The following is a 57671-nucleotide window of genomic DNA, read 5'->3' as shown; positions in this document are numbered from 1 at the left end:
ACTTCTACATTAGATAGAAATGTAACTGCATCAACGAAAGCAACTTTCGGAGCAGATGGTTCTATTGTATCACAAGCCGTAACTTATAAGGGAATCGATGTTTCAACACAAAAGAATGCTAATAAAGCTATAGAAACTATTAATAAAGCTATAACAACAGTATCCGAAGAAAGAAGCAAGCTTGGTGCTTACCAAAATAGATTAGAGCACACAATAGCTAATCTAGGAACTTCTTCAGAAAACCTTCAGTCAGCAGAATCAAGAGTTAGAGACGTAGACATGGCTAAAGAAATGATGAACTTCTCAAAGAACAACATCCTTAGCCAAGCTGCTCAAGCTATGTTGGCTCAAGCAAATAATCAACCTCAAGGAGTATTACAATTATTGAGATAGGTTATTTGAGGGTCCCTTAAGGAGTAATCCTTATTGCAAATCGGGTGAATTGCTGGAACTTCCTTAGAGCTGGATTCCCTACAACGTAGTTCGAAAGGACAAGCGTGATAGGTTAAAAAGAATTCAGATTGGATAATCAGCAGCCGAGCTCCTGTACCGAAAGGTTGGAGAAGGTTCAACGACTAAGACGAACCAGCTAAGTAATTGAGAATTGAGGATTGAAAGTGGAGAATTAAGATGATTTTTATTCACTTTGTTCATAAAAATCTTAATTATATGCTGATGAGGTCTGTAGGGAATGAGGTTTCCCGAAGTACCCGACAACCAACTACAGAGTACAAATATCAAAGTACAGAGAACAGATGTTAGTTTTTGTATTGGTTGAAGATATAGTCTGGCAGATACTGAAAGGTATTTGATGGTACCGCAAGCTAACCAACAACCTCAAGGAGTTCTTCAATTATTAAGATAGTTGATAAATTTACAATAGTATAATAATATGGAGTCAGGGTGAAAGCTCTGGCTTCTTTTTAAATTAGAGGAAAGGAGGGATAATTTATGAGAGAGGTAGATAAAATTGTTTATATTACTAATAACAGGATTACTATTAATATAGAAAAATTTTATGACAATCTAAAATTAAGTTTAAAATACAATGGTCAAGAGGATCAATTTGGAATTTATGCAAAAGGAAGGGGGTATTTTAGAAATGCTATACTTGAAATGTTTGAATCCTTAAATAAAGGGATTTATGTTTATATCGATAATCAATATTTTGTAGGAATGGAAAGCTTCAAGGAATGGCTTTATAGTGATAATAATTTACAGCTTGGAATTATAAAACATAAAGAATTCATTGATATAGCATATGATACTATAAAGGAAAAAGGTTTATATTAACAAGAGGACTTTATGGTGACAGGTAGCAAACAAAAAAAAGTCTTCCGCTTCGCTACATCCTTTTTTTGTCACGATCCCAGGGGGCACGTCCAGCTAAGCTGGACCATACTAGCTGGTGAAAGTCCAGCAAAGGTAATCGTCAAGGAGCCTTTTAGCTAGCCGCGGTGCATATAAGAAATTATATGTGCTAAGTGTGGTGACAAAGTGTTCGGAAGAATGCGAGCAAAAGTATAGGTCGTAACATAAAGTGAATCCTGCCATATCGTTAGCAAACAAAAAAAGTCTTCCGCTCCGCTACATCCTTTTTTTGTCACGATCCCAGGGGTGTAAATTTTGCCAAATATATAATTAAAATACAAACCTCTCTGTTAGTGGTAAAATAAAATTACCCACTTAAGGGAAAGAAAATTCCCCACCTATATGGAAAAATATAAGTCCTTTGTAGTTTAATATAATTAAAATACTACAAAGGGGAAGATATATATGTTGGGGGTAGAAATGCATACAACAATAGAAACGCTTTTTAAAAAAGGATATAACAAGTCACAAATAAGCAGAATATTAGAAATAGATAGGAAAACAGTAAGAACATACTTAGAGAAAACTAAACAAAATGGAATAGCAGAAAGGAAAACATATCCAACAATATTAGATCCATATAAAGAATATATAAATATTCAAATATCAAAGGATTTAACAGCTAAAAGAATATTTCAAGATTTGCAAAGGGATTATAACTTTAGTGGAAGCTATGATACGGTAAAACGATATATAGCTAAAATTAAAACAACTCCGCCGAAGGCTTATATGGTATTAACAAGTTTACCAGGTGAAGAAGCTCAAGTAGATTTTGGATATATAGGCACAATAAAAGTTAATAATAGGCATAAAAAAGCTTGGATATTCGTTATGACACTAAGTTATTCAAGATATATGTATGTTCAAATTGTATTTGACCAATCTGTTAAAACATTTATTGAATGCCATAAAAATGGATTTAAATACTTTGGTGGTGTACCTGAAACAGTAAAGCTTGATAATTTAAAAGCTGGCATTTTAGAAGCTGATTTTTACGAACCTACGGTTCAAAAGAATTACGCTACATTTGCTGCACATTATGGCTTTTGGGCGCAGCCCTGTAGGGTTAGAACTCCTACGGATAAGGGGAAAGTGGAATCAAATGTAAACTACGTTAAGGATAATTGTTTTAAAGGAAGAGAGTTTTCTGATATTGAAGAAGCTAGAAAATTTCTATTAGATTGGCTTAAAAATACTGCAAATGTAAGGAAGCATGGTACAACTAAAAAAATACCTCAAGAAGTTTTTAATACAGTAGATAGCAAACAAAAAAAGTCTTCCGCTCCGCTACATCCTTTTTTTGTCACGACCCCAGGGGAGTAAATTTTACCAAATATATAATTAAAATACAAACCTCTCGTAGATAAAGTAAACTGAAGCTTAATCTATGGGAGGTTTTTATGCTGCTGGTATTACTTGAAAAAATACTTACTAATCCGTAGGATACTTGGTATCTGGTGTTTTTCTGAATACAATGATTTGCCTACTGATGGGGAAATAAACTCTTAAATTTCATGTACATATTGTAAGTAAATATTGTATATGTTACAGTATTATTATAGAATAAAAAACCAATAATATAAATGCTACCTTATAATACATGGAAAGGAGTGATTTTAATGTCTTTAGCAAAAAAACTTATAGAAATATCAAAGGATATGTCCGAAGATATGTTATCGGAAGTTATAGATTTTGCAGAATATCTAAAAGAAAAAAATAATAAAGAGCATAAAAAGTTAGTTGATGAATTTATAAAAGAAAATGACATAGCTCTAAAGGAGTTAGCTAAATGAAGATGATAAGCTTAGAAGTTTTAATGTATATTCATAACCAAACAATTTCAAAACATGGAGGAAAAACAGGAATTAATAACATGTCTTTAATAGAGAGTGCATTAGAAACTCCATTTTTAACCTTTGCTGGTGAAGATTTAAACAAAACTACAGAAGATAAAATAGCAGCATTAACGTATTCACTTATAAATAACCATGGATTTAAAGATGGCAATAAAAGAGTTGGAACTATAGTTATGGGTGTATTATGTAAAATGAATAAAATTAACTTAAAATTTTCTCAAACAGAATTGATTGAATTTGGACTTAATGTAGCCAATGGATCTTTTTCTAAAGATGCCATAAAACAGTGGATATTAAAACATAGTATTTAAGCATAAGATAGCAAACAGTTACTGTCTTATGCTTAAATTTTTAGCAAACAAAAAAAGTCTTCCGCTCCGCTACATCCTTTTTTTGTCAAGACTCCTGGTGAGTAAATTTTACCAAATATATAATTAAAATACAAACCTCTCATAGATAAAGTAAACTGGAGCTTAATCTATGGGAGGTTTTTATGCTGCTGATATTACTTGAGAAAATACTTACTTTAGATACGTATTATTTTTACATTATATTCTATGATATAATTTGAATTGAGGATAATATATTTTGTTATCTTAGAAAATTTATGGAAGTAGAAAATGATGTATTTGTTAGGGGGTTGCCTATTTGTCTTATAAATTAAATGCCATGTATTTTAGTGCTACAGGTACAACAGAAAAAGTTGTATGTGGCATAGCAAAGAAGCTTTGGGAAAACATAGGATTAAAAGAAGAAAAAGAACATATAAATATTATAGATTTCACATTGCTACAGGAAAGGCAAAAGACAGTAGAATTTTCAAAGGATGATATCCTTATTATAGGAGTTCCGGTTTATGCGGGAAGGGTGCCTAATGTGCTAACAAAGTATTTAAAGTCCATTATTGGTAACGGGGCATTGGCAATTTCGGTGGTGGTTTATGGAAATAGGAATTATGATGATGCATTAATAGAACTAAAAGATATACTAGAATGGGATGGGTTTAGAGTTATAGCAGGGGCTGCATTTATCGGAGAACATGCTTTTTCTAATACCTTAGCTAAAAATAGACCAGACCAAAAGGATATGGAATTGGTGAGTTATTTTGCTGATAAAATATATAATAAGGTATATAAAAAAATTATAGATGGAAATGAAATTGAAACTGTATTTGTAAAAGGGATTAAACCTTATAGAAAGTATTATATGCCAAAGGATGAAAAAGGTAATGCTATTGATATAAGAAGGGTTCAGCCCAAAACAAAGGATAGCTGTATAAATTGTAAGCTTTGTGCAAGAATTTGTCCTATGGGATCTATTGATTTTCAAGATGTGACTAGATTAAATGGCATTTGTATTAAATGCTGTGCCTGCATTAAAAAATGCCCTGTGGGGGCAAAATATTTTGACTATATAGGCTATTTAAAGCATAAACATGAGTTAGAAATTAAATTTGAATGTAGACGAGAACCAGAGATATTTTGGTGATGCTATCTGGTATATGGTGATTACTTTAAATAATTAAGGCTATAAAATAAAAATATTTATGGTAAAAGAGAATTGTAATAAAATCCAGTAATTAGGCATCTACTGCTTGATTGCTGGATTTATTTTATAAAAAATATTTTTAAATACTATACAGGAATTTTTTGCGCTTACAAAGAGTTATGATAAAATATTAATAAAGGAATGAAACAATAATTAGAGGTGTAGGATGAAAGATATAGATAGTTATAGTAAGAAAGTTATAGAATTGGATAAAATTGATGAAATATATAAAACAGAATCCTATGAAGAATTATGCAAGGTAGTAGCTGATTTAATAAAAGAGGAAAGACTTTTGCCGGTGAAGAATAGCGGTGGAAATGGTAAAAAGCCAACGCTATATAAAAAATATAGGATATTGGAGAAAAATAAAGATAATAGTGAGATTCTTGATGAAATAAATTATAAACTATCAACTAAATTCAGTATTGAATATTATAAAAATCATTTAGAAAAGTATAAGGAACATAGAGAATATATTCTTAAATTAAATGATTTTATAACTAATAAGCAGTGGTTATTAAGTAAACCCATTTCTATGAATGAAAGATCCTTTCAAATATGGGGAAGGGAGAAGTTTTTGCAAAAGGAAGGGGGAAAAACTATTTTAAAAAATTTAGGAATTGATTTAAAAGAACTAAATTATTATGATACTTCTGAACCTTTGGCATATTATTCAAAATATAAAGAAACACCACAAAAGGTTTTAATTATAGAAAATAAAGACACTTATTATACGATGAGGAGACATTTAATTAGTGGCGGAGATAATATTTTTGGAGAAAATATTGGCACTTTAATATATGGTGGAGGTAAAAATATTAATAAAGCTTTTAATGATTATAAGATATCCGTTGAAGATTATGTTTCAGATAGTAGAAATAAAATATTATACTTTGGTGATTTAGATTATGAAGGAATTATTATATATGAAGGTTTATATAAGCTGTTTAGCGAAGAATATAATATTATTCCATTTATAAGTGGATATAAAAGGATGATTGACAAGGCTAAAATTGAATCAATATGTTTACCAAAGACTAAAGAGGGTCAGAATAAAAATATTAGCCAGATATTTCTAAGAGAATTTGATGAGGAATACAGAACTAAAATAGAAGAAATATTAAAAAATGATGTATATATACCGCAGGAGATAGTTAGTATTATAGATTTATAGTTGGAGGAGAAAATGGATTTAAGTTTTTTAGATGTACAACATATAAGAATGAAAAAGATTGGGGCATACGCGTTGCTTTTTAGAAATAGTATAGCTAAGGGCACTTGGAAAAAGTATGGTTTTGAAGAAGGTTATGAACAGGATAATTTAATATTTTCAATATTGCTTTACATAATGGAACAATCTTTGAAGGAAGAAATATGTACTATTGACCATATAGCAGCCTTTATTGATGAGGTTAACAATCTTCATTTTAAAAAGGGTATAACCTATGAGGAGTGCAAGAATTTAGGGGAGTTTATAGTGAATGCCATTTTATGTGATGAAGGTAATGCAATGTATTTTAAAGCCTACAACTTTAAGGAAGGGCAATACAGGGATATTAATATAAGCTTTATTAAAAACAAAATGGAATATATTGATGGTGTAAGAAGGGTGTCATATTCATTAACAGATGATGGATACTCACTGCTGTTATCTACCTTAGAAATTGAGGAAAATTTAAAAATTACTATTCATGAAATTGTATTTAAAATGCATTTAGAAAAAGCATCTTATGATAAGGCAGTGGATGATATTAAAAATATATTTAATATGCTTAGAATAAGAGTTCAAAGCATGGAGAATGCCATAAGGAAAATAAGAGAAAACCCTCTTTCCTATTCAGCAGAAGACTATAAGTCTATGATGGAAGGAAATTTAGAAATTTTAAATAATACTAAAAAACAGTTTCTTATTCATAGAGAGATGGTAAATGAAAAGATTAATGAGTTCATTGACTATGATATACACATTAAAGAGTTAAATAAAGAGGAAGAAGAAAACCTTAATAATTTAAAGATAATAGAGAAGTATTTAAGCAGGACTATCGATGAGGATCAGAAGGTGCTGAAAAAGCATTTTGATTTGAAGGATGTTTATGGAAGGGAACTTGAGAATATCTCGAAAATGTCTTTGATTGAAAGATTTAATTTTAAGACAGAGGTTTATGATAAAATACTAGAGAGTCCAGAGAAACTAGAAGATATTGATATATTTTTTAGACCACTATTTAAAATGAAGCCCCACAAATTTTATAACATAAATAAAGCATTAGAATATCAAACGATTATTAGAAAAAATCAAGTTGAAGAGGATGAGGAACTTGCCATTGATGAGGATGAAGTAATTGAAGCTGAAAACAGGAAAAGGTTAGAAAGACTAAATAAGTATAAAGAGGTAATAGAATTACTTTTGGAGTTAGCCGTTGAAAGAAGTAAAATTTCTTTAGGGGAAATTAATTCTCTAATAAAAGAAAGTAACATATTAATGAATACTTTAATTCCAACAGTGGAAATATTTAGAGAAGTTATTATTGAAATGCTTAAAAATAGAGTTATAGATATAGATGACATAAGAGAAGAAAGAAAAAACTCTATTGAATCTGGTGAAATAGAATTTCAACTTAATAAGAGTATTTTAGAAATTATAGATGGAAATAAAAGTTTTAAAAACATAGCAAAAATAAAAGTTGAAAAGATACTGGATAGTGAGGAAGTTAAATTAGAGGGATTACTTAATGAAAATGGAGATATAAAAAACTTCATATGCTCAGATATTTCTATTGAGATTACAAAGATAGGAGGCTTGAGGTTATAATGGCATATACTACTGAAGAAATTAAGCTTAGCAATAAAATATTTTACTATTTATTAAAGCATGGTGAGCTGAAAGAAGATGTAGAAGAGCTTTACAAGAATTATTCTGAAAATGAGAATGTAACGGAGCTTGTTAAAGAGATGGGGGAGGCGTCAGAATGCTATGTTAAAAAGTATGGTGGAATAGTATATCTGATACCTAAGGAAGATAATGACTTTATAGGATATTCAAAAGGGGAGCTTAAAAAAGCATTATGTAAATCTGGAGCAAATGATAAGGATTATTATTTATCTCAATTTGTCATATTAACTCTTTTAGTTGAGTTTTATAGCTCTCAAAGTATTTCAAGCAAGTCCAGGGAGTATATTAAAGTTGGTGAATTTTTGAATATTATCACTGATAGATTAAAGGATGGAATTGAAAGAGCAGTTGATAATGCGGAAAGTGGAATTGCCTTTGAAAATATACTTGAAAGATTTGAGGCTTTAAAAAGTAGTGATAGCAAAAGTACCTCCAAGACAACAAAGGAAGGTTTTATAAATACAATTTTAGATTTCTTGGATAGTCAGGGGTTAATATATTATATTAAGGGCGACGATATGATTAAAACCACTAAAAAGCTGGATAGTTTTATGGACTGGAATCTGTTAAATAAGAATAATTACAATAGAGTATTAAAAGCTTTAGGAGAAGAGATAAATGAGTAAAATACATAAAATTAGGTTTGTTAATTTAAATTATAATTACAATACTATGAAAATAGATGATGAGAAATTTTATTTAAATGGCGAAAATACTATGCTTAACTTGAGAAACGGTGGAGGTAAATCTGTACTTGTTCAAATGGTTATGGCTCCTTTTGTTAATAGAAGATACAGAAATACAAAGGATAGAGCTTTTGAAAGTTATTTTACATCAGGAACTCCTACGTACATATTGGTTGAATGGAAGCTGGATGATGGAGCAGGTTATTTATTAACAGGTATGATGGTTAGAAAAAAAGAAGCAGCTTCCGATGAAAATTCAAAAGAAAAGCTGGACATTATAAACTTTATTCATGAATACAGAGATAAAAATGAATATGATATTGATAATATTCCTATAATTGATGAGAAAGCTGATAGGAGAGTAGTAAAGAGCTATGCTAATTCTAAAAATCTATTTGAGAATTTGAAAAAGAATAGAGAGCTTAAGTTTAATTATTATGATATGAATAACTCTGTAACTACTAAAAATTATTTTAGTAAATTAGAGGAATATAAAATTAATTATAGGGAATGGGAAACTATAATTAAGCAGATAAACTTAAAGGAGTCAGGGTTATCGGAACTTTTTACTAAGGCTAAGGACAGCAAGGGATTAGTTAAAGAATGGTTTTTACCAGCAGTGGAAAATAAGCTAAAAATTGATGAGGACAGGATTGATAATTATAGAAAATTATTAGATAGATACATTAAACAGTATAGGCAAAATAAAGCAAACATTGATAAAAAGGCAAAGCTTGAATTATTTAATGAGTTATCTAAGGGTATACATATGTGCTGCGATGAATTTATTAGTACAGCTGAAAAAAAGGAAGAGATAAAAAATTATATTGGGAATGTAATAGAATTTTTAAAGGAAAAGCTTGAAGATAAAGAAAGGGAAGAACTGGAATTAGAGGAATTAGCTAAAAGCCTTAATGACAAAATAGAAGAGCTTCGATATGAAGAAGAATCAATAAAAATATATAAAAAACAGGATGAAATTTATAATTTAGAAGACCAGATTAAAAACCAGCAGGAGCTTCTTAATGAAAGTGAAGGTAGAAAAAATAGTTTAATAAGAAAAGGGAATATATTAGAGTGTGCTAAGATACACAGGATGTATCAAAATACTTCAAAAGAGTTACAGCAGTATGAAACTGAACTGCGTATATTGAATAAAAAGAATGAAGATAGTGCACCGTATATTAATAATCTTGGTTTTACTATAAGAGGAATTCTACAAAAGGAACTATATACTGTAAAGATAGAGAAATCAGATAAGGTACAATTGAAGAAGGATTTAGTAAAGGAAAAAGAGGATATCAATGATAAACTTAATACTAATAGAAAAGAAAATTATGGCTTAACGGAGAAGAAAGGTAGCTTGTCAGCGGAGATTCTATCCTTTGGTAAATTGGAAGATAGCTTTAATAGAAATTATAGGTTAAATCTATTTAGAAATATTGAGGGGTATTTTGATGATCAGAAAGTGCTTGTTATTGATAAAGAAATTAATGATGAAATCTTTACCTTAAATAAGGAAAGAAAAAGTATTGTGGAAAAAATATTATCTGATGAAGAAAAATTAAAAAGTAAAGAAAGTGAAAGAAAAAGAAATTTCCAAAATATCTATGATGTTAAAAACAAATTGGCTAACAAAGCTTTAGAACTTGAAAAGGCTGAAGAAGAAATAAAGAAACGAAAGGATATAATTAAGTTTGTTTATTTAGAAGAAGATAAGGTTTTTGATGGTGAAAGCATAGTTAACGCTTTTGATAGAAAAATAGACTTCTTAAAGGAAGATGAAACAAAGTTAAAAAGGCAATTTGAGGGTATAGTAAGTGAAATTGAAAAGCTTAAAACTGGAAAAGTTCTAGAGCTTCCTAAGGATGTTGAAGAAAAGCTTAGACAGAAGGATATTAGTATAACTTATGGAATGGAGTGGTTGAAGAAAAATGGTTATTCCCTAGAGAAGAATAAAAAGCTTGTAGAGGATAATCCATTTATTCCCTATTCTTTAGTAATGGATGATAAGGAATTGGAAAGCCTAGAAAAAGAATGCTTAGATATTTTTACATCTTTCCCTATATCAATTATTAACAGGAAGGACCTTGAAAATGGAATTGACAATATCAATGCAGGTATTGTGAATTTAAATGGAGTTAGTTTTTTTATTTCCTTTAATAATAAGCTGCTAAATGAAAGTGAACTATTAATATTGATAGCGGCTAAAGAAAAAGAGGCAGAAGCTGTACAGTCTAAGATAGGTGAAAAGAAAGAGAATATTGCTTTCTATGAGGAAAAAAGAAATCTAGTTAAGTATTCAGAATTAACCCTTGAAGGCTATGAGGTATTAAAAAGAGAAATAAAACTACTAGGGGAAGAAGAGCAGGAATTAAGACAAATAGAAATTAATTTAGAAAAGAGTATATTAAGTCTTCAGGATGAAATAAAGAATAATAAAGAAAAAGGAAAGCTTTTAGAGAAGAATATTGAAAGCAACAGTTCTAAGGCAAAAGCTTTTAAAGAGCTTATAGAAGCTTATGAACAATATAAGAAGGATAAAATTTCTTTAGAAAGAGTTGAGGAAAGGCTAAAGATAATACAGGATGAAATAGATAAAGGAGAAAATAGAAAAAATCAGATAGAAAATGAAATAAATGAGTGTAGCATCTCAATTAATCATTATATTAATAAAGAAGAAAAAGCTTTGAAGGAGCTTTCTAACTTTAATATTTATAGATCTGGAACTAAAATTGAAAAAGATATAGAGGATTTATTATCTGAATACTATGCTTTAACTAAAGACATTACAAGTACGGAAAAAGAATTGCGAGATAAAATAAAGGTTCTTTCTGAAAAGTTTAATGAGGTTGAAAGAGAACTTAATTTAAAAGCTGATAAATATAAAGTAAGTGAAAGTGATTATATTAATGAAACTTATGATATTCATAAAGAGTTCGAAATAAAAGATGAATTGGATAAAGAAAGTAATAGCTATAAAAGTTTACTTAAGGAATATAATAAGCTTAATAGTGCTATTAATATTACAAAAAGCAAGTTGGATGATTTATATAGCTTTTTAAAAGATAAATTTGATAGAGAAGAGCCCAAAAATAAGAGTTTATTAATAGAAAAAGATTTTAAGCTGGAAATTGAAAAGTTTAAATTAATGATTCATGAAAGTAACAATAAAAAAGTTCAGGTTAATAAGTTAAAAGCTAAAATAGAAAATAATTTAACTAGCTTGAATGAATTTAATGATTTAAATGTTATAGAAAAAGTGGTTGTAGACATAGACTTAAATCAATTAGATAGTTTCATAGGAAGGCTTAAAAGGGATTTTAATAATATTAAGGATGAAGAAATTAATAAGGAAAAAAATCTTACTAATTTAGTTGTTGATATTGAAATAAAGGATGAATTTAAACATGAAAGCTTGTTTAAAGAGCCAATTCAAACACTTAAAGCCTTAAAAAGCAAGCCTAAAGAGTTTAAGAAACAATTGAATTTAATTACTAATTCCTATGAACTGATCATGGAAAAGCTATTGGCAGATATTGAGCTTATTGAAAAAGAAGAGGGCAAAATACTAGAGAGCATATTAGAGTATGTAGAAGATGTTCATGAAAATATTGAAAAGATAGATGAAAATTCATCCATTACCATTGGAACCAGAAGGCTAAAGATGCTAAGTATAAAGGTTTCTGATTGGAATGAAAATAAAGAGCTTTATAAGATCAGATTAAAGGAATATATCGAGCAGGTAAGAGGGCAAAGCATAAAGGCTTTAGAGCAGAACGAAGATATAGAAGATATTATTAGTAATAATATCAATATAAATAAGCTTTATGATGAAGTTGTTGGAATTGGATCAGTAAATATTAAGTTATACAAAATTGAAGAAGATAAGCAAAGGCAGATTACTTGGGATGAAGTTTCAAAGAACTCAGGTGGAGAAGGATTCCTATCAGCATTTGTAATATTATCAAGTCTGTTATCCTATATGAGGAAAGATGAAAGTGATATATTCAGCAGAAAAGAAAGTGGTAAGGTGCTTATAATGGATAACCCTTTTGCTCAAACAAGTTCAGCACACCTTTTAAAACCATTAATTGATATTGCTAAAAAGAGTAATACTCAGCTTATATGTTTAACAGGGCTCGGTGGAGATTCCATATACAATAGATTTGATAATATTTATGTGTTAAATCTTATACCATCTAAGCTTAAAAGTGGTGTTAAGTATTTGAGGAGTGAACATACAAAGGGAGAGGAAGAAGAAGTAATTGTAGCATCAAGATTTAAAATAGAAGAACAAATTAAATTGTTTTAGTTAGGATATCTGGTATCTGGTGGTTTAATATTTTTTAAATTAATTTTACGCATTATTTTCCACTTGAAGCAATATAAATCTAATGATAAAATATCTGTATTAATAAGTTATGGTGGTGAATTACATGAATAAAGAAATATTAAGTGCGATTAGCAATTTGTTAGATGAAAAATTAAACCCAATAAAAGAGGATATATCAGGTTTAAAAGAAGATGTATCAGGCTTAAAGAAAGATGTATCAGGTTTGAAAAAAGATGTGTCAAGTTTAAAAGAAGATGTATCAGGTTTAAAGAAAGATGTATCAGATTTAAAAGAAGATGTGTCAAGTTTAAAGAAAGATGTATCAGGTTTAAAAGAAGATGTATCAGGTTTAAAAAAAGATGTGTCAAGTTTAAAGGAAGATGTAAAATATATAAAAATTCAACAAAAGGAACATGGAAGAATTTTAAGTATACTTGAAGATAAAGCTATAACCAACAAAGCAGAACATGATAAAATGTTTAATGAAATTGCTCATCTTTCAGGAAATGTTGAAAACATGAGAAAAGATTTAGCTACAGTAGAAATAGTAACAGCTAGAAACATGGAGAATATAGCAAATCTAAAGGTTATAAAATAGGATACTAAAAGTATTAATTTTAAATAATGGCCCAAAGCTAGTTAAAGCTATTGGGCTTTTTTATATTTAATCATAATTTTTTAATCTAAATATAAATATTTTTTGAAAGCTACCGATGTATATATATAAGGATATTATTTTGTTTTAATGTAAAAGAATGAAGGGATTGATTTTATGAGGCTTATGCATAATTTAGCTTCTTTGAATATTTATAGAAATTACACTAGTACCTTGGAAAGACAAAGTGGTGCTATGAGTAGAATATCTTCGGGATATAAGATAAATGGAGCTAAGGAAGAGGCTAATGATTTAGCAAAAAGTGAAAGAATGAGAATGAGCATAAGAGGACTTGAAATAGCTTCTAGAAATGCTCAGGATGGCATTAGTATGCTGCAAACAGCAGAGGGTGGCATGGATAATATGACTTCCATACTTCAAAGGGTTAGGGAGCTAACTGTTAAATACAATAATGGTACTAACACAGATGGTGACAAGGCAATTATTCAAGGGGAAATAAAGCAGCTTCTAGAGGGATATGATGACATATGTGAAAACACAGAATTCAATGGTAAGAAACTTCTATCCGAGGAAATGACAATTGAGACAACCATTGGCGCGGAGTGTGGAGAAAATTTAAAGATAAGATTAAAAGATTTAAGAAGCGGTAGTATAAAAGATCATGATATTAAATTAGAAGATTTAAAAGAAATTAAGGAAAAGAATATAGATCCAAATAAAGCTTTACAGATGATAGATTATTCCATTGACACCCTTGTAAAAACTAGAAGTCAGTGTGGTGCGCTAGAGAACAGGCTTGGAAGTACTATGTATAGGTTAGTAGAAATAAAAGATAGGGTACAGGGGGCTGAAAGCTCCATAAGAGATGTGGACGTAGCAGAGGAAGTATTATCACTTGCTAAGGATAATGTGTTAATAGAAGCCTCTAATGCTATGATGGTTCAAAGTAATAAATTTCCACAGGATGTTTTGAAAATTTTAGAGAATGTTAGAAATAGATAAATCTTTTGCATATGCAGAAGATTTTTCTATTTTGAGTAATATAATTGTTTTTTTAATAATGCCTAACTTTTTTACATAAATATTTGAAAAGTAAATACAAAATATGCTAAAATAGTACCATGTTATTTGTTTAATAAGAAATTTAATATTATTCAAACAAAATATTATAAAATTTATATTATATATGTGAATTTTAAAATAATTTTGCATTTTAGGCAGGAAAAACTAATATAAATGTTTAATATTATAGAAATAATAGAAGGATGTGAAATTTATGCGAATAGAAAATGTAAACACTTATAATTTATTGAAGAAATCCTTGGATGCAGCATCTTTAAGAAGCAAGGTTATATCCAATAATTTAGCTAATATAAATACAAAAGGATATAAAAGAAGATATGTGACTTTTGAGGAAAACTTAAAAAATGCTGAAGATGGACTAAATATGAAGAAAACATCTGAAAAACATTTAGCTCAAGGGGGAGATTGGTTAAATATGGAGATAAAAAAAGATAACCAGACTTCCATGAGAGAAGATGGAAACAACGTGGATATTGACAGTGAAATAGTAAATCAATCAGCTAATACCTTAATGTATGATGCTCTTACTGTGGAAATTAATAATAGAATTTTAATGAGAAGAAGTGTAATAAAAGGGGGTAGGTAAATATGATAGGAGCATTTAATACAATGCGTATAAGTGCCAGTGGACTTTCAGCAGAAAGACTTAGAATGGATACTATAGCTTCTAATATGGTCAATTACCAGACAACTAGAGACAGTGAGGGGAAAATAAAGGCATATAGAAGAAAGATAGCTGTTTTTCAAGAAAACTTGTCAAATAGTATAGATAATTTAAGCAAAAACCGTGGTGAAGAGCTTTTAGGGGTTAAGTCTGTAGGGATAAAGGAGGATAATTCACCCCTTAGAAAAGTATATGATCCATCTAATCCAGATGCAAATGAACAAGGATATGTAGAGATGCCTAATGTAAATGTATTAAATGAGATGGCGGATATGATAGCCTCTTCTAGAGCTTATGAGGCTAATATTTCAGCTATAAATTCAGAAAAAAACATGTTTTCTAAGGCATTGCAAATAGGAAGGTAGGTATTTAAATGAGAATTAACGAGTTTACACCGGATATGAAAGTTTTTGAATTTTCCCAAGATAAAAAAAATAAAGAAGAAAGTGGGTTAGGTTTTGAAAAATTTCTTAAGGAAAAATTGGACAACCTAAATGAAACCCAGATAAAGGCTGAAGAAACTACAAAAAATTTTATAGCTGGGGAAGAAAAAAATATACATAATGTGATGCTTACTACATCAGAAGCAAAATTATCCTTAGATATGGCTATAGAGGTTAGAAATAAAATAGTTGAAGCATACCAAGAGTTAAATAGAATGCAGGTTTAATTGTTATTGCTTAATTAATAGCAGTGTAGTGAGTGAGGAGTACAGGAAATGAACAAGCTTAAAGAATTTACTAAAAAGATTAAACATAAGTGGTCAGAACTTACTAAAGGAAAGAAAATAGCTTTTACAATAATACCCATTGGGATTATATTTGCAATTATAGCACTATGTATTACTGTAAATGCTCAAAAGTATGGCGTGCTATTTTCCAATATGAATGATAAGGATTTAGGAGCTATTTTAGCTAAGCTAAAGGAAAAAAAGGTGGAATATAAAGTAGAAGGAAAGGCTATAAAGGTTCCAAAAGAAAAGGTAGATGTTTTAAGATTGGAGCTGGCCTCAGAAGTGCCTTTGACCAATGGCAGCGTTGGTTTTGAGATTTTTGATGAAAGCAAGTTTGGGGCTACAGATGAAGAAATGAAAATTAAATATCAGAGAGCAATGGAGGGAGAGCTTGAAAGAACTATAAAAGGACTTCCGGAGATAGATGATGCAAAAGTTCACTTAGTTATGTCACAGGACAGTGTTTTTGTAAAAGAGGATACTCCAGCCAGCGCTTCTTTAACTTTGCGTTTAAAATCAGGTAAAGAGCTAAAAAAAGATCAGGTTAAGGCTATTGTGGCATTAATATGTGGAAGTGTAAAAAATTTAGATAAAAAGAATGTAGAAATAATTGCGTCTGGAGATTATGGTACTACTCTTTTAACTACCCCAGATTTATTTGATGAACAGAATAAAGAGTATTTAGGAAATAACCAGGAACAAGAAAAAATAAAAAGCTCCTTAGAAAAAAGTTTGGAGTCAAAGATACAAGCTATGCTTGAAAAGGTTTATGGAAGGAACAATATTGTTGTAAAGGTAAATGCGGATTTAAACTTTGATGCTATACAACAAAATAGTACAGAGTTTTCACCAAAGGGAACTGTGGTAAGCGAACATATTATTACGGATAATAACAATAGCGGAGAGGCAGCTAATACTAATAGCCCTGTGGATGATAATATGGCTGCAAGAGAAGAGACTACTAAAGGTAGTTCTAACATTTCACATAAAGAAGAAAAGAGAAATTATGAAATATCAAAAAATGAGAAGAAAATAATTAAGGCACCAGGAGCTGTAAATAAATTAACTACTTCTGTACTTTTAAATGGAAATATAGATGCAGCTACAAAATCAGCGGTTACTAACTTGGTTATAGGAGCTGTAGGATATGACGAAAAGCGAGGAGACACCATAAGTATAGAAGGAATGAATTTTGATAAAACAGTGGAAGATAAAGCTAAAAAAGATATTGAAGCTATGGAAAAACTTAAAGAAAAGGAAAGATTAAAGAAGATAATAATGGGCAGTGTAGTTGGAGCGGTATTATTACTAGCATTAATAATAGCTTTAATAATAAAAACTAGAAAGAAGAAAAATGAAGAGGAAATAGATGAGGAAGTTAAAGGCCTTGATGTAGTCATAGGAAATAATATACAGCCTAAAGAAGCTTTTGAATCAATTAATTTTGAAGAAGATAATGAAAAAACTCATTTAGAAAAGGAAATAAAGAATTATGCAACAGAGAAGCCAGAACAGGTAGCAGAAATAGTAAAATCATGGCTTACGGAAGATGAGAGGTGATTTTAATTGGCTAAAAATACGGATAAACTAACAGGGGTTCAAAAGGCTGCTATACTGTTTATAACCTTAGGACCAGAAGCAGCGGCTAAAATTATAAAAAGGCTTCCGGAGACAGATATACAGAAAATAACCTATGAAATAGCAAATATAACCTCTGTAAAGTCAGAACAAAGAATGGAAATACTAAATGAGTTTATTGAAATAAACAAGGCGAAGGATTACATAAAAGAGGGCGGTATAGGATATGCAAGGGATGTTTTATCAAAGGCATTAGGTCCTCAAAGGGCCATGGAAATACTTAATAAGGTTACAGAAGCCACACAGCAGTATAGGCCGTTTGCTATAGCTAGAAAAGCAGATGCTCATCAGCTTTTAAATGTAATAGCTAATGAGCATCCTCAAACAATTGCACTTATACTTTGTTATATGCAGTCAGAAAAAGCTGGACAAATTATATCGTCCTTACCAGAGGAGCTTCAAAGTGATGTGGCATATAGAATAGCTACTTTAAGTAACATATCCCCTATGGTAATAAAGGAGATAGAAAAGGTTCTTGATGGTAAATTGTCTTCTGTGGTTCGTTCAGATGCAACTACTATGGGCGGGGTACAAACCCTTGTGGATATTTTAAATAGAGTAGATAGAAATACAGAGAAGAATATAACCGAAGGACTAGAAAGAGAAGACGAAGAATTAGCTGAAAAGATAAGACAATCTATGTTTGTATTCGAAGATATTATTTCTTTAGATGATGTATCAATCCAAAGAATTTTAAGAGAAGTGGAGACAAAGGATTTGGCACTAGCTTTAAAAGGAGCTACAGAAGAAGTTTCAAATGTTGTATTTAGAAACCAATCCAAGAGAGCGGCGGCTTCCTTAAAAGAAGATATAGAGTTCTTAGGACCAGTAAGGCTAATGGATGTAGAAAAGGCACAGCAAAAGATAGTTGCTATAATAAGAAGATTAGATGACGCTGGGGAAATAGTAATTTCAAGAGGTGGAGAAGATGCAATCATCGTTTAATGTAATTAAAAATGAAAATGCAGAGCCTTTGGGAGAAAAAGAAATAGTTGTAGAATACGTTCCTAGAAAAGTTTTGAATACAAATCTATATAAAGAATCAGATGAAAATTTAGATAAAAATCTAGAAAATGAGCCCTATAGCAAACTGGCTACATCTATAGTGGAAGCTGCTAGAAGTAAAAGTGACGAGATAATAAGAAAAGCTTATGAGGAAGCAGCAAAAGTTCAGATGGAAGCAGAGAAAAAGGGCCATAGATTAGGTCATGAAAAGGGATACAAAGAAGGCTATGAAGAAGGATACAGGAAAGCACTAGAAGAGGCTCAAAATGAGGCATTAGCTATAATAGAAACAGCTAATGCCATCCTAAAAAGTGCTAAAGTACAATATGAAGAGTATCTAGAAGAAAAAGAAGAAAATATAAAAGAACTTATGGTAGAGATAGTTTCAAATATATTAAAAAAAGAAGTGAAATGTGAAGATACAATTTCTAATTTAATAAGGGAAGTAGTTAAGGATTCAAGAAAATCACAGGTTTTTATAATTAAATGCAACAGTGTACATGAGGATAAATTAAAGGAAGAGGTTGAGCATTGGAAGGTATCCTTAGGAATAAAGGGGGAGATTTTCATAATTGCAGATGATTTTTTAGAAGAAGCCCAAGTTATTGTAGAAAAGGATAATGGAAAAGTAGAAATACATATTGAAGAATCTATAGAAAAAATAAAAGACATAATTTTAAATTCTTGAAAGGAATGAGACTTCTTGATTAATATAGATTTTAAAAAAATATTAAAAGAAGTTAAGGATACAAATTTTAATTATCAAGAGGGAAAAGTTCAAAAGGTAATAGGATTGACCATAGAAGTTCAAGGTATAAAAGCTTTTATAGGTGAAGTGTGTACCATATATAATGAAAAAAATCATCCTATAAATTGTGAAGTTGTTGGTTTTAAAGAGGACAATGTAATATTGATGCCTCTTGGAGAATTGGTAGGTATATCACCAGGATGCAGAGTAGTTCCTGGTGGAAGACCTTTAAGTGTAAGATGTTCTCAGGAACTTTTAGGAAAAGTTTTAGATGGTATTGGCATACCACTTAACTCAGAGGAGCTAAAGCATGGATATATGTATCCTTTAGACACAGAACCACCGGATCCTTTAAATAGAAGGAGAATTAAAGAGGTTATTCCCACTGGAGTGAGAGCTATTGACGGATTTCTAACCTGCGGCGAGGGCCAAAGAATTGGTATATTTGCAGGAAGTGGCGTTGGAAAAAGTACTACTTTGGGTATGATTGCTAGAGAAGCTAAGGCAGATGTAAATGTTATAGCCCTAATAGGAGAAAGAGGTAGAGAAGTACTAGACTTTATACAAAAGGATTTAGGAGAAGAGGGCATGAAAAAATCCGTTATAGTTTGTGCTACTTCAGATAAGCCAGCATTAGTTAGGCTTAAGGGGGCCTTTACAGCTACAGCTATATCAGAATATTTTAGAGATCAAGGTAAAAAGGTTATATTGATGATGGACTCTGTAACTAGATTTGCCATGGCTCAAAGGGAAATAGGATTAGCCATAGGAGAGCCGCCTGCCACTAAAGGATATACTCCGTCAGTTTTTGCAAAGCTTCCAAGGCTTATGGAAAGAGCAGGTATGTCTCAAGAGGGTTCCATAACAGCGTTTTATACTGTTTTGGTGGATGGCGATGATTTCAATGAACCCATTGCAGATGCTGTAAGGGGTATTTTAGATGGACATATAGTTCTATCTAGAGCGTTAGCTGCAAAAAATCATTATCCAGCTATAGATGTATTGAGTAGTGTAAGTAGACTTATGTCAGAAATAGCAGATAGAGAACACAAAGAAGCTGCTTCTATAGGTAGGGATATGCTAGCTACCTACAAGGAATCAGAAGATTTAATAAATATAGGTGCTTATGTAAAAGGCACTAATAAAAAATTGGACATGGCAATGGAATACAACGATATTTTAGAACAATACCTCAAGCAGAATGTAGATGAAAAAAGTGAATTTAAGGATAATATTCAGAGGTTAAAAAATATGTTTTCCCATAATTAAATTTAGGGGGTAGAAACTTTGCAGGCTTTCAATTTTAAACTTCAGAAATTATTAGATATAAGGGAAAGTATGGAAGAAAAGAGTAAAGTGGAATTTAAAAAAGTACAAAATGAAAAAAATCAAGTGGAACATAAACTTCAAAATTTAAAAGAAAATTATAACAAACATAGAATTATAGATTTCAATAATTCCACAGTGGAAAAGAAAATCCAACAAAACTATCTTAATTCTTTAAATAGATCTATAAAAGAAACAGAGACTCTTTTAGACATTAAAGAAAAAGAAGTGAATATTAAAAGAGAAGAATTGAAGCAAAAGCAAATAGATAAAAAAATAGTGAGAACTTTAAAGGAAAAGAAAAAAGAAGAATTCATAAAAGAGCAAAATTTAATTGAACAAAGGAACAATGATGAATTTGCTCTTTATGCATATATAAGAAATACTAGAAAAGGAGGTGAAATTTAATATGGCAGTAATAGGGAAATCTGCCTCTAATCCTATAGATATTCAAATAAAAAATATATCAAGGGATAAGGCAACATCTAATGATAAACAGCTAAAATTCTTTAAGGATAAATTACAAGAAAAAATGGATGGCAGCTCAATTAATTCAAAAGAAACACAGGAAAAGGAAAGCATTTCCCAAGAGGAAGGTGAAAAAGATACCTTATCTAAGAAAGATGAAAAACTACTTAGTATATTAGAAGAAATTTACAAACTTTTATATGAAAGAAAGCATATAGATATTTCCAAGAAGCTTAAGCCTATTATAAAGGGTGGTAATGGTGAAGAAATAGCTAAAATTGCTGATAGTAAAATTTATAATCTTCTGGGAAATTCAAGTAAAGCCATGGAAGAACAAAATGATGATTTTTCAAGGTTAAAAGCCCTTCTTATAAATAATGAATCAGCTTTAAATTTACAAGGAAAAGATAAAGAAATAATTGAAAAAATTGCATTGCTTGATAATAGTATAGAAGTTTTCAACGAAGAAAATTTAAATGCAAATGATTTAGCTAAATTTATAAGTGAAAAGTTAAAAAATGCAATTGAACATAAAGGATTAACTCAAAATAAGTTAAATGCCATAGAAGTTCCTAAAAAGAATTTTGATGAAATTTTGCAAAAGGACAAAGCCTATGAAAGTATTGAAAATACAACAGTATCCAAGGAAGAAACTTTTCTGAAAAATCTAATAGGCAAGGAAGAAAAGCATAGCCAAGGACAAAATTTAGATTTGCAGTTAAATAAGCTAACTAATTTAGATGGATTAAATAAATTTACCACAATAGATAAAAATCTATCTGTAGAAGTAAAGGAAAATATAACAATTACAAAAGCAAATATGATAGAAGATATGGTTAAAAGTATAAAGTACATGGAAAATAAAGGGCTAAAGGATTTAACTGTAAAGGTTATGCCTAAAGAATTAGGGGAGATTGTTATAAAACTTACAATGGAGGCTGGAAAGATAAAATTAGCTTTAAATGCTTCTTCAAAAGATACATATTATCTATTGAACTCAAATATAGGAGAATTAAGCGAAAAGCTAACTGATTCCAATATTAAGATACAACCAGCAGAAATAAATATATACAATCAAGACACAACCTTTTTTAGCAATGAATTTTCAGGGAATAGAAATGATGCTAAGGAAAATGGTAACTCTTATAGAAAGGGATTTTTAGTACAAGATAAATCTTTAAGTGATGATGAAGAAATAATAAATAACTATGAAATTTATAAAGGAAATTTAAATGCTAAAGTTTAGAAAATATGGAGGTATAAAATATGCCTAATAATATTAATACAGGGAAAAGTTTAGAGGGCTATAATGGTATTTCTGGTAGTTATGAATCCTCAAGGGCAACCAATAGGGGAACGAGAATTGTAAAAAAGGGCAATGAACTAGATAAAAATGCTTTTTTAAGGATACTCACTGCGGAACTATCCAATCAGGATCCCACAAATGCTAAGGATTCCACTCAATTTGTATCACAATTAGCACAGTTTTCTTCTCTAGAGCAGATGGCAAATTTAAATAGCACTATGAGTTTTTCTAGTGCACAATCTCTTGTGGGTAAAGTAGTAGCATTAAATGATTATGATAGCAGAGGAATGCAATATGGTGGACAAGTAGTTAGTGTAAATAAAAATGGAGATGACATTAAATTAACTGTTCAAGTGGTTGAAAACGGTAAAACTACACTTAAAGATTTTAGTTTTTCTTCTGTAGAAGATGTAATTCATTTAAATGACAATAGACTGGATTATATTAATTCAAATATGGGATTTTTATTAGCTTCAAATATGATGGAGAAAAAAATCGAGGCTAAAGTATATGAATTAAATGAAAAAGGCGAAAAAGTAGAAAAAACTTATTCAGGCATGGTAAAGGGAATTTCTAGGGATTCAAATGGAATTAATCTAAAAGTTTTAGTGGAGCAAGATGGAAAGGTTGAAGAGAAATATATACCTTATGATGCAGTAGTTAAAGTAGACATGATTAATCTTAATAATATGGATTAGATTCATGTAGAAAGGATATTGATAGTATGGGATACAGAGTGATAAATGGAAAATTATATCCCGTAGAGAATTTAAACGGACTTTCCAACAATAATAGGATTTGTCCTAAAGAGAATATAAATACAGAGGTAAATTTTAAGCAAATATTAGAAAAAGCTATAGACAAAGAAAATAGATTTACCATATCTAATCATGCAGCTAAAAGGTTGGAGAGCAGAGATATAAAATTTTCTCAATTTGACATGGATAGTATTGATAAGGCTATGAATAAAGCTGAGAAAAAGGGCGCAAGGGAATGTTTAATACTGTATAAAGACATTGCTTTAATAACAAATATAAAAAATAGAACAGTAATAACAGCAGTGCCTAAGGACGAAATGAGTGTGTTTACAAATGTAGATACAGTAGTCCTAGTTTAAAAAAAGAGCTGGACCGAAAGGAAGCTCACTCTTTGCCGATTGACAGAAGCAAAGAAAAAACTAAAAGTTTAAAGTTAAAAAGGGAGGACAACAAATGTTAAGATCAATGTATTCGGGTATCAGTGGAATGAGAGTTAATCAAACAAAGCTTGATGTAGTTGGTAATAATATAGCTAACGTTGGAACCACTGCTTTTAAAGGTAGCAGAGTTAGATTTCAAGATATGTTAAGTCAAAGCATGAGTGAAGCTATAGGACCTGGAAGAAATCAAGGGGGTGTAAACCCTAAGCAAGTTGGACTAGGAGTTCAATTGGCAGGTATAGATACTTTAATGAGCCAAGGAATGATGCAGCCCACAGGAAGAAACCTTGATGTGGGAGTAGATGGAGAAGGGTATTTTATAGTAGGAAGAGGAGCTATTCCAGAAAGCAATGCCGCAGGTATAAAGGTAGATCCAAATGAACATAGCATGAACGGAAATGGAATGCAAGTAAGTTTTACAAGAGACGGATCTTTTACACTAGATCATAGAGGAAATTTATTGACTTCTGATGGATACAGGGTCTTAGGATATGCAGTTACACTTAAAGATGCCAATGGAAATAATTTAGGCCCAAATAGTATAGAATATAGCGCTAATGGAAATTGCAATTTTGTAGATGTGGATTCTGAAAATGGAATAAAAGCAACTGACAATTTAGTACCACTTAGAATACCAGAAGCTATATATGTAAGAGCTACAGTATTAAATAATAATGGTGATGCTACTACCAATACAAAGTTAAATTATACAGGTACAGTAGATGCCACTTCAGATAAGGATAAATTTCCTACTATAGGTATAGATGGGGAAGGAAATAAATTTAGAGGGCCACAGGATGTAAAAATAGAAATTAAATGGGTGAAAAATTCAGATGACCCTACAAAGGGCACCTTTAATGTTTTTGTAAATGGCAAAGATTACGGAAAAGCTAATGAATTTAATAATAAAACGGATGTAAATAGTGCTGAAAAAGATCAAGGCTTATGTGAAATTTTGGGAAACACTAAATTAAACATAGATGCAAGTAAGTTACCAACAAGTGAATCAGCTCCAGCCATAACAGATGAACAAAAAAAATATAGCTGGTCCTATGCTTTAACAGCAGAAGGAGATAAAAAGGTAACTAGTTTTTCTATAGAAAAGGACGGCGTTATTAAAGCTACTCTTGATGATGGTAAGGTTACAGCTCTTGGACAAATAGCTATGGCTAGTTTTAGAAATACAGCAGGATTGAAAAAAATGGGTAAAAATATGTATCAAAACACTGCCAATTCTGGAGAACCTAATATAAGAAGTGGAATAGGCGGTAATCCAGTAGTGGATAATAGTGATGGTTATGGAGATATGATGCAGGGAATGCTTGAAATGTCAAATATAGACCTAGCTGAACAATTTACAGACATGATAGTTGCCAGCAGAGCCTTCCAAGCCAGCGGCAAAATGATAACAACAGGTGACGAAATACTGCAAGACATTATTAATTTGAAGAGATAGGTGAGAAATTAAAATTGACAATTGACAATTGACAATTGACAATTGACAGTGGACAATTGAGAAATAATTAATAACTCAACTTTTGGATAAATTTTAAGTTCTACATTATACAAAGTAAGAAGTAAAAAGTAATAGTAAACAGGTAATAGGTAATAGTGAATAAGTAAGAAGTGAAAGATAATAGTTAACAATTAATAATTATTAAGTGAGAGATTTGCATAATTAATAAATTTAAAATATAGCCACAATATATCGTATTCCGACAATTGGAACTATACCATATATTCACAAGATTTTATTTTAAAATGAATTATGCAATTTCCTCAATAATTAATTATTGAGTGCTATACTAGTGTACCAGAGTACCAAATTTCTAGCACCTAGAACCTAAAAGGAGTACCTAGAACCTAAAAGAAGTACCTAAAAAAGTGGCTAGATATTAGATTGGAGACTGGGGATTGGAGGAGACTAGCAGAAGCCTAGCCCTCTGGCCCACTAGCCCACTAGCCCACTAAAAAAGGGGTGATATTAATTTATGATTGAACTTACAAAAATGACTCATAAAAAATTTATATTGAATGCTGAACATATTCAAGAAATAGAAGAGGTGCCGGAAACTCTTATTACTCTTACTAATGGTAAGAAGTATATTGTATTAGAGAGTGTGGAGCATGTTGTTAGAGAAGTAATAAAGTATAAAAGAAAGATATTTTCTGGTGATTTATAGGAGGCAGTAGTATGAAAAAGCAAGACATAATGACAAGCATTGGTATGTTGGCAGGTATTATATGTGTTGTTTACGGAATTATGATAGGTGGAAGTGGCTCTATAGGACAAAGAGTTATGATTTTCTTTGACTTAGGTTCTATATTTATAACAGTAGGAGGATCCTTTGCTGCCTTACTTATTAACTATCCTCTTACACAATTAAAAAAGATGATTAAAGTAAATATGGAGGCCTATAGGGAACACACCATGGAAGGTGAAGAAATTATAGGAGATTTCATAAATTTATCTAGAAAAGCTAGAAGAGAAGGGCTTTTGTCTTTAGAAGATGGCATTTCAGATATAAATGATGATTTTCTAAAAAAGGGACTTCAAATGGTTATAGATGGTATAGAGCCAGAAACTATAAGAGAAGTTATGGAATTAGAAATAGATGAAATGGAAAGAAGACATAGACAAGGTGCAGAAATGTTTAAATCTTGGGCAGCCTATGCTCCGGCTTTTGGTATGATTGGTACTTTAATTGGACTTATTCAAATGCTTGCCAATTTAAGTGATTCCGCATCTTTAGCATCTGGTATGGCTAAAGCTCTTATAACTACTTTTTATGGTTCATTAATGGCTAATTTAATTTTTAATCCTATAGCAGCAAATTTAAATTACAAAACAGACATAGAAGTGGCAGGTAGAGAAATGATGCTTGAAGGTATTTTAGCTATTCAATCTGGTGTAAATCCAAGAATTGTACAGGAAAAATTAATTTCTTATTTATCACCAGATGAAAGAAGTAAGTTTAATGAAACACAAGCTTTAGGAGATGAGGTAGTAGAAAATGTCTAGAAAAAAGAAAAATAAAGGTTCTGGCTTATCCGGAGAAGAATGGCTAACTACTTATTCTGATACCATTACCTTGCTACTTACTTTCTTTGTTCTTCTATATTCTATGTCTACAGTAGATGCAAATAAATTTAGACAAATAGCTAGTTCTCTTCAAAGTGTTCTTTCTGGACAAGGTAGCAATTCTATATTAAATTTTAATACTAGTCAGGGGGAAGTACCTATAGTTGGTGAAAGGGTACAGTCTGGAGATAAGAACGGAGCTGTAATGAAAAAATCTATGTATGAAGAAGTGGTTAAATATGTAAATGAAAGTAAAATGAAGGATAAAGTTCAAGTGCTTAAAGATGGAAGAGGCGTGGTTTTAAGGTTGAAGGAAAATGTACTTTTTGATGTAGGTAAAGCGGATATAAAGCCTGAAAGCACAGCTGTTCTAAATATGATAAGCGGAATATTTAATAGATTTTCTGAAAGCGATGTTATTGTGGAGGGCCATACAGATAATGTTCCTATAAGTAATTTTAAATATCCAAGTAACTGGGAACTTTCTACAGCAAGAGCTGTAAATGTACTTAAGTATTTTGTAGAAGTGAATAATATGGATCCTAATAGGTTTACGGCGGCAGGATATGGAGAGTATAGACCTATAGTTTCCAATGATAGTGATGGAAATAGGGCAAAAAATAGAAGGGTTAATATAATAATAGAGGATTTAACTATAGAACAGAAAAAAGGAGAGACAAAATAAAATGAAACAAAAGGACAATGAAAATAAAGCAGGTAAGGGGAAGAAAATTTTTGTTATTTTGTTATTTTTAATATTAGCAGGAGGCCTTGCTTTTGGAGGATATTATTTTGGCACTAAGAATTCTTCTGACTCTATGGCAGTAAATACGGAAATGTCCAAAAGAGCTCCTTTAGTTGAAGAAAGTTATTTTCAGCTTGGTGAGTTTACTGTAAATTTGGCAGATGAGAATTCTAAGAATTATATAAAAGTAAATATGTATATTGCCTATCCTAAGAAAAACAAGAAATTGGCAAAGGAATTAGAAGAAAGAAAGTCTTCTCTAAGAGATGCTGTTAATTTAGAATTGATGAGTAAAAAAAGCACTGAGTTAAATGTTAAAGGAGTAGAAAATTTAAAAAAAGAACTTTCAGATAAAATAAATTCTAAATTATATAAAGGTGAAATACTTCATGTTGATTTTGATAACATAATAATTCAGTAAGGAAGAATAAAAATGGATAAAGAATTTTTGATTATGATAATAAAACTTGTATGTTTTTTCCCTTTTATACTTTTAAGCATATATTTAGTTTTAAAATATGGTGGAAGTAAGTTTTCCAATATGCAAAATGGAAAGTACATAAAGATTTTTGAAAGAGTTCAATTATCTAAAGATAATAGTCTTTTAGTAGTAAAAATAGGACAAAAGGGATATGTTATTTCTAACACTAGTAAAGGATTAGAAATACTTATGCCTGTTTCGGAAGAGGAACTTTTAGAAATTGAAAAAAGTAGAAATATACCTCAATATAAGGATTTAAAAGAACTTTACGAAAGAGTTAAGAAGAGGAAAGAATGATATGAAAAAAAGTATTAAAATTGCTACATTTATAATTTTGATTATAACAGGTTTATGTATATTTTCTGGGGCAAGGGCCTATGCCACACCTAATACAAATGTTCCGATACCCAAAATAAATTTCTCCGTAGATGGAGCGGATACTCCTAAGGAATATGTGGACAATATTAAAATACTTATAATGTTCACCATACTTACTTTATTGCCATCTTTCATAATAATGATGACTAGTTTTGTAAGAATAGTAGTGGTTTTTTCCTTCTTAAAAAGTGCTTTAGGAGCTCAGCAGTCCATACCTAGTCAGGTTATTATAGGACTTGCTTTATTTTTGACTGTTTTTATAATGGCACCTACTGTTGGAAAAATAAATTCCGAAGCAGTAGAGCCTTATTTAAAAGGCAGTATTACTCAGCAGGAGGCAATAGATAAGGGAACAAAGCCTTTAAAAGATTTTATGTTAAAACAAACTAGAAAAAAGGATTTGCAGCTATTTAAAGAAACGGCAAAGGTTGATGAAAAAGTTCAATTGCAGGATTTGCCTCTACATGCCATAATACCTGCTTTTACCATAAGTGAACTTAAAAGAGCCTTTGAAATAGGATTTTTACTCTATATACCGTTTTTAATAATTGATTTAGTAGTGGCAAGTATACTCATGTCCATGGGAATGTTTATGCTTCCACCGGTTATGATATCAATGCCTTTTAAGTTATTACTTTTTGTAATGGTTGATGGTTGGTATTTAATAGTAAAATCTTTAATATTAAGTTTTAAATGAGGTGAGTTAATTGACGGAAAGTATGGTTATTTCGGTTATGAAGGATGCTATTTCAACAGCATTAACTTTATCTGCCCCCATTTTAATCACGGGAATACTTGTGGGTTTGTTTGTGAGTATTTTACAGGCCACCACTCAAATTCAAGAGCAAACATTAACTTTTGTGCCTAAATTAATTGCGGTGGCAGTGGTAGGGCTTATAACAGCTCCTTGGATGATACATGTAATGAATGGATTTACCAGAAGAATTTTTGATATGATTGCAAATTTAATTCAGTAGGTGAGTATTTTGTTGAATATAGCATATTTTACAGCTTTTTTACTTGTATTTTTAAGAATTACATCATTATTTATAGCATCACCTATTTTTTTCCCAAAGGGAGCACCTAAGGCTTTAAACATAGGATTTTGTGCTATATTAGCCTATGTTATTGTTCCCACAGTGAATTATTCCGTTTTAGCAGGAATAAATAGTGGGGCAACTCTTATGTTTTATTGCCTAAATGAAATTTTAACAGGATTAATGCTAGGATATGTAATAAGATTTTGTTTTTTCTGCATTAGTTTTGCAGGACAACTTATAGATATTCAAATAGGTTTTGCCATGATGAGTATGTTTGATCCCCAAACAGGAACTAATGTTACAGTGCTTAGCAATTTAATGTATTGGCTTTCTGTAGTATTATTTTTTCTAGTGGACGGTCATCACATATTAATAAAAACTATTTCACAAAGCTTTGCTGTAGGAAGTTTAGGGCAACTCTTTCTTACAAATGAATCTTCTATGATTATTATAAAAGGATTTATAGACTTTTTTACTATAGGGTTTAAAATTGCTATCCCTATTATACTCGTAATAATTATTACGGACTTAACCCTAGCTTTAGTAGGAAGAACAGTTCCTCAGTTAAATGTAATGATATTGGGCCTTCCAATAAAAATATTAGTGGGATTAATGGCAATAGCTATAGCTTTACCTACTTTGATTACTTTTATAGTAAATTCTTTTGACAAAATACCATTGATAATGAGAAGAATTATAAGCATAGCCCCAGTAATTATAATATTTAGTTCAGAAGATAAAACAGAAGAAGCTACTCCTAAAAAGAAGAGGGATGCAAGAAACAAAGGACAAGTTGCTAAAAGTAAGGAATTGGGCTTAACATTTACTTTATTGGCATCTACTATAGTTTTGGTAGTTTTAGGAGACTTTATATTTAACAGTTTAAGACAAGATATGATAGCTTTCTTAAATAATTATATGAATATGCACTTAGACTCTAACAGTTTAAAATTTATTTTAGTTACTGTGCTTGTAAGAGCAGCTTTAGTTATATTACCTGTAGCAATACCTATATCAATAATGGGTATTGTAGCTAACTTTATGCAGACAGGGTTTCTTTTTACAAAAGAAACCATAAAACCAGATTTAAAAAAATTGAATCCTCTTAATGGGTTTAAAAGAATATTTTCCATGAGAACTTTAGTGGAACTTTTTAAGGATCTAGCTATGGTTTTTGTAGTAGCCTATGTTGGATATAAATATTTAATGAAAAACTATGGAGATATTTTAAATTTAGGATATTCAGGAATTAATTATATTCCCTTTGCCATAAAAAAACTTGTGGTGGAGATTTTTCAAAAGGTAACTTTAATTATGATTGCTATCTCAATTATGGACTTTGTATACCAAAAGCGTCAGTATAGTAAGGAGTTAAGAATGACTAAGCAGGAAATAAAAGAGGAGTTTAAACAAGATGAAGGAGATCCTCAAATAAAGGGAAAAATTAAGCAGATGCAAAGAGAAATGGCTTCTAGAAGGATGATGCAAAGTGTACCAGATGCCACAGTGGTAGTTACAAATCCAACACATATATCTGTAGCTTTGAAATATGAAGAGGGACAAAATGCTCCAGTGGTAGTGGCTAAGGGTCAAGGAGAAATAGCAGCAAAAATAAAAGAAATTGCAAGAGAACATGAAATACCTATTGTTGAAAATAAACCTCTAGCAAGACTTATGTATAAAGAGGTTGAAATAGATTCACAAATCCCCGTAGAAATGTATGAGGCAGTGGCAGAAGTATTGGCTATTGTATATAAACTTAAAAAACAAAAAAATAAGTAGAACCAGCTCAAGATAACTCTAGTTATTTGAGCCAAACCATCTATCCCCAGCACCTAGCACCTAGCACCTAGAACCTAGCACCTAGCACCTAATATCTAGAACCTAGCACCTAAAATAAGAACTGGGGATTAGTAATATGTGACTACAAAAAAGAAAGGGTGTAGCGTCTTGGAGCAGCGAAAATTATTAAATGGTAATTTAAAAAAGAATATAGATGTAATAGTAGCCTTTGGAATAATGGCTATAGTTCTTATGATGATAATACCTTTGCCTACATGGCTTTTGGATATACTCATAGCTATTAACATAACTATTGCTTCAATAATAATACTTTTAACCATGTTTACTACAGAAGTACTGCAGTTTTCGGCTTTCCCTACATTGCTTCTTGTAACAACCTTGTTTAGGTTAGGACTTAATATATCATCCACAAGGCTTATACTTAGCCAACATGATGCAGGTAAGATAATAGAGGCCTTTGGGAGTTTCGTTGCAGGAAATAATTATATAGTTGGAGTAACAATATTTTTAATTCTTATAATAATTCAATTTGTAGTAATAACTAACGGTGCTGGAAGGGTATCTGAGGTTTCAGCTAGATTTACGCTAGATGCTATGCCAGGAAAGCAGATGAGTATAGATGCAGATTTGAATGCAGGACTTATTACGGAAGCACAGGCAAAAGAGAGAAGAAAAAAGCTTCAAATGGAAGCGGATTTCTATGGAGCCATGGATGGTGCTTCTAAATTTGTAAAGGGAGATGCCATAGCAGGTATAATCATTACTATAATAAATATAATAGTTGGAATAATAATAGGGGTTTTAGTAGACAAGATGCCTGCAGGAGAAGCAGCAAAAACTTATGTAAGATTAACCGTTGGAGATGGTCTTGTAAGCCAAATTCCGTCTATTTTAATATCTACTGCATCTGGTATATTGGTAACCAGATCAGCTAGTGATACAAATTTTGGTTCATTGGTTACATCACAGCTTACTAGGTTTCCTAAGGTTTTAGGCATTGCGTCAGCTGTAATGTTATTTTTAGCTTTTGTACCAGGAATGCCTTGGCTATCATTTTTAATTTTATCTGTGGTTTTAGCTGCCGGTGCATATTTTCTTTATAAGGACGAAAAGGAAAAGATAGTTCAGCAAATTGAGACAGAGCAGCAGGAAATAATAGAAACAGAAAATAGGGAACCAGAGAATGTATCCACCCTAATTCAAGTAGAACCAATGGAAATAGAAATAGGTTATGGTCTTATTCCCTTAGCTGATGAGGCTTCTGGAGGAGACTTGCTTCAAAGAATAGCTTCTGTTAGAAGACAATGTGCTATTGAAATGGGAATAATAGTTCAGCCTATAAGAATAAGGGACAATCTTCAATTAAATACAGATGAATACACTGTTAAAATAAGGGGTACTGTTATTGCAAAAGGAGAAGTAATGCCTAGCATGCTGCTTTGTATGGACCCTACCAGTGAAAACATAGATTTGCCAGGTATAAGAACTGTAGAGCCTACTTTTGGACTTCCTGCAGTTTGGATAAACAAAGATCAAAAGGAAGATGCTGAAATAAATGGATTTACTGTGGTAGATCCTACTACGGTAATGGTCACACATTTAACAGAAACTATAAAAACTCATGCCTATGAGCTTTTAGGAAGACAAGAAACTAAAATGATAATAGATTCGTTAAAGGAAAAATATAGCGCAGTAGTAGAAGAACTAATACCTGATTTGATGACATTAGGTGAAGTTCAAAAGATACTTCAAAATTTACTTAGGGAAAAGGTTACTATAAGGGATATGGTGACGATACTTGAAACCTTAGCAGATTATTCTGTTAACACAAAAGATATAGAGCTTTTAACAGAATATGTAAGAATGGCTTTGGGCAGAAGTATATGCAATCCTTTATTAGATGAAAATAGAGCCATGATTGTAGCTACACTACATCCAGAAATAGAGGATTTATTAGCTGGAAGTATACAAAAATCAGTGCAAGGCTCTTTCCCAGCAGTAGAGCCTGAAATTACTCAAAGAATATTTAATTCTATGAAGAATGTTTTAGATAATGTTTACTTTAATGATAATCAACCGGTATTTTTAGTTTCTCCTAAAATAAGGCCGGCATTTAGAAGACTTACAGAATTGGTTTTCCCAAACATAACTATTTTATCTCTAAATGAAATACCTAATGATGTAGAGATTAGAACAGAAGGAGTAGTGACTTTATAATGAAAGTAAAAAAATTCATTGTAAAAGATATGAATGAAGCCCTTGCTAAAATACGTTACGAATTAGGAGAGGAAGCAGTAATAATAAATCAAACTAAAGTGAGACAACCAGGTATAAAGGGTTTCTTTTCTAAAAAGTTAATTCAAGTTACAGCAGCTACAGAAAGCCAAAAGGATAAGAGGGATATAAAACTAAATTCAAATGATGATCTTTTGATAAATAGTCTAGAACTTATTAAAAATGCAGTTAATTATGCAGAGGTAGAGGAAAAAATACATCCTACAGAAAAGAAAGAAGTTTCTGGAGAAAAATTTTATAGAGATATAAAGAATGATTATAATGAAAAGACTTATGTTATAAAAAATCAAGAAGAAAAAGAAACCATGGAAACAAATAAGCTTTTAGAAGAAATGAATGAAATGAAGATTTTATTAAATAATTTCATAAATAAAACCAAGGATAAAGATGAAGAAGAAGCAGACCCTCTGTATGAAAGGTTAAGAATACTGGATTTAGAGCCATTGCTTATGAAAAGCATAGTAGAAGAATTTAATAGTATTGAAGAGGAGTTACCATTAGAGCAAAAGCTCAAGAAAGTATTGGAAGATAAAGTTACAATTTACAACGGGGATATGGAAGGACCGGTAGTTTTTGTAGGACCTACTGGGGTAGGAAAAACTACTACTATAGCTAAGCTGGCAGGAAGACTTTCATTAATTGAAAATAAAAAGGTAGGCTTAGTAACAGTAGATACCTATAGAATAGGGGCAGTGGAGCAACTTAAGACCTATGCAGAAATTATGGACATACCTTTTAAAGTTGTTTTTAATATAAATGATATGGAAGAAGCTATAAAAAGTATGGAAAATTGCGATGTTGTGCTTATAGATACCACAGGAAGAAGCAGCAAAAATTCTATGCAACTCTCTCAACTTAGGGCATTTGTGGATAAGGTAAATACAGAAAATATAAATTTGGTTATAAGTGCCACAACTAAAAATGATGATATATCTACTATAGTGGAAGGATATAAAAAACTTAATTTTAATCATATTATAATAACCAAGTTAGATGAAACAGTTTCCTATGGGTCTATTTTAAATATAGTTTACCATGGGAATAAAGATATAAATTTTGTCACTACAGGTCAAAATGTACCAGATGACATAAAGAAACTAGATTCATCTTCTATATGCAGACTAGTACTAGGAGAGGATAATATATGTTAGATCAAGCTGAGAGACTTAGACAAATGGCATTAAGGAAAAATAACGAAAAAGATGAAAATAAGTTTTTAAAAGAGAAAACTAGAATAATAACCATAACTTCAGGAAAAGGTGGAGTTGGCAAAAGTAATATAGTTGTAAATTTATCCATAGCCCTTCAGAGTATGGGGAAAAAAGTACTTATTTTAGATGCGGATATAGGTATGGGAAATGATGATATATTAATGGGTTTTTTACCTAAGTATACGGTGTTTGATATTATATTTAACAATATGGAAATAGAGGATATTTTAATAGAGGGACCCAATGGAGTGAAGCTTCTTCCAGGAGGAACTGGGCTATCTAAGGTAGATGAACTTACAAATTATCAAAGAGAAAAGTTCTTATCTAAAATTAGTTCATTAAAGGGTTTTGATTATATTCTTATGGATACTGGAGCAGGTATTAACAGAACTGTTTTGGGATTTGTGGCAGCTTGTAATGAACTTATAGTTATAACTACTCCAGAACCTACTGCATTAACGGATGCCTATAGTCTCATGAAAGCTATTGATAAATTCAAATTAAAGTCTAAGGGAAGAATCATAGTTAATAGGGTTATAAGAGAAAAAGAGGGAGAAATAACTTTTAATAAATTCTACAATGCCGTAAAAAAATTTTTAAATATAGAAGTAGAGTATCTTGGAAAGGTTTCAGAAGATATGTCTTTGATAAGATCTGTAAGGGAACAAAAACCATTTATAATTAATTATCCAGAAAGTGAAGTTAGTAAGGATATAAAAAATATAGCCTATAAGTTAACTGGAGATGAAAATAAACCAAGTTCTATGAGTATTCAAGGATTATTTAAGAAGATTTTTAGTATTTTTTCTTAAGTTTGGGAGGCAGGCAAATGGGAAAACTAGAAATTAAAATAAATAACAAAATTAAGATATCAGCAGAAGATGGAGATTATTCTAGTAATATACAAGATGTGGGAAGTGAGCATATTTCCATAAGCATACCTGTTAGGCAAGGCTCATATTTAGCATTAAGAGAAGGGGATTTGGTAGAAGGAATTTATTATCAAGGAAGCGAATTATATAAGTTTAAAAGTAAGGTTTTGAAAAGAGAAAATAATGGAGTACCTATTATAGATATAGAGAAACCAATAAATTATACTAAAATCCAAAGAAGAAATTATGTAAGAGTGGACTGTATTAAAGAAGTTTACTATACTTTGTTAGATAAAGAACTTAAAAATAGCCATTTAGAGAAATTTTTTATGAGGAATAAAAATAAATTAGAAAAAGCAATTATAACAGATTTAAGCGGCGGAGGATGCAGATTAAAATTATTTAGAAAATTAGAGCTTGGAGACAATATATTTTTAAACATTTCTTTAGAAAATGATGAAATGAATTTAGTTTGTAAAGTAGTTAGAGAGGATGAAAAAGAAAATAATTTATATGTATATGGAACTTCTTTTTCTTCTATAGAGGAATCCTCTAGGGAAAAATTAATAAAACATATTTTCGAAATAATGAGGCAACAAAGGAAAAATAGGATCAAGAGGTAAAGGAGGACAATGAAATGGCTATAGCCGCTAATAATAGAGAAGAAATAATAAAAAAATACATTCCTCTAGTAAAATATATAGCTTCAAGGGTTATAATAGGAAAAACTAAGTATATAGAATATGAGGACTTAGTGAGTTATGGCTTATTGGGACTTATGGATGCAATGCAGAAGTTTGATGAAGGTAAAGGAATGAAATTTTCTACTTATGCATCCATTAGGATAAGAGGTTCTATGATAGATGAAATAAGAAGAAATAGTCCTATTTCTAAGGGGGCTATGGACAAGCTTAATAAATACAATGCAGTGGTTGAAAAACTTCAAAGAGAATATTGTAGAGAGCCTAGCAGAGAAGAAATAAGTAAAGAACTTAATCTATCTTTAAAAGAATTGGGCGAGATAGAAAATTATATAAATTACATATCTTTAGTATCATTAGAGGAACTTATATTTTCAAAGGATGATGAAATTCCTTTAAAAAATGCCATAGAAGATGAAAATAGTCCAAATCCTATAGAAAGTTTTGAAAAAAAAGAACAACTTCAATATTTAACTAAAGCTATAACAATGTTAGGAGAAAAGGATAAGACTATTGTGTCCTTGTATTATTACGAAGGGCTTACATTGAAACAAATTGGTGGGATTTTGGGAGTATCTGAATCCAGGGTTTGTCAATTACATAGCAGAGCAATATTGAACATAAGAAATATTCTAAAAAAACTTAAATATTGTATTTAAATATTAGCTTTAATTTAAATGGTTAAATGGAATAAATTTATAATAGTTGGAGTGATACCATGTGGCTATTTTTAATTTTAATAACTTTTAATTTACATGCTATTAAAAAAGAAAAAAATAATTTTAAGAATATACTTTTGGAAAAAGAAAATAATACTGAAGCGTATGAACTTAAATTATTCACCATTAAAAGTGAATTTAAAGAAGAAACGGATAATTTACATAAGGAAATTCAAGAATTGAGACAAAAGCTCGAATATATTAGTAGAAATTATCAACAAGAATGTAAGACAGATTTTCATCAGATAGTAGATAAGGTAGAAAATGAGGATAAACTTGGTGGAGTCTTAACAGAGGAAAATATAAAAGAAAATACAGAAAAAAATATAAAAGGAAATTTAAAAAATAATGTAAAAGAAAACAGTTTTCCAAAAGAAGAAAAAAGAAAAATTAATAGGGAAAATAAAAGCGTAAGAGTTTTAGAAATGGAGGAACTTCTAAAGAAGGGATTTACCATAGATGAAGTTGCACAAAAATTAAATATAAGTAAGGGGGAAGCACTATTAATAAAAGATTTATATCTAAGATAAAAAACATATTAAATTTTTTATGTGATAGAAAATTACTTATTGGAATTGGTATAGGAATGATTATATCTGCTCTTTTAATGGTTGGAGGGAAAAGGAATGATAACTATGAAAAGGCAGTAATAGAGCAAAAGGCGAGAAGTATGGGCATGGAATATCCAGAAGAAATGAGGGTTATGCCTAGTAAAAAGGGGAGTAAGTAGAATATGATAAGAGGATTATATACTGCAGTATCAGGACTTATAACAGAAGAAGCTAAACAACAATCTATTACAAACAATTTAGCTAATGCTAATAATAATGGATATAAAAAGGAAGATCTTCGATTTAAGGATTTTAGAGAAGCAGCTATGATAAACTATGATAAGGTTATAAATGGAAAAAATACTAAGCAAAAATTAGGTAATTTGTCCCTAGGAAGTAAGATAGATGATGTGGTAGTGAAGTTTACTCAAGGTGCTATTGTAGAAACCAATAATAAAACAGATTTTGCCATAGACGGAGAGGGATTTTTTACAGTACAGGATGAAAAAGGTAGAACATTATACACTAGGGATGGAAGCTTTAGAGTAGATATACAAGGTAATTTAGTAAACTCTAGTGGATATAAGGTTTTAGGTTTTAATAGTAATGGTAAATTAGAAGCTATAAAAGTAGGAAATGATAAAATTATATGTGACTCAGTGGGAAATATAAAATTAAATGACAGAGAGGCTTATAAATTTGCTTTTGCAGGATTTAATGAAGGGGATATTAAAAAAATAGGAGATAATCTTTTTTCATCAGATAAAAATCCTACATACATAAATACCCATGTAAAACAAGAATGTATAGAAAAATCTAACGTTAATATAATAAATGAAATGATAGATATGATGACAGTTATGAGAAATTTTGAATCAAATCAAAAAATAGTTCAAACCATGGATGATACTCTTGGAAAACTTATAAGTGGAGTTGGAGAAGTGAGATAGTTTAAAATTTAGTAATTAATTTAAGTTAAATGGAAGTTAAAAATGTAACATTTATGGAGGCGATTTTTTTATGCTTAGAATGTTTTGGAATTCTAGAACAGCTATGAATTCTATGCAAAATAAATTAGAAATGATATCAAATAATATGACTAATGTAAATACTATAGGTTATAAAAAGGTTGATATGGGTTTTCAAGATCTTCTTCAAGAATCATTGGACAGAAAAGGGTATCCGGTATCAAGAGGGAACAGAAATCTACAGGTTGGAACAGGAGTTAGAAATACTGGAATAATAAGAAGTGATGCACAGGGGATATTAAAACAAACAGGTAATAAAACGGATTTTGCTATAGATGGTGAAGGATTTTTTAAAGTGTATCTGCAAGATAATTCTGTTGCATATACCAGAAGTGGTAGTTTTCAAGTGAATACTGAAGGTAAGCTGGTAGATGGAAATGGAAATTTAGTCAGTATAACCGATGAATACGGAAGAGAATTAAATGGAAGTATAAATTTAACAAGGGATAATTTTTCAGTAAATGAAAAAGGAGAGGTATATGTAAATATTGGAGATGGTAAAAGCACAAAGATAGGTAATATAGGTGTTTATTACGCTATTGGAGATGAGGCATTTAAATCCATAGGGGGAAATTTATATACGCCTTCCACTGATAATATAGAAATTTTAAAAAGTAATGATTTTGATTTACTTCAAGGCTATTTAGAGCTTTCTAATGTAAGAATGGAAGAGGAAATGAGTGATCTTATTATGACACAAAGAGCATTTCAGTTAAATTCTACTGCATTGAGAACTGCGGATGAAATGTGGGGTATGGCAAATAATCTTAAAAGATAAAAATTAATATATATTTTATAAATGTTAAGTAGCTTATTATAAAATATATTTAAAAGGTGCTGCTACATTAAGGAATTTATATACAATACATTGTAGTATTTATTCTTAATGCCACAGCACCTTTTGTTTTTTTGTTTAAAAGAATTTATTTAAGAGAATTTATAGCAGAGGTCAATGGTGGTATAATTTGTTTTTTTCTAGATAATACATCAGGAAGATATATATAAGGGCCATCTAATTTTACATTGAAAGCTCTTTCTACTATATCTTTTTCTTCGCCTACCACTAGAAGTTCTGAACCGCCATTTAAAATATCAGTTACCATTAATATAACTAAATTAAAGTTTTGATCTTTGCATACATTATCCATTAAAGTTAATATATCATCTTTAACAGGTAAAAAACTTTCAATATACATGGTACCTACTTGTGAAACCCCTATTTTGTAGTCCTTTATGGAAAATACTTTAAAATCTTGGCTAAATATTTCTTTAGGAGTTTTGCCCTCCAGTGAAGTTCCAGCCTTAAACATTTCTTTTGCAAAATCTTCTATGTCTATGTTAGCTATGTCGGATAAGCGGTTCAACATGAGCTTATCTACAGAAGTTGAAGTAGGAGATTTTAATAATAAAGTATCAGATATTATAGCAGCACATAAAATACCAGCTATTTTTTTAGATGGCCTTATGCCATTTTCAAAAAACATTGAAGCTACAATTGTAGAAGTACTCCCCACAGGCTCATTTCTAAAATATATAGGAAGACCTGTTTGTATATCAGCAATTCTATGATGATCTATTATTTCTAAAACCTCAGCATCCTCAAGACCATGAACGGATTGAGATTTTTCGTTATGATCCATTATTATTACTTTTTTTCTGTTTTTAGATATTAAGTGATATCTGGATATGGTTCCTATAACCTTATTATCTCTATTGGTTACAGGATAACTTCTATAACGGGTTTCTAGCATTATTTCTCTTACTTCATCTACAAAATCATCTGTATTGAATCCTATTATTTTTTCATTTGTCATAACATATTTAACAGGTACACTTTGAATTATAAGTCTAGAAGTAGTAAATGTATCAAAAGGAGTAGAAATTATAGAGGTTTTCTTGTCTTTAGCAAGTTCTATAATATTCTCTTTAACTGAGTGATTGCCAGTTACGATAAGTAAAGCAGCTCCATTTTCTATGGCACTTAATTGAGAATCTTCTCTGTTTCCACAAATAACTATATCTTCAGGTTCTACTAAATTTTTTATTTCATTGGCATCCAATGCAGCAACTATTATCTTACCCTTTAATTGTGGGTTATCACTGTACATATATACTGGTTTTGCACAAAGTGTATCTAATATATTTTGAATTTTAGTTTCACTTTTAGATAATATGTAGTTATCCCATACATCCATGTAGTTTGAAGTTAGGTTAGAAAGAGATACCACTCCCAATAATGAATCATTCTCGTCTACTACAGGAAGGGTTTTTACTCCGTATTTTTTCATCATGCTCCAAGCCATTTTAAGAGAGGTGTCAGGAGAAATAGGTACGGTATTATCTATATCTAAATCAGAAACTTGTGTTTTAACAGTTTCAATAAGTGTAGGAATTTCTACATTAAAATAATTCAGTATGAATTTTGTTTCTCTATTTAATTCACCAAGTCTTACGGGAATTGCATTTAATGAACTGGTTTTGTTTTTAAATTCCGCATAGGCTAGGGCGGAACAAATAGAATCGCTATCTGGATTTTTATGTCCAGTTATGTAAACTTTATCTTTCATAGTTGGATACCTCCATATCATTAGTTTATACCTTATAAGCAATTTCAATATTTTATTCCAACTTCATTTTAAATTTTATGTGTGAAAGTTGAGTATTTTATTAAAATGAAATCTGAGTTTTATATAATGATATATTATACTTCCCTACTTATCCTTGTCAACTGAAAATAAAATTGTTCTATATGAAGAGTTGTCCACATATATTTACTATAGAAAAAGCTGATTAAATGAGTTTAATAAATGCACAGGGGCTAAGGAGGTTAGGATATGGTAAATGAAACTAAATTACTGGAGGGGCTTACAGAAGAGGATGCAAGAATAAGGATGGAGAGATATGGTTTAAATATATTGAGCAATGGGAAAAAAGTGTCGGCAATTAAGATATTTTTAGAACAGTTCAATGATTTTATAATATGGGTTTTAATAGGAGCAACTATTATTTCTGGTTTTATGAATGAAAGGGCAGATGCTATAACTATATTAATAATTGTGGTTATGAATGCAGTACTTGGTTTTATACAGGAATATAAAACTGAAAAATCTTTAGAGGCATTAAAGAAATTAGCAGCTCCCACAGCCAAGGTTAAAAGAAATGGAAAACTTAAAGTTGTAAGTGCAGAAGAATTAGTTCCAGGTGATATAGTTATCTTGGAAAGCGGAGATAGAGTTCCTGCTGATTGCGAAATTATAAGTAGTAATAATATACTTGTAGATGAGTCTCTTTTGACAGGAGAATCCGTTGGAGTTGAGAAGGACAGCGAAGATAAAAATAACAATCTGTACATGGGAACCATTGTTTTAACAGGAAAGGCAATAGCTAAGGTAATATGCACGGGTATGAATACAGAAATGGGTAGAATAGCTAATATGTTAGATGATATTGAAAATGAAAAATCTCCTTTAAAGGAAAAGTTAGCTCATTTGGGCAAAATTTTAGTTGTTATATGTATAGTTGTATGTGCAGTAGTTACTATAATGGGAATTTTAAGAGGACAAAATGCCTATGAGATGTTTCTATTAGGGGTTAGCCTTGCAGTGGCGGCTATACCAGAAGGACTGCCAGCCATAGTTACAGTGGCATTGGCTCTAGGAGTTTCTAAAATGCTCAAGAGAAATGCTTTAATAAGAAAGTTGCCGGCAGTGGAAACTTTAGGATGTACATCTATAATATGTAGTGATAAGACAGGAACATTGACAGAAAACAAAATGACTGTAAAAGCTATATTTTTTAACGGAAAGATATATAATTTAGATGAGGAAAACATTCCTGAAAATACTATGTTGAAAAAAGCTTTTACATATTGCAATGATTGCAATTTTAATTTTAGAAGTGATAATTTGAAAGAAGGAGTTTTGGGAAGCCCTACAGAAGCAGCACTTATTCAAGCATATTTTAGAAATTTAGATGATGTAAAGAAATTTTTAGGAGCAGTGGACAAGGTAGAGGAAATACCATTCAATTCTGATAGAAAAATGATGTCTGTATTGGTTAAAGAAGGAGCCAAATATAATTCTTATGTAAAGGGAGCTCCAGAAAGAATAATAGATAGGTGTAAATATATATGGATAAATGGAGAAGTTAGATTATTTACTGAGTCATATAAAAAATCTGTTTTAAAAGCGTTAGATGATATGTCCTATAAGGCTTTAAGATGTGTTGCCGGAGCTTATAAAGAAAAGGTTTCTAATAAAATTCATATGGAAAAAGAGCTAATATTTATTGGAATAGCAGGGATGATAGACCCACCTAGAAAAGAAATAAAAGATGCAGTGCTAAAATGTAAAATAGCAGGTATTAAGCCTATAATGATTACAGGAGATCATAAGAATACAGCTTATGCCATAGGAAAACAGGTGGATATTTGTAAAAATAAAGATGAGGTTATAACAGGAAAAGAACTAGATGATTTAAGTGATAAGGATCTAGAGAAAAATATAGAAAACTATACTGTTTTTGCAAGGGTAACTCCAAAACATAAACTTAGAATAGTAAAGGCGTTTAAAAAAGGAGCTCATATTGTTGCCATGACTGGAGATGGTGTTAATGATGCTCCAGCTGTTAAAGAAGCGGATATTGGAATATCCATGGGTATCTCTGGAACAGATGTAACTAAAGAGGCATCAGCTATGATACTTTTAGATGATAATTTTGCCACTATAGTTGCTGCTGTAGAAGAGGGAAGAGTTATTTATAATAACATAAGAAAATTTATAAGATACTTACTATCCTGTAATTTGGGAGAAGTTTTAACTATGTTTTTATCATCATTATTTTATTTAGAAAATCCACTTTTGCCTATTCAAATTTTGTTTGTAAATTTGGCTACAGATGGTCTTCCAGCTATTGCTTTAGGAGTAGATCCTAAGGATGAGGATATAATGTTAGAAAGACCAAGAAGAAAAGGAGAAAGTATTTTCTCTAGGGGATTGAGTGAAAAGATAATTATAAGGGGAGCTTTAATTGGTATATGTACTGTTTTTTCCTTTGTAGCGGGAAAATATTATAATATGAATTTGGATACATCAAGAACACTAGCTTTAAGCACTTTAGTTATGTCTCAACTTATACATGTATTTGAATGTAGATCTGAAAATCACTCTATTTTTGAAATTAAATTATTTACTAATTTATACTTAGTAGGTGCAGTAGGAATTTCCATTGCAATGCTGCTATGTATACTTTATATTCCATTTTTGCAAAATATATTTCATACCATGCCTTTAAGCTTACCACAATGGCTTATTGTAGTTTTCTTTTCCAGTATAATATCTTTTATAAATAGCTTGTATATTTTTATAGGCAATAGTAAAAAAAATGGGCGTTAAGCCCATTTTTATCTCATTCTATTTGTTTTTCTTATTTTTTGAATTTTTGGCATGCCACCTTCAATAGGCATAAGACTTTGTTTATTTGTAAGGTTAAGAATATTTAATACCTGTAATAATTCTTTACTATCTGCGCTTTTTTTGCTCTTTTTACCTTTAAGCCCTTGAACGATTACAGAGTTACCTTGAGATAGTTTCATAAACTCAGGTTTTTTAAACCAACGTTTTTTCTTATATTCACATTTAACAACAGATCGGCTACCCTCAAGTTTTACAACTAAAGAAACAGTTAATTTGTTAAAAATCCATAATATGCTTTTTTCATATATTTTTACAGAAAGTACATTACCTTGAACTTGTGTAATTCTATCTCCATACTTTTTTAAATATGCTTCACTATAATATTTAGCAAATTTCTCTTTAAAACTCATGTTATATTACTCCTTTTCAAATGATTTAGTAAAATACTAGCAAATAAGTGCAACAACTTCATTATAAATTATAATATTAAAAAGTATATTTGTATAGGGTTAATTTAAAACTCTTGTAAATTGGAATTTGTATTACAAGAGTTTTTTCTATTTTTGTTCCTAAAATAAACTTTAAAGAATACTAATATATTAAAGAAGTTCATTAAGGGGGAAGAAACATGTATAGAAAATTAACTCCTAAAGAAGTGGTTTATAATGTAGAGTTAAATAGCTTAAATATAAGGGACATAGAAAAGAATTTATATTATAAGGATGTATTTAAAGCTATAAAAACAGCACTTAGTATAAATAATGAGGGTTATAATTTATATTTAATAGATGATTTTTCAAAAGAAAAAGTCAAAAATATAGCTGATTTTGCAAATGAAATATATAAAAATAAAAAATCCCCAAAGGATATATGTTATATAACGGATGAAGAGGATAGACGCCCAAGGCCACTATTTTTAGGTGCAGCCATGGGAAACCTACTTAAGGAAATAGTAGAGGAAATAAAAAATTTTTATTTTAGTATAACCTTTGATTTTTACAATAATTCGGCTAGTAAAGAAAAGGAAGAAATAATAGATTTAATAGATAGCAAGAGAAATGATGCAATAGAAAGACTTATTATTATGTCTAAAGAAAAAGGATTTCACATGAAAGCTGTGCATAATGGATTTACATTTATACCTTTAGATAATGGCAAGGAAATGACAGAAAATGAGTATGATGAATTAGGTGAAGAAGAAAAAAAGCATATATTAGATAATATATCAGAGTTGAAAGAAAAGTCTAGAGAAATTATAGAAGAGTTGAAAGACTTAGAAGATAGTAGTATTGATAAGATTAAAACTATATTTAAATTATATTACGAAGAAAAAAGCTACGAAACAAAAGTAAAATATAAAAAAATTTTTAAAGAAGAAAAAGAAGCTTTAAGATTTTTAGAAAAGGTTTGTGAGGATATTGAAGAAAGTATAGTAGAAAATTATTCTTCTAATTATAGTAATGATGAGGACAGTATAAATGGCGTATTAGATAGGTTTAAGGTAAATGTATTAGTGGATAATGCCTGTAATAAAAATCCTCAATGTATATTTGAAGAAGATCCTAGTATTCAAAACTTAATAGGTAGTATTGAATATGAAAATAAAAATGGAACATATACTACGGATATAAGTTTAATAAAGGGAGGAACACTATTAAAAGCAAATGGTGGATGTGTAATAATCAGGATAAAAGATTTACTTTCTAGTGCTAACTCATATTATTATTTTAAAAAATTCCTTATTACAGGAATGGTGGATTTTAATTATAATAAAGGTTATTTAGAGATTTTATCTTTAAGTGGACTGAACCCAGAACCTATAGGAATTAAAACTAAAATTATATTAATAGGGGATGAAGAAACCTATAATTTATTGTATAGATATGATGAGGATTTTAAAAAGTTGTTTAAGATTAGGGCAGAATATTATCCTGTAGGAGATATAGAAGAAAAATCCATAGGTGTAGTAATGCAGAATATAAAAAGTATATGTCAGTGTGAGAAAATATTAGATTTAAGAAATGATGCAGTAGAAGAGATAGTTAAGTATTTATCTAGAATGGTGGAAAGTAATAAAAAAATATATTTAGATAAGGATGAAATTAAAAAAGTTACAATTTTATCAAATTGTAATGCACAGGAAAAAGATCAAAATTTTATTAGTAGAGATGATGTGTTAGAGGCAGTTTATAAAGAGGAGATAATAGAAAAAAATATATTAAATAGCTATAAAGAAAAAAAACAATTTATATCTGTAAATGAAAGTAAGATAGGTCAGATAAATGGATTGTCTGTTATAGATGGGGAATATTTTAGAATTGGAAAACCCATAAGAATAACTTGCAGTTGCTACAGGGGAAATGGAAATATATTTGATGTGCAAAAGGAAAGTGACTTAAGTGGCAACATACACAGAAAATCTATAAATATATTGAAAGGGCTTATAAATAATCTATTAGGAGGATACGATTCTTTACCTGTAGATTTTCACATAAGTTTTGAACAATTATATGGATATTTAGAGGGAGATAGTGCATCTGTAGCAGAAGGAGTAGGAATTATATCTGCCTTGTGCAGATTACCCATAAAACAGAATATAGCAGTTACAGGCTCTCTAGATCAGTTTGGAAATGTTCAACCGGTAGGTGGAGTTAATGAAAAAATTGAGGGATTTTTTAATGTATGTAAAGAAATCCACTCTATAAAGGGGAAGGGAGTAATAATACCGGAAGCTAATATAGATAATTTAGTATTAAAGAAAGAAGTGGAGGATGCCATATCTAAAGGAGATTTTTCTATATATAGTATAGAGAATATATTTGATGGGACAGATATACTTTTAGATAAAGATAAGGAATTTATATTAAGTACCATGCAAAGGGAAGTTAAAAAATATTCAAAGGGGAAAAAGAAAGAGTAAAAGAAGGAGTAAAAGAAAGAGTAAAAGAAAGAGTAAAAGAAGGAGTAAAAAAAGCACCTATGGGTGCAATAGATTACAATAATGGAAAAAACAGCACCCTTGGGGTGCTGTTTTACATACTATTTTACACGTTAAATCTAAATAATACCACATCGCCATCTTGCATTACATAATCTTTACCTTCTAGGCGGTAGCAGCCTTTTTCCTTAGCTGCAGCTTCTGAGCCGCACTCAATTAATTTATCGTAGGTCACTATTTCAGCTCTTATAAATCCTCTTTCTATATCGGAGTGAATTTTACCAGCTGCAGCTGGTGCCTTTGTACCATTTACTATTGTCCAAGCACGTACTTCTTGTTCGCCAGCAGTTAGGAAGCTTATAAGACCTAGAAGTTTATAGCTGGCGTGAATTAATTTATTTAATCCTGGCTCTTCAAGACCATATTCTTGAAGCATTTCATTTTTTTCTTCATCATCTAAAGTTGAAAGTTCTTCTTCAAGACGGGCACATATAGTTACCACTTCAGAATTTTCTTCTTTAGCATAAGCTTTAACCTTTTGAACTAATGGAGTTTCCACGTTTCCAGATAATAAGTCATCTTCACATATGTTAGCCACATATAAAACTGGCTTTGAAGTTAAAAGAAATAATCCATCTACAATAACTTTTTCCTCATCAGTTAATTCTAAAGTTCTTATAGGCTTATTGTTTTCTAAATGAGCTTTTAATTTTTCCATTAATTCTAATTCAGTTTTAGCTTTTTTATCTCCAGAACGAGCTAGTTTATTAGCTTTTTCTAATCTTCTTTCTAAAACTTCAATATCTGCAAATACTAGTTCAAGATTTATAGTTTCTATATCTCTTATAGGATCTACAGAACCATCTACATGCACTATATTTTCATCTTCAAAGCATCTAACTACATGAACTATGGAAGAAACCTCTCTTATATGAGATAAAAATTTATTTCCAAGCCCCTCACCTTTGCTGGCACCTTTTACAAGACCAGCTATATCGTAGAATTCAATGCTAGTATGAGTTTTTTTTCTGGCAGAATACATTTTTTCTAAAACATCAAGTCTTTTATCTGGAACTGCCACTACTCCTACATTTGGTTCTATAGTACAAAATGGGTAGTTAGCAGATTCTGCTCCTGCTTTAGTAATAGCATTAAATAAAGTGCTTTTACCTATGTTTGGTAAACCAACGATTCCTAATTTCATATCTATGTACATTCCTTTCTTACATTAATAATGTATATAATACTAATTTATAATTATCCATTTAATATTTGACTTATAATGTTTGTTTATAAGTCAAGTAAAATTATACTCTAGAATTAAATTCATTTCAAGGAAAATAGACTTTAAGCCATTCTAATAAAGCGGAAATAGTATATATGGTAGTTGCTATGATAAATTTAATAATTTTAAAAAAATATTTAAAAAAAATATATATTATGTTGAAGGAATTTTAACTTTAATATAGAATAGTGTATTAGTGGTTAAAAGTGGAGCAAAGTGGAGCAAAGTAGTCCATGGAGGTAAGTGTATGTTTATAGGGGAGTATCAACATGCTTTAGATAGTAAAAATAGAATGATAGTGCCCTCTAAACTTAGAGAAGGGTTAGGGGATAAGTTTGTGCTAACCAAGGGATTAGATGGTTGCATTTATGCATACCCTATGGATGAATGGGCAAAATTAGAGGAAAAATTAAAAGGGCTTCCTTTAACTAATAAAAATGCTAGAACCTTTGTGAGATTTTTCTTTTCTGGAGCCAATGAAGTTACACCTGATAAACAGGGAAGGGTTTTAATACCTCAAAGTTTATGTGAATACGGCAATATAAAAAAGGAAATAGTAAGTATAGGTGTAGCAACTAGAATTGAAATTTGGAGCAAGGAAAATTGGGATGAATATAATAATTCTAACGTAGATTTTGATTCCATAGCGGAACAAATGAGTGAACTTGGCATATAAATTAAATTTAAGGAGAAGTAATATGAATTTCAAACACATATCAGTATTATTAGATGAAGTAATAGACGGATTAGACATTAAAGAAGATGGTATATATGTGGATTGTACATTAGGCGGTGGTGGTCACTCTATAGAAATACTTAATAGATTATCACCCAAGGGCAGGCTTATAGGTATTGATCAAGATACTAATGCTTTAAAAGCAGCAGGTGAAAAACTAAAGGACTTTAAAAATGTTACATATGTACATGATAATTTTTATAACATAGAGGAGATACTTGAAGGCTTAAGCATAGAAAAAGTAGATGGTATTTTAATGGATTTAGGAGTTTCCTCACACCAATTAGATGAGGGAGAAAGAGGATTTAGCTACATGCAAGACGCTCCTTTAGACATGAGAATGAACAGGGAAAATGATTTTTCAGCTTACGATGTAGTAAATGGATATGAAGAAAAAGAACTATATAGAATAATAAAAGAGTATGGCGAGGAAAAGTTTGCAAAGAGGATTGCCTTTAATATAGTAAAAGAAAGAACTGAAAAGCCAATAGAAACAACTCTTCAGTTAGTGGATGTGATTAGGAATTCTATTCCAGCTAAATTTAGAAGAGAAGGTCATCCAGCAAAGAGGACATTCCAAGCCATAAGAATTGAAGTTAATAGAGAATTATACATATTGGACAAAGCAATAGAGGATGGAGTAAATAGATTAAATACAAATGGAAGAATAGCAATAATAACTTTTCACTCTTTAGAAGATAGAATTGTAAAGAATAAATTTAATCAATTACAAAATCCATGTACTTGTCCTAAAGATTTTCCAGTATGTGTTTGTGGAAAGAAACAAACACTTAAAGTTATAAATAGAAAACCAATAGTGGCATCAGAAGAGGAATTACAGAATAATTCAAGAAGTAAAAGTGCAAAATTAAGGGTTGGGGAAAAAGTATAGTTCTAAAATGAAATAGGGGTGAATAAATTGATATTGATGAATAAAAACAATATAGTAGATGGAAGCACGGCATTAGTACCTAAAAGAGAAGAAAGAGACTACCAACAGGAACGTAGAAAGCAACAACAGAAGGAAATAGAACTAATAAATAAAAGAAAAGAAAAATTAGTAAAAAATAAGTTAAAAATTATGTTAAGTATAGGAATTGGATTTTCCATGGGCATTATTTTAGTTATGCGTTTTGCATATATTTGTAATTTAAGACAAGAATCTATAACCATGCAAAATCAAATAGCAACCATAGGTAAGGAAAATGAAAATTTAAAAGTTGAGCTATTAAAATATGATAATATTAAGTACATTGAAGAAATAGCTGTTAAAAAATTAAATATGGAAAGGCCAAATTTAGGTCAGGCAATTTATTGTGATTTAGATACTAAATATTTTAAAGATAATAAACTTCAGAAGAAAGATACAAAAAAATTATCTTTTATAGAATTTATTAAGAGCAAGTTATTCTAATGGAGGTAGTAGTTTGGCAAAAAGAATTTATAAAGATAGAGGAACAATGCGAAAGAGAATGGTATGGGTATTTTTAATTTTCCTTTTGGTTTTTTTTGCACTGGTTTCTAGACTGTTTTATCTAATGGTATATAAGTCTCCAGAATATAAGAAAAAGGCAGTTTCTCAATGGACTAGCATTGTGCAGATTGATCCTAAAAGAGGAGATATACTAGATAGAAACGGCAATGAGTTAGCTATAAGCGCCAATGTATACAGGGTGGATTTAGATTTAAATACATTAAGAGCTTATATGAAAGATAAAAAGATATCTGAGGTTGCTGTGAGTAAAAAATTGGCAGAGGCCTTGGATATGGATCAATTAGAGGTATTGAAAACTATAAAGAAAACAATAAATGGCAAACAAATAGGAGCTGCCATATTAGCAAGAAGAATTGAAAAGGAAAAAGCAGATAAGGTAAGAAATTTAGATATTGAAGGGGTAGTTATTTCGGGAGATACCAAGAGATACTATCCTAACGGGAATTTTTTAGCTCATGCCATGGGTCACACTAATTCTGATGGAAAAGGATTGACAGGCATAGAACTTGTTTATGATGAATACTTAAGAGGTACTAAGGGAAAAAAAATTTCTGAAACAGACAGTAGAAGAAAAGATCTGCCTTATTCCATAGCTAGATATGAAAAACCTATAGATGGATATGATGTAGTGCTTACAATAGACCAAATGATACAACATTTTGCAGAAAAAGCTGCAGATGAAGCTTTAAGAGTAAATAAAGCAAAGGCAGTTTCCATATTAGTTATGGATCCTAGTAATGGTGAAGTACTTGCTATGGTTAATAAACCAGATTATAATCCCAATAATCCATGGGAAGAAAATCTTTCCTATGAAGAATTGCAACAAAAATGGAGAAATAGAATAGTAAGTGATACTTTTGAGCCAGGTTCCATATTTAAAGTAGTTACAGCTACAGCAGCATTAAGTGAAAAAGTAATTGAGCCTAGCAGTTATAGCGTAGTATGTAATGGATCTAGAAGGATTGGAAGCAATACTATACGTTGCTGGAAAACTTCAGGACATGGAACCCAGAGCTTTGTGGATATACTTAAAAATTCCTGTAACGTAGGATTTATGGACGTGGGAGAAAAGGTAGGGGCTGAAAAATTAAATAAATATATAAAGGCTTTTGGATTTGGCAAAAAAACTGGTATAGATTTAAATGGAGAAGCTGTTGGAATAATAAAACCTACAGAAAAAATAACTAATACAGATTTAGCAACTATATCTTTTGGCCAAACTAATACTGTATCCTGTATTCAATATATGACTGCATTCAATGCCATTGCTAACGGAGGAAAATGGATAAGACCTCATATGCTAAAAGAAATATCTAGAAATATTGAAGGTAAAGAAGTGGTTTATAAAGAATATGATAAATATGATCAAAAGCAAATTATAGATAAAAATATAGCAGAACAGTTGAGAGGATATCTAGAAAAGGTAATTTCAGAGGGTGGAGGAAGAAAAGCCTTTATAGATGGATATCATATAGCTGGTAAAACAGGAACAGCTCAAAAGGTTATAAATGGAAAATATGCAAGCGGCAAATATATAGCGTCCTTTGGAGGAATGGCTCCAGCTAATAACCCTAAGATATCTATTATGGTATCTATAGATGAACCAGATCCATCTAATTATTATGCAGGACAAATAGCAACAGTAGTAGCTAAACAAGTTTTTTATGATATTTTCAATTATCTAGCATTTAAAACAGATGCTAGTGGAGAAGAGATAGCTAAAAGTTTGTTAAAAGACGTAATAGTGCCTGAAATTAGGGGAATGAAAAAGAGTGATGCCTTAAAAATATTAAAGGATAATGGATTAAGTGCTGATATAGAAGGAGATGGGGAGTATATACAAGATATAAACCCTAAACCTGGATATACTGTAAAAGAAAACTCTAAAATAATACTTTACAGTGGAAATGGCGGAAATTATAATAAGGAAGTAGCGGTTCCTAATTTATTTGGATGTACACAGGAAAGTGCTTCTAAAATTTTAAGAGAATTAGGCTTAAGGGTTGAGTATACTGGCCAGGGACTAGTGTCTGAGCAAAGTATAAAACCAGGTGAAAAGGTATCTAAAGGAACCTTAATAAATTTACACCTTAATGTGATAGGCGATTAATATTAGGCTGTTGACAAAATTATTATATTTGTCAACAGCATTTGTATTGCTAGTGAAATGGAGTGGTTTTATGAAGTTAAAAAAATTACTAGAAGATTTAGATTATAGTGTATTGCAAGGAAATGATGATTTAGAAATAAACAGTATTCAATATGATTCTAGAAAGATACAAAAGGGAGATGTGTTTTTTTGTATTAAAGGTTTCAATGTAGACGGGCACAAGTTTATTTCTTCAGCGTTGCAAAAGGGTGCCAGTGCCATTGTATGTGAAGAATATGTGGAAGAAACTATAGATAATGCTACTGTTATAAAGGTGGAGGATGGAAGAAAAGCGCTGGCTTTATGCTCCGCAAATTTCTATGGCAGGCCAGCTGAAAAAATGAAAATAATAGGCATAACAGGTACCAATGGAAAAACAACTTCAGCATTTATGATAAAAAGTATTTTAGAGGAAGCTGGGTACAAAGTTGGATTAATAGGTACTATAGCTAATTATATAGGGAATGAAAAACTACATTCTGAAAGGACTACACCTGAATCATTGGAATTACATGAGTTATTTAAAAAAATGGTTGATAAAGGTGTACATTACTGTGTTATGGAGGTGTCTTCCCATTCCTTAAGCTTAAATAGGGTATATGGAGTGAAGTTTTGCCAAGGAATATTTACAAATTTAACTCAAGACCATTTGGATTTCCACAAGACCTTTGAAAATTATTATGGAGCTAAATTGGAATTATTTAAAAATAGTGCTAATGCTATTGTGAATATAGATGACTCCTATGGTGAAAAAATATTATCAGATGTAAATAATAGAAAATTAACTTATGGAATTCATAAAAATGCAGATATAAAAGCTGAACATATAGAAATACATCCTAGAGGTGCCCAGTTTAAAATTTTGTATGGAGATATATATGAAAATATAGATTTGCAGATACCAGGAAATTATAATGTGTATAATGCATTAGGAAGTGCTGCTGCATGTTTAAATGAAGGCATAGACATTAATAAAGTTATAAAAGGGCTTAATAAAGTTCAAGTGCCAGGAAGATGTGAAATAGTTACAAAGCAATACAATTTAGGTTTTGATGTGATAGTAGATTATGCACATACTCCAGATGGACTCCAAAATATATTAGAAACAGCTAGGGAATTTACAAAAGGCAGACTTATAAGTGTATTTGGATGTGGAGGAGATAGAGATAAAACTAAAAGACCTATAATGGGAGAAATAGGTGCTGGATTAAGCGATGTAGCTATAATAACTTCAGATAATCCTAGAACTGAAGATCCTGATAAGATAATAGAGGATATAGTTAGAGGCATAACTAAAGAAAATTATATTGTTATTGCTGATAGAAGAGAGGGAATTAAAAAAGCTATGGAAATAGCTAAAAAAGGAGATGTTATTGTAGTTGCAGGAAAAGGCCATGAAGATTATCAAGTGCTTAAAAATGAAACTATTCACTTTGACGAAAGAGAAGTTATTGCTGAGATAGTAAAGGAGCTGTTTTAGGTGGAAAAATTAACTTTACAAGAAATACAAAATGCAGTAAAGGGAGAAATAATTTTAAAGGGTAAAAGTGAAAAATTCACAAAAGTTAATACTGATACTAGAAGTTTAAAAGAAGGAGATATATTTATAGCTCTAAAGGGAGAAAGATTTGATGCCAATGAGTTTATAGAAGAAGCTAGTAATAAAGGAGCAACTCTTTGTATTGTTAATGATGTTAACTTTAATAAGGATAATATTAAAGAAGAAACTTCTATTATATTAGTTAAAAATACATATAAAGCATTGATGGATTTAGCTAAATACTATAGAGAAAAATTAAACTTAAAGATTGTGGGCATTACTGGTTCAACAGGAAAAACATCTACTAAAGATGTGGTAGCTGCAGCTTTAAGCCAAAAATATAAAGTTTTTAAAACCAAGGGTAACTTTAATAATGAAATAGGTCTTCCACTTATGATTATGTCTTTAGATAATACCTATGAAGTAGCAGTATTAGAAATGGGTATGAGTAACTTAGGTGAAATTCATAGGCTTTCGGAGGTGGCAAAGCCAGATGTGGCCATTATAACAAATATAGGTGTTTCACATATAGAAAATTTAAAGACTAGAGAAAATATACTTAAGGCAAAAATGGAGATAGTAGATTTCTTCAAAAGTGAAAACACTTTAATTGTAAATGGTGATGATGAATTTTTATCAAATATTAAAGAAAACAATTTTAATTTAATTAAGGTTGGAATAAATAGGAATAATCAATACTGGGCTGAAAATATAATATTAAATGAAGAAGGAATTTCATACGACTTAAAAGAAAAATCTTCAAGTGGTATTAAAAAAATAACTTTAGATATGCTTGGTAAACATAATGTATATAATTCATTGCTTGCCATTGCTTGTGCTATAAAACTAGGAGTAGCTTATGAAGATATAATAGCAGGATTTAAAAATATAGAGGCTACTTCTATGAGATTGGATTTTATAAGAGGTGAAAAGTTTACCATAATAAATGATTGTTATAATTCAAGCCCTGATTCTGTAAGGGCTGCTGTAGATGTGCTTGTAAATGTAAAATGTAATAGAAAAATAGCTATACTTGGAACCATGAGGGAATTAGGACATATGGCTTATGAAGCACATAGACAGGTAGCGGAATATGCAAAGGAAAAAGGAATAGATTACTTATTCTCAATGGGAGAATTTAAAGAAGCTTTTAAAGAGGGATTTGGTGAAGAAAACTTTAAACATTTCAATAATTTAGAAGAACTAGAGCAGTATATGGATAACTTTTTACAAGAGGATGACTATGTTTTAGTAAAAGCTTCAAGATACATGAAATTTGAAAATGTAGTAGAAAAACTTCAGAAAATAAATTGCTAAAGAAGGTGTAAATATGAAAGTAATGATATATTGGCTATTAGTTGCATTTTTAATATCTTTAATTGGAGGTCCCTTGTTAATTCCTATGCTTCATAAATTAAAGTTTGGACAAATAATAAGAGAAGAAGGACCTAAAAGTCACATGAAAAAATCAGGTACCCCTACTATGGGAGGTATCATATTTATAATTTCTGTTACCATAACAATGATTGTTGCCATTAGAAATCCACAGGATAAGTCCATGGTAGTTTTATATTCCTTTATTGCCTTTGGAGCCATAGGATTTTTAGATGACATACTTAAAATAATTCACAAAAATAATTTAGGATTAAGAGCTTATCAGAAAATGATACTTTTATTGGTAGCCTCTGGAGTGTTAGCATTTTACGGAGCTAACAATGTAGGAACTTCAATAATAATGCCATTTGCAAACAAAACATGGAATTTGGGAAGTTTTTATATACCGTTTATTATTTTCTATTTTGCAGCCACCACTAATGCTGTTAACTTAACTGATGGACTAGATGGTTTAGCTTCTTCTGTTACACTTTTAGTTATGACCTTCTTTGCTCTAGTAAGCTTTGCTATGGGAGAATATAAAATAGCAATATTTTGTGCTACTACAGCAGGAGCACTTTTAGGATTTTTAAGATACAATGCTTTTCCAGCAGCAGTATTTATGGGAGACACTGGATCTTTGGCATTAGGGGGAGCTGTGGCAGCAGTAGCAATGATGCTTAAGTTACCTTTGATAGTTTTAATAGTTGGAGGAATATATGTATTGGAAGCATTATCAGTAATTATACAAGTTACTTCCTTCAAATTAACAGGTAAAAGGGTATTTAAAATGAGTCCTATTCATCATCACTTTGAGCTAAGTGGATGGCATGAAACAAAAGTTGTGTCAATGTTTAGTATAATTACAACTATACTATGTTTGGTAGCTTTCTTATCCTTGACAAACTTATAAGTAATTAATCAGGAGGATATAGCATGAATATACCCAAATTAAAAAAAGGAAAGATAGATTTTGTTTTATTTACTACAATAATTCTTTTAGTAACAATAGGGGTAGTGATAGTAGGAAGTGCTAGTTATAATAGCGCTCTTTATTTCCAAAAGGATGGATTCTTCTTTTTTAAAAAGCAGTTTGCTTTTTCTATTTTGGGATTTATTTTTATGATAATTATATTAAATATAGATTATCATATATTAAAAAAATATAATGAAATAATTATGTTAATGACAATAGTGTTATTACTGGCAGTATTTGCATTTCCACCAGTGAATAATGCTCAAAGGTGGATAAGATTAGGACCGTTAACTATTCAGCCATCAGAAATAGCTAAATATACTGTAGTACTTTATATGGCTAAAAGTATAGAAAGAAAAGGAGAAAAAGTTAAAAGTTTAATTTATGGAATTTTTCCCTTCCTTTTGGTATCAGGTGTTTATGCAGCATTAGTTTTAAAGGAAAAAAACCTTAGTATAGCATCTGTAATAATGATAGTTACGGTTATAATATTATTTTGTTCTGGAGCAAAAATGATACATTTAATTGGCTTGGGCTCTCTTTTAGTTGCTGCAGGGGTTGTATTTACAATAACAGAAGATTACAGATTGGCTAGGCTTATGAGTTTTAGAAATCCGTGGTTAGATCCCAAAAAGACAGGATATCAATTAATACAATCACTGCTTTCCTTAGGATCTGGAGGAATTTTAGGAGTAGGTTTTACAAGATCAAGGCAAAAGAACTTTATGCCGGAACCTCACAATGACTTTATATTTTCAGTTATAGGAGAAGAATTAGGATTAATAGGGTGTATATTCATAATAACTTTATTTATAGTATTTGTATGGAGAGGTATAAAAGTTGCTATAAAGGCTGCAGATGTTTATGGCAGTATTTTGGCTATAGGAATAACATCTGTAGTGGGAGTTCAAGCTCTCATTAACATAGCAGTTGCCACTGGTTCTATGCCAGTAACAGGGGTACCATTGCCCTTTATAAGCTATGGAGGATCTGCATTATTATTTAATATGGCTGCAATGGGAATATTATTAAACATTTCTAGGCAGAGCAATATAAATTAGCATACCTACTGGTATGCTAATTTATATTATGATAAAATATATAGATAGATTAATGTTTTTCAACAATTTTTTCTGACTTAGATTTGATTTAGAGAGATGAGGAAGTTATGGAGAAAAATAATAAAAAAAATAATGTAACTTATTTAGAAGAAAGCAAATATATAATTGAAAATAGGGAAAATCTTATTAAAAAGAGAAAAAGAAAAAAAACCATTATAAAGTTTTTTCTTTTAACTTCTGTACTTTTAATAATATCGTTAACTTTACTTTTAAAACTACCTTATTTTAGTATAAAAGATATAGTTGTGATTAATAATAGTAA

Annotated in this window: 53 protein-coding genes and 2 pseudogenes (1 of these 55 running past the window's edge); 52 read left to right on the top strand and 3 right to left on the bottom strand. The window is 30.4% G+C overall.

Annotated elements, in window-relative coordinates; genetic code table 11:
* The 41 genes and pseudogenes from FGK85_RS00270 to FGK85_RS00075 form a co-directional block, all read left to right on the top strand.
* On the top strand, positions 1-393 hold the final stretch of the coding sequence (locus FGK85_RS00270; protein WP_138202674.1) for a flagellin N-terminal helical domain-containing protein. Its footprint begins 1095 nt before the window's first position; the window shows 393 of its 1488 coding nt (coding positions 1096-1488); the start codon falls outside the window, past its left edge; the stop codon is at positions 391-393.
* Between the two features lie 558 nt (positions 394-951).
* Complete coding sequence (locus FGK85_RS00265) at positions 952-1293, top strand: hypothetical protein (protein WP_138202672.1); 342 nt, start codon at positions 952-954, stop codon at positions 1291-1293.
* Positions 1294-1791: 498 nt separating this feature from the next.
* Positions 1792-2679, top strand: a pseudogene (istA, locus tag FGK85_RS00260) (IS21 family transposase); the annotation flags it as partial.
* A gap of 311 nt (positions 2680-2990) precedes the next feature.
* Complete coding sequence (locus tag FGK85_RS00255; RefSeq protein WP_138202670.1) at positions 2991-3164, top strand: DUF2281 domain-containing protein; 174 nt, start codon at positions 2991-2993, stop codon at positions 3162-3164.
* Entirely contained in the window at positions 3161-3538 is a 378-nt protein-coding gene (locus FGK85_RS00250) for a type II toxin-antitoxin system death-on-curing family toxin (protein ID WP_138202667.1), read from the top strand. The genes FGK85_RS00255 and FGK85_RS00250 overlap by 4 nt, the downstream gene beginning before the upstream one ends.
* 358 nt (positions 3539-3896) lie before the next feature.
* Positions 3897-4715, top strand: a complete 819-nt coding sequence (locus FGK85_RS00245; RefSeq protein WP_138202778.1) for an EFR1 family ferrodoxin — start codon at positions 3897-3899, stop codon at positions 4713-4715.
* Between the two features lie 226 nt (positions 4716-4941).
* Complete coding sequence (locus FGK85_RS00240) at positions 4942-5949, top strand: Wadjet anti-phage system protein JetD domain-containing protein (protein ID WP_138202665.1); 1008 nt, start codon at positions 4942-4944, stop codon at positions 5947-5949.
* A gap of 12 nt (positions 5950-5961) precedes the next feature.
* A complete protein-coding gene (locus FGK85_RS00235) occupies positions 5962-7587 on the top strand; it encodes a hypothetical protein (RefSeq protein ID WP_138202663.1) in 1626 nt (541 codons plus the stop codon).
* Positions 7587-8294, top strand: a complete 708-nt coding sequence (locus FGK85_RS00230) for a DUF6063 family protein (RefSeq protein ID WP_138202661.1) — start codon at positions 7587-7589, stop codon at positions 8292-8294. The genes FGK85_RS00235 and FGK85_RS00230 overlap by 1 nt, the downstream gene beginning before the upstream one ends.
* A complete protein-coding gene (locus tag FGK85_RS00225) occupies positions 8287-12669 on the top strand; it encodes a hypothetical protein (protein ID WP_138202659.1) in 4383 nt (1460 codons plus the stop codon). The genes FGK85_RS00230 and FGK85_RS00225 overlap by 8 nt, the downstream gene beginning before the upstream one ends.
* 124 nt (positions 12670-12793) lie before the next feature.
* Entirely contained in the window at positions 12794-13288 is a 495-nt protein-coding gene (locus FGK85_RS00220) for a coiled-coil domain-containing protein (RefSeq protein ID WP_138202657.1), read from the top strand.
* 174 nt (positions 13289-13462) lie between these two features.
* On the top strand, positions 13463-14308 hold the full coding sequence (locus tag FGK85_RS00215; protein WP_138202655.1) for a flagellin N-terminal helical domain-containing protein: 846 nt from the start codon (positions 13463-13465) through the stop codon (positions 14306-14308).
* 274 nt (positions 14309-14582) lie between these two features.
* The gene (gene flgB, locus FGK85_RS00210; protein WP_138202653.1) at positions 14583-14975 is read left to right on the top strand and encodes a flagellar basal body rod protein FlgB; all 393 of its coding nucleotides are present in this window, start codon (positions 14583-14585) and stop codon (positions 14973-14975) included.
* Between the two features lie 2 nt (positions 14976-14977).
* Positions 14978-15418, top strand: a complete 441-nt coding sequence (gene flgC, locus FGK85_RS00205) for a flagellar basal body rod protein FlgC (protein ID WP_138202651.1) — start codon at positions 14978-14980, stop codon at positions 15416-15418.
* An 8-nt stretch (positions 15419-15426) separates the two neighbouring features.
* On the top strand, positions 15427-15723 hold the full coding sequence (fliE, locus tag FGK85_RS00200) for a flagellar hook-basal body complex protein FliE (RefSeq protein ID WP_138202649.1): 297 nt from the start codon (positions 15427-15429) through the stop codon (positions 15721-15723).
* Positions 15724-15771: 48 nt separating this feature from the next.
* Entirely contained in the window at positions 15772-17346 is a 1575-nt protein-coding gene (fliF, locus tag FGK85_RS00195) for a flagellar basal-body MS-ring/collar protein FliF (protein ID WP_138202647.1), read from the top strand.
* A gap of 6 nt (positions 17347-17352) precedes the next feature.
* A complete protein-coding gene (gene fliG, locus FGK85_RS00190) occupies positions 17353-18369 on the top strand; it encodes a flagellar motor switch protein FliG (RefSeq protein ID WP_138202644.1) in 1017 nt (338 codons plus the stop codon).
* Entirely contained in the window at positions 18353-19117 is a 765-nt protein-coding gene (locus FGK85_RS00185) for a FliH/SctL family protein (RefSeq protein WP_138202642.1), read from the top strand. Before fliG ends, FGK85_RS00185 begins: the two co-directional genes overlap by 17 nt.
* A gap of 15 nt (positions 19118-19132) precedes the next feature.
* The gene (gene fliI, locus FGK85_RS00180; protein ID WP_138202640.1) at positions 19133-20446 is read left to right on the top strand and encodes a flagellar protein export ATPase FliI; all 1314 of its coding nucleotides are present in this window, start codon (positions 19133-19135) and stop codon (positions 20444-20446) included.
* Positions 20447-20464: 18 nt separating this feature from the next.
* Positions 20465-20911: a flagellar export protein FliJ gene (gene fliJ / locus FGK85_RS00175; protein WP_138202638.1), complete on the top strand. Its 447-nt coding sequence runs from the start codon at positions 20465-20467 to the stop codon at positions 20909-20911.
* A gap of 1 nt (position 20912) precedes the next feature.
* Positions 20913-22217, top strand: coding sequence for a flagellar hook-length control protein FliK (locus tag FGK85_RS00170; RefSeq protein WP_138202636.1), 1305 nt, complete (start codon positions 20913-20915; stop codon positions 22215-22217).
* Positions 22218-22237: 20 nt separating this feature from the next.
* The gene (locus tag FGK85_RS00165) at positions 22238-22975 is read left to right on the top strand and encodes a flagellar hook capping FlgD N-terminal domain-containing protein (protein WP_138202634.1); all 738 of its coding nucleotides are present in this window, start codon (positions 22238-22240) and stop codon (positions 22973-22975) included.
* A 26-nt stretch (positions 22976-23001) separates the two neighbouring features.
* Positions 23002-23394, top strand: coding sequence for a TIGR02530 family flagellar biosynthesis protein (locus FGK85_RS00160; protein ID WP_138202632.1), 393 nt, complete (start codon positions 23002-23004; stop codon positions 23392-23394).
* A gap of 94 nt (positions 23395-23488) precedes the next feature.
* On the top strand, positions 23489-24931 hold the full coding sequence (locus tag FGK85_RS00155; protein WP_138202630.1) for a flagellar hook protein FlgE: 1443 nt from the start codon (positions 23489-23491) through the stop codon (positions 24929-24931).
* Between the two features lie 535 nt (positions 24932-25466).
* Entirely contained in the window at positions 25467-25658 is a 192-nt protein-coding gene (locus FGK85_RS00150) for a flagellar FlbD family protein (protein WP_138202628.1), read from the top strand.
* Between the two features lie 11 nt (positions 25659-25669).
* Positions 25670-26497, top strand: a complete 828-nt coding sequence (locus FGK85_RS00145; protein WP_138202626.1) for a motility protein A — start codon at positions 25670-25672, stop codon at positions 26495-26497.
* On the top strand, positions 26490-27242 hold the full coding sequence (locus FGK85_RS00140; protein ID WP_138202624.1) for a flagellar motor protein MotB: 753 nt from the start codon (positions 26490-26492) through the stop codon (positions 27240-27242). Before FGK85_RS00145 ends, FGK85_RS00140 begins: the two co-directional genes overlap by 8 nt.
* A gap of 1 nt (position 27243) precedes the next feature.
* Entirely contained in the window at positions 27244-27723 is a 480-nt protein-coding gene (locus FGK85_RS00135) for a flagellar basal body-associated FliL family protein (RefSeq protein ID WP_138202622.1), read from the top strand.
* A 12-nt stretch (positions 27724-27735) separates the two neighbouring features.
* Entirely contained in the window at positions 27736-28080 is a 345-nt protein-coding gene (locus tag FGK85_RS00130) for a flagellar biosynthetic protein FliO (protein WP_138202620.1), read from the top strand.
* Between the two features lies 1 nt (position 28081).
* Entirely contained in the window at positions 28082-28858 is a 777-nt protein-coding gene (fliP, locus tag FGK85_RS00125) for a flagellar type III secretion system pore protein FliP (RefSeq protein WP_138202619.1), read from the top strand.
* A 10-nt stretch (positions 28859-28868) separates the two neighbouring features.
* Entirely contained in the window at positions 28869-29138 is a 270-nt protein-coding gene (gene fliQ, locus FGK85_RS00120; protein ID WP_138202617.1) for a flagellar biosynthesis protein FliQ, read from the top strand.
* 9 nt (positions 29139-29147) lie between these two features.
* Entirely contained in the window at positions 29148-30983 is a 1836-nt protein-coding gene (locus FGK85_RS00115) for a fused FliR family export protein/FlhB family type III secretion system protein (RefSeq protein WP_138202615.1), read from the top strand.
* 168 nt (positions 30984-31151) lie between these two features.
* On the top strand, positions 31152-33221 hold the full coding sequence (flhA, locus tag FGK85_RS00110) for a flagellar biosynthesis protein FlhA (RefSeq protein WP_171011282.1): 2070 nt from the start codon (positions 31152-31154) through the stop codon (positions 33219-33221).
* A complete protein-coding gene (flhF, locus tag FGK85_RS00105) occupies positions 33221-34450 on the top strand; it encodes a flagellar biosynthesis GTPase FlhF (protein ID WP_138202610.1) in 1230 nt (409 codons plus the stop codon). Before flhA ends, flhF begins: the two co-directional genes overlap by 1 nt.
* Positions 34444-35322: a MinD/ParA family protein gene (locus tag FGK85_RS00100; RefSeq protein WP_138202608.1), complete on the top strand. Its 879-nt coding sequence runs from the start codon at positions 34444-34446 to the stop codon at positions 35320-35322. Before flhF ends, FGK85_RS00100 begins: the two co-directional genes overlap by 7 nt.
* Before the next feature lie 17 nt (positions 35323-35339).
* Entirely contained in the window at positions 35340-36005 is a 666-nt protein-coding gene (locus tag FGK85_RS00095) for a flagellar brake protein (protein WP_138202606.1), read from the top strand.
* A gap of 14 nt (positions 36006-36019) precedes the next feature.
* Positions 36020-36742, top strand: coding sequence for a FliA/WhiG family RNA polymerase sigma factor (locus FGK85_RS00090; protein ID WP_138202604.1), 723 nt, complete (start codon positions 36020-36022; stop codon positions 36740-36742).
* A gap of 59 nt (positions 36743-36801) precedes the next feature.
* Positions 36802-37332, top strand: a complete 531-nt coding sequence (locus FGK85_RS00085; protein WP_138202602.1) for a hypothetical protein — start codon at positions 36802-36804, stop codon at positions 37330-37332.
* A 56-nt stretch (positions 37333-37388) separates the two neighbouring features.
* Positions 37389-37532: a hypothetical protein gene (locus FGK85_RS15215; RefSeq protein WP_171011281.1), complete on the top strand. Its 144-nt coding sequence runs from the start codon at positions 37389-37391 to the stop codon at positions 37530-37532.
* A gap of 3 nt (positions 37533-37535) precedes the next feature.
* On the top strand, positions 37536-38303 hold the full coding sequence (locus FGK85_RS00080; RefSeq protein ID WP_138202600.1) for a flagellar hook-basal body complex protein: 768 nt from the start codon (positions 37536-37538) through the stop codon (positions 38301-38303).
* Positions 38304-38373: 70 nt separating this feature from the next.
* Complete coding sequence (locus FGK85_RS00075; protein ID WP_138202598.1) at positions 38374-39159, top strand: flagellar hook-basal body complex protein; 786 nt, start codon at positions 38374-38376, stop codon at positions 39157-39159.
* A gap of 145 nt (positions 39160-39304) precedes the next feature.
* Here the strand turns inward: FGK85_RS00075 and FGK85_RS00070 are convergent, their stop codons facing one another.
* Positions 39305-40948, bottom strand: a complete 1644-nt coding sequence (locus tag FGK85_RS00070; protein WP_138202596.1) for a putative manganese-dependent inorganic diphosphatase — start codon at positions 40946-40948, stop codon at positions 39305-39307.
* A gap of 267 nt (positions 40949-41215) precedes the next feature.
* On the opposite strand from FGK85_RS00070, the gene FGK85_RS00065 reads away from it, so the two are divergent.
* Positions 41216-43774 carry a calcium-translocating P-type ATPase, SERCA-type gene (locus FGK85_RS00065; protein ID WP_138202594.1) on the top strand — a complete coding sequence of 853 codons (2559 nt, stop codon included), beginning with the start codon at positions 41216-41218 and terminating at the stop codon, positions 43772-43774.
* 8 nt (positions 43775-43782) lie between these two features.
* On the opposite strand, the gene FGK85_RS00060 is transcribed toward FGK85_RS00065, so the two are convergent.
* Complete coding sequence (locus FGK85_RS00060; RefSeq protein WP_138202592.1) at positions 43783-44205, bottom strand: hypothetical protein; 423 nt, start codon at positions 44203-44205, stop codon at positions 43783-43785.
* A gap of 218 nt (positions 44206-44423) precedes the next feature.
* On the opposite strand from FGK85_RS00060, the gene FGK85_RS00055 reads away from it, so the two are divergent.
* Positions 44424-46715: an AAA family ATPase gene (locus FGK85_RS00055; protein WP_138202590.1), complete on the top strand. Its 2292-nt coding sequence runs from the start codon at positions 44424-44426 to the stop codon at positions 46713-46715.
* 124 nt (positions 46716-46839) lie between these two features.
* Here the strand turns inward: FGK85_RS00055 and ychF are convergent, their stop codons facing one another.
* Positions 46840-47937, bottom strand: a complete 1098-nt coding sequence (ychF, locus tag FGK85_RS00050) for a redox-regulated ATPase YchF (protein WP_138202776.1) — start codon at positions 47935-47937, stop codon at positions 46840-46842.
* A 328-nt stretch (positions 47938-48265) separates the two neighbouring features.
* Between ychF and mraZ the strand changes: the two genes are divergently transcribed.
* The 9 genes and pseudogenes from mraZ to FGK85_RS00005 form a co-directional block, all read left to right on the top strand.
* Positions 48266-48694, top strand: coding sequence for a division/cell wall cluster transcriptional repressor MraZ (gene mraZ / locus FGK85_RS00045; RefSeq protein ID WP_138202588.1), 429 nt, complete (start codon positions 48266-48268; stop codon positions 48692-48694).
* A gap of 22 nt (positions 48695-48716) precedes the next feature.
* Complete coding sequence (rsmH, locus tag FGK85_RS00040) at positions 48717-49646, top strand: 16S rRNA (cytosine(1402)-N(4))-methyltransferase RsmH (protein ID WP_138202586.1); 930 nt, start codon at positions 48717-48719, stop codon at positions 49644-49646.
* Positions 49647-49673: 27 nt separating this feature from the next.
* Positions 49674-50168, top strand: a complete 495-nt coding sequence (locus tag FGK85_RS00035) for a cell division protein FtsL (protein WP_138202584.1) — start codon at positions 49674-49676, stop codon at positions 50166-50168.
* A 13-nt stretch (positions 50169-50181) separates the two neighbouring features.
* On the top strand, positions 50182-52359 hold the full coding sequence (locus tag FGK85_RS00030) for a stage V sporulation protein D (protein ID WP_138202582.1): 2178 nt from the start codon (positions 50182-50184) through the stop codon (positions 52357-52359).
* A gap of 70 nt (positions 52360-52429) precedes the next feature.
* Positions 52430-53878 carry a UDP-N-acetylmuramoyl-L-alanyl-D-glutamate--2,6-diaminopimelate ligase gene (locus tag FGK85_RS00025; RefSeq protein ID WP_138202580.1) on the top strand — a complete coding sequence of 483 codons (1449 nt, stop codon included), beginning with the start codon at positions 52430-52432 and terminating at the stop codon, positions 53876-53878.
* Positions 53879-55255: a UDP-N-acetylmuramoyl-tripeptide--D-alanyl-D-alanine ligase gene (locus tag FGK85_RS00020; RefSeq protein WP_138202578.1), complete on the top strand. Its 1377-nt coding sequence runs from the start codon at positions 53879-53881 to the stop codon at positions 55253-55255.
* 13 nt (positions 55256-55268) lie between these two features.
* Positions 55269-56225: a phospho-N-acetylmuramoyl-pentapeptide-transferase gene (gene mraY / locus FGK85_RS00015; RefSeq protein WP_138202576.1), complete on the top strand. Its 957-nt coding sequence runs from the start codon at positions 55269-55271 to the stop codon at positions 56223-56225.
* Between the two features lie 23 nt (positions 56226-56248).
* Entirely contained in the window at positions 56249-57349 is a 1101-nt protein-coding gene (gene spoVE, locus FGK85_RS00010; RefSeq protein WP_138202574.1) for a stage V sporulation protein E, read from the top strand.
* A 107-nt stretch (positions 57350-57456) separates the two neighbouring features.
* Positions 57457-57671: pseudogene (locus FGK85_RS00005) on the top strand (hypothetical protein); the annotation flags it as partial.

The organism is Haloimpatiens lingqiaonensis (assembly GCF_901447495.1).
Classification (GTDB): Bacteria; Bacillota; Clostridia; order Clostridiales; family Clostridiaceae; genus Haloimpatiens; species Haloimpatiens lingqiaonensis.
This window is presented reverse-complemented; position numbering and strand designations above follow the sequence as displayed.

Bases quoted from the DNA above. Each gene is read 5' to 3' on its own strand.
- FGK85_RS00265 (WP_138202672.1), top strand. From the start codon at position 952: ATGAGAGAGGTAGATAAAATTGTTTATATTACTAATAACAGGATTACT.
- FGK85_RS00255 (WP_138202670.1), top strand. From the start codon at position 2,991: ATGTCTTTAGCAAAAAAACTTATAGAAATATCAAAGGATATGTCCGAA.
- FGK85_RS00250 (WP_138202667.1), top strand. From the start codon at position 3,161: ATGAAGATGATAAGCTTAGAAGTTTTAATGTATATTCATAACCAAACA.
- FGK85_RS00245 (WP_138202778.1), top strand. From the start codon at position 3,897: ATGTATTTTAGTGCTACAGGTACAACAGAAAAAGTTGTATGTGGCATA.
- FGK85_RS00240 (WP_138202665.1), top strand. From the start codon at position 4,942: ATGAAAGATATAGATAGTTATAGTAAGAAAGTTATAGAATTGGATAAA.
- FGK85_RS00235 (WP_138202663.1), top strand. From the start codon at position 5,962: ATGGATTTAAGTTTTTTAGATGTACAACATATAAGAATGAAAAAGATT.
- FGK85_RS00230 (WP_138202661.1), top strand. From the start codon at position 7,587: ATGGCATATACTACTGAAGAAATTAAGCTTAGCAATAAAATATTTTAC.
- FGK85_RS00225 (WP_138202659.1), top strand. From the start codon at position 8,287: ATGAGTAAAATACATAAAATTAGGTTTGTTAATTTAAATTATAATTAC.
- FGK85_RS00220 (WP_138202657.1), top strand. From the start codon at position 12,794: ATGAATAAAGAAATATTAAGTGCGATTAGCAATTTGTTAGATGAAAAA.
- FGK85_RS00215 (WP_138202655.1), top strand. From the start codon at position 13,463: ATGAGGCTTATGCATAATTTAGCTTCTTTGAATATTTATAGAAATTAC.
- flgB (WP_138202653.1), top strand. From the start codon at position 14,583: ATGCGAATAGAAAATGTAAACACTTATAATTTATTGAAGAAATCCTTG.
- flgC (WP_138202651.1), top strand. From the start codon at position 14,978: ATGATAGGAGCATTTAATACAATGCGTATAAGTGCCAGTGGACTTTCA.
- fliE (WP_138202649.1), top strand. From the start codon at position 15,427: ATGAGAATTAACGAGTTTACACCGGATATGAAAGTTTTTGAATTTTCC.
- fliF (WP_138202647.1), top strand. From the start codon at position 15,772: ATGAACAAGCTTAAAGAATTTACTAAAAAGATTAAACATAAGTGGTCA.
- FGK85_RS00185 (WP_138202642.1), top strand. From the start codon at position 18,353: ATGCAATCATCGTTTAATGTAATTAAAAATGAAAATGCAGAGCCTTTG.
- FGK85_RS00170 (WP_138202636.1), top strand. From the start codon at position 20,913: ATGGCAGTAATAGGGAAATCTGCCTCTAATCCTATAGATATTCAAATA.
- FGK85_RS00165 (WP_138202634.1), top strand. From the start codon at position 22,238: ATGCCTAATAATATTAATACAGGGAAAAGTTTAGAGGGCTATAATGGT.
- FGK85_RS00160 (WP_138202632.1), top strand. From the start codon at position 23,002: ATGGGATACAGAGTGATAAATGGAAAATTATATCCCGTAGAGAATTTA.
- FGK85_RS00155 (WP_138202630.1), top strand. From the start codon at position 23,489: ATGTTAAGATCAATGTATTCGGGTATCAGTGGAATGAGAGTTAATCAA.
- FGK85_RS00150 (WP_138202628.1), top strand. From the start codon at position 25,467: ATGATTGAACTTACAAAAATGACTCATAAAAAATTTATATTGAATGCT.
- FGK85_RS00145 (WP_138202626.1), top strand. From the start codon at position 25,670: ATGAAAAAGCAAGACATAATGACAAGCATTGGTATGTTGGCAGGTATT.
- FGK85_RS00140 (WP_138202624.1), top strand. From the start codon at position 26,490: ATGTCTAGAAAAAAGAAAAATAAAGGTTCTGGCTTATCCGGAGAAGAA.
- FGK85_RS00135 (WP_138202622.1), top strand. From the start codon at position 27,244: ATGAAACAAAAGGACAATGAAAATAAAGCAGGTAAGGGGAAGAAAATT.
- FGK85_RS00130 (WP_138202620.1), top strand. From the start codon at position 27,736: ATGGATAAAGAATTTTTGATTATGATAATAAAACTTGTATGTTTTTTC.
- fliP (WP_138202619.1), top strand. From the start codon at position 28,082: ATGAAAAAAAGTATTAAAATTGCTACATTTATAATTTTGATTATAACA.
- flhF (WP_138202610.1), top strand. From the start codon at position 33,221: ATGAAAGTAAAAAAATTCATTGTAAAAGATATGAATGAAGCCCTTGCT.
- FGK85_RS00100 (WP_138202608.1), top strand. From the start codon at position 34,444: ATGTTAGATCAAGCTGAGAGACTTAGACAAATGGCATTAAGGAAAAAT.
- FGK85_RS00095 (WP_138202606.1), top strand. From the start codon at position 35,340: ATGGGAAAACTAGAAATTAAAATAAATAACAAAATTAAGATATCAGCA.
- FGK85_RS00090 (WP_138202604.1), top strand. From the start codon at position 36,020: ATGGCTATAGCCGCTAATAATAGAGAAGAAATAATAAAAAAATACATT.
- FGK85_RS00085 (WP_138202602.1), top strand. From the start codon at position 36,802: ATGTGGCTATTTTTAATTTTAATAACTTTTAATTTACATGCTATTAAA.
- FGK85_RS15215 (WP_171011281.1), top strand. From the start codon at position 37,389: ATGATTATATCTGCTCTTTTAATGGTTGGAGGGAAAAGGAATGATAAC.
- FGK85_RS00080 (WP_138202600.1), top strand. From the start codon at position 37,536: ATGATAAGAGGATTATATACTGCAGTATCAGGACTTATAACAGAAGAA.
- FGK85_RS00075 (WP_138202598.1), top strand. From the start codon at position 38,374: ATGCTTAGAATGTTTTGGAATTCTAGAACAGCTATGAATTCTATGCAA.
- FGK85_RS00070 (WP_138202596.1), bottom strand. From the start codon at position 40,948: ATGAAAGATAAAGTTTACATAACTGGACATAAAAATCCAGATAGCGAT.
- FGK85_RS00065 (WP_138202594.1), top strand. From the start codon at position 41,216: ATGGTAAATGAAACTAAATTACTGGAGGGGCTTACAGAAGAGGATGCA.
- FGK85_RS00060 (WP_138202592.1), bottom strand. From the start codon at position 44,205: ATGAGTTTTAAAGAGAAATTTGCTAAATATTATAGTGAAGCATATTTA.
- FGK85_RS00055 (WP_138202590.1), top strand. From the start codon at position 44,424: ATGTATAGAAAATTAACTCCTAAAGAAGTGGTTTATAATGTAGAGTTA.
- ychF (WP_138202776.1), bottom strand. From the start codon at position 47,937: ATGAAATTAGGAATCGTTGGTTTACCAAACATAGGTAAAAGCACTTTA.
- mraZ (WP_138202588.1), top strand. From the start codon at position 48,266: ATGTTTATAGGGGAGTATCAACATGCTTTAGATAGTAAAAATAGAATG.
- rsmH (WP_138202586.1), top strand. From the start codon at position 48,717: ATGAATTTCAAACACATATCAGTATTATTAGATGAAGTAATAGACGGA.
- FGK85_RS00025 (WP_138202580.1), top strand. From the start codon at position 52,430: ATGAAGTTAAAAAAATTACTAGAAGATTTAGATTATAGTGTATTGCAA.
- mraY (WP_138202576.1), top strand. From the start codon at position 55,269: ATGAAAGTAATGATATATTGGCTATTAGTTGCATTTTTAATATCTTTA.
- spoVE (WP_138202574.1), top strand. From the start codon at position 56,249: ATGAATATACCCAAATTAAAAAAAGGAAAGATAGATTTTGTTTTATTT.